General features: G+C 62.3%; 52 protein-coding genes (1 of these 52 running past the window's edge). 17 read left to right on the forward strand and 35 right to left on the reverse strand.

The window, feature by feature from the left end; all coding sequences use genetic code 11:
* Positions 1-6: 6 nt before the first annotated feature.
* The 3 genes from D0550_RS09690 to D0550_RS09700 form a co-directional block, all read right to left on the reverse strand.
* Positions 7-3051 carry a two-component regulator propeller domain-containing protein gene (locus tag D0550_RS09690; protein ID WP_422664257.1) on the reverse strand — a complete coding sequence of 1015 codons (3045 nt, stop codon included), beginning with the start codon at positions 3049-3051 and terminating at the stop codon, positions 7-9.
* A gap of 90 nt (positions 3052-3141) precedes the next feature.
* Positions 3142-5004, reverse strand: coding sequence for a S8 family peptidase (locus D0550_RS09695; RefSeq protein ID WP_116808942.1), 1863 nt, complete (start codon positions 5002-5004; stop codon positions 3142-3144).
* 42 nt (positions 5005-5046) lie between these two features.
* Positions 5047-5958 (reverse strand): response regulator, encoded by a 912-nt coding sequence (locus tag D0550_RS09700; RefSeq protein ID WP_116808944.1) that lies wholly within the window; start codon positions 5956-5958, stop codon positions 5047-5049.
* An 83-nt stretch (positions 5959-6041) separates the two neighbouring features.
* On the opposite strand from D0550_RS09700, the gene D0550_RS09705 reads away from it, so the two are divergent.
* Positions 6042-6434: an Hpt domain-containing protein gene (locus D0550_RS09705; protein ID WP_161965734.1), complete on the forward strand. Its 393-nt coding sequence runs from the start codon at positions 6042-6044 to the stop codon at positions 6432-6434.
* Between the two features lie 42 nt (positions 6435-6476).
* On the opposite strand, the gene D0550_RS09710 is transcribed toward D0550_RS09705, so the two are convergent.
* From D0550_RS09710 to D0550_RS09720, 3 genes are all read right to left on the reverse strand, one after another.
* Entirely contained in the window at positions 6477-7226 is a 750-nt protein-coding gene (locus D0550_RS09710) for a response regulator (protein WP_161965735.1), read from the reverse strand.
* Between the two features lie 138 nt (positions 7227-7364).
* Positions 7365-8009, reverse strand: a complete 645-nt coding sequence (locus tag D0550_RS09715) for a Vgb family protein (RefSeq protein WP_116808948.1) — start codon at positions 8007-8009, stop codon at positions 7365-7367.
* Between the two features lie 9 nt (positions 8010-8018).
* The gene (locus D0550_RS09720) at positions 8019-9239 is read right to left on the reverse strand and encodes a helix-turn-helix domain-containing protein (protein ID WP_116808950.1); all 1221 of its coding nucleotides are present in this window, start codon (positions 9237-9239) and stop codon (positions 8019-8021) included.
* 89 nt (positions 9240-9328) lie between these two features.
* On the opposite strand from D0550_RS09720, the gene D0550_RS09725 reads away from it, so the two are divergent.
* Positions 9329-10120 carry a DUF2182 domain-containing protein gene (locus D0550_RS09725; protein WP_206606179.1) on the forward strand — a complete coding sequence of 264 codons (792 nt, stop codon included), beginning with the start codon at positions 9329-9331 and terminating at the stop codon, positions 10118-10120.
* Positions 10121-10179: 59 nt separating this feature from the next.
* Positions 10180-10806 (forward strand): glutathione S-transferase family protein, encoded by a 627-nt coding sequence (locus D0550_RS09730; RefSeq protein ID WP_116808952.1) that lies wholly within the window; start codon positions 10180-10182, stop codon positions 10804-10806.
* A 48-nt stretch (positions 10807-10854) separates the two neighbouring features.
* Here D0550_RS09730 and D0550_RS09735 read toward each other — a convergent pair whose 3' ends face one another.
* Positions 10855-12960 carry a TonB-dependent receptor plug domain-containing protein gene (locus D0550_RS09735; protein ID WP_116808954.1) on the reverse strand — a complete coding sequence of 702 codons (2106 nt, stop codon included), beginning with the start codon at positions 12958-12960 and terminating at the stop codon, positions 10855-10857.
* 194 nt (positions 12961-13154) lie between these two features.
* Positions 13155-14345: an acyltransferase family protein gene (locus D0550_RS09740; protein ID WP_116808956.1), complete on the reverse strand. Its 1191-nt coding sequence runs from the start codon at positions 14343-14345 to the stop codon at positions 13155-13157.
* Positions 14346-14480: 135 nt separating this feature from the next.
* Between D0550_RS09740 and bla the strand changes: the two genes are divergently transcribed.
* From bla to D0550_RS09755, 3 genes are all read left to right on the forward strand, one after another.
* Positions 14481-15368 (forward strand): subclass B3 metallo-beta-lactamase, encoded by an 888-nt coding sequence (bla, locus tag D0550_RS09745; RefSeq protein ID WP_161965736.1) that lies wholly within the window; start codon positions 14481-14483, stop codon positions 15366-15368.
* 359 nt (positions 15369-15727) lie between these two features.
* Positions 15728-16576 (forward strand): class I SAM-dependent methyltransferase, encoded by an 849-nt coding sequence (locus D0550_RS09750; protein ID WP_116808959.1) that lies wholly within the window; start codon positions 15728-15730, stop codon positions 16574-16576.
* Positions 16577-16729: 153 nt separating this feature from the next.
* Entirely contained in the window at positions 16730-17149 is a 420-nt protein-coding gene (locus D0550_RS09755) for an ExbD/TolR family protein (RefSeq protein WP_116808960.1), read from the forward strand.
* 3 nt (positions 17150-17152) lie between these two features.
* Here the strand turns inward: D0550_RS09755 and D0550_RS09760 are convergent, their stop codons facing one another.
* The 5 genes from D0550_RS09760 to D0550_RS09780 form a co-directional block, all read right to left on the reverse strand.
* The gene (locus D0550_RS09760; RefSeq protein ID WP_116808961.1) at positions 17153-17533 is read right to left on the reverse strand and encodes a VOC family protein; all 381 of its coding nucleotides are present in this window, start codon (positions 17531-17533) and stop codon (positions 17153-17155) included.
* 42 nt (positions 17534-17575) lie between these two features.
* On the reverse strand, positions 17576-18766 hold the full coding sequence (locus D0550_RS09765; protein ID WP_116808963.1) for an amino acid aminotransferase: 1191 nt from the start codon (positions 18764-18766) through the stop codon (positions 17576-17578).
* 100 nt (positions 18767-18866) lie between these two features.
* Positions 18867-19976 (reverse strand): HPP family protein, encoded by a 1110-nt coding sequence (locus D0550_RS09770; RefSeq protein WP_349770711.1) that lies wholly within the window; start codon positions 19974-19976, stop codon positions 18867-18869.
* A 174-nt stretch (positions 19977-20150) separates the two neighbouring features.
* Positions 20151-21713, reverse strand: a complete 1563-nt coding sequence (locus D0550_RS09775) for a sodium/sugar symporter (protein WP_116808965.1) — start codon at positions 21711-21713, stop codon at positions 20151-20153.
* Between the two features lie 60 nt (positions 21714-21773).
* On the reverse strand, positions 21774-22718 hold the full coding sequence (locus tag D0550_RS09780; RefSeq protein WP_116809058.1) for a Gfo/Idh/MocA family protein: 945 nt from the start codon (positions 22716-22718) through the stop codon (positions 21774-21776).
* 150 nt (positions 22719-22868) lie between these two features.
* Here D0550_RS09780 and D0550_RS09785 point away from each other — a divergent pair, with 150 nt between their 5' ends.
* The 3 genes from D0550_RS09785 to D0550_RS09795 are packed head-to-tail and all read left to right on the forward strand — an operon-like array spanning position 22869 to position 27051.
* Positions 22869-24671, forward strand: a complete 1803-nt coding sequence (locus D0550_RS09785; protein ID WP_116808966.1) for an IlvD/Edd family dehydratase — start codon at positions 22869-22871, stop codon at positions 24669-24671.
* Positions 24672-24714: 43 nt separating this feature from the next.
* Positions 24715-25875 carry an aldose epimerase family protein gene (locus tag D0550_RS09790; RefSeq protein ID WP_206606181.1) on the forward strand — a complete coding sequence of 387 codons (1161 nt, stop codon included), beginning with the start codon at positions 24715-24717 and terminating at the stop codon, positions 25873-25875.
* Between the two features lie 33 nt (positions 25876-25908).
* Positions 25909-27051: an endo-1,4-beta-xylanase gene (locus D0550_RS09795; RefSeq protein WP_116808970.1), complete on the forward strand. Its 1143-nt coding sequence runs from the start codon at positions 25909-25911 to the stop codon at positions 27049-27051.
* A 51-nt stretch (positions 27052-27102) separates the two neighbouring features.
* Here D0550_RS09795 and D0550_RS09800 read toward each other — a convergent pair whose 3' ends face one another.
* Together D0550_RS09800 and D0550_RS09805 are read right to left on the reverse strand one after the other, a co-directional pair.
* On the reverse strand, positions 27103-27849 hold the full coding sequence (locus D0550_RS09800) for a FadR/GntR family transcriptional regulator (RefSeq protein WP_116809059.1): 747 nt from the start codon (positions 27847-27849) through the stop codon (positions 27103-27105).
* Between the two features lie 111 nt (positions 27850-27960).
* A complete protein-coding gene (locus D0550_RS09805) occupies positions 27961-29598 on the reverse strand; it encodes a catalase (protein WP_116808972.1) in 1638 nt (545 codons plus the stop codon).
* A 135-nt stretch (positions 29599-29733) separates the two neighbouring features.
* Here D0550_RS09805 and D0550_RS09810 point away from each other — a divergent pair, with 135 nt between their 5' ends.
* From D0550_RS09810 to D0550_RS09820, 3 genes are read left to right on the forward strand one after another with little or no spacing between them, the layout of a single operon-like run.
* A complete protein-coding gene (locus tag D0550_RS09810) occupies positions 29734-30279 on the forward strand; it encodes an SRPBCC family protein (protein ID WP_241520776.1) in 546 nt (181 codons plus the stop codon).
* 37 nt (positions 30280-30316) lie between these two features.
* Entirely contained in the window at positions 30317-31084 is a 768-nt protein-coding gene (locus D0550_RS09815; RefSeq protein ID WP_116808975.1) for a metallophosphoesterase, read from the forward strand.
* The gene (locus D0550_RS09820; RefSeq protein ID WP_116808977.1) at positions 31081-31890 is read left to right on the forward strand and encodes a 4'-phosphopantetheinyl transferase family protein; all 810 of its coding nucleotides are present in this window, start codon (positions 31081-31083) and stop codon (positions 31888-31890) included. Before D0550_RS09815 ends, D0550_RS09820 begins: the two co-directional genes overlap by 4 nt.
* A 5-nt stretch (positions 31891-31895) precedes the next feature.
* On the opposite strand, the gene D0550_RS09825 is transcribed toward D0550_RS09820, so the two are convergent.
* The 13 genes from D0550_RS09825 to D0550_RS09885 all read right to left on the reverse strand — a co-directional run bounded on the left by D0550_RS09825 (position 31896) and on the right by D0550_RS09885 (position 43561).
* The gene (locus tag D0550_RS09825; RefSeq protein ID WP_116808979.1) at positions 31896-32861 is read right to left on the reverse strand and encodes a type II secretion system F family protein; all 966 of its coding nucleotides are present in this window, start codon (positions 32859-32861) and stop codon (positions 31896-31898) included.
* Between the two features lie 9 nt (positions 32862-32870).
* Positions 32871-33845: a type II secretion system F family protein gene (locus D0550_RS09830; RefSeq protein ID WP_116808981.1), complete on the reverse strand. Its 975-nt coding sequence runs from the start codon at positions 33843-33845 to the stop codon at positions 32871-32873.
* 17 nt (positions 33846-33862) lie between these two features.
* On the reverse strand, positions 33863-35164 hold the full coding sequence (locus D0550_RS09835) for a TadA family conjugal transfer-associated ATPase (RefSeq protein WP_414717281.1): 1302 nt from the start codon (positions 35162-35164) through the stop codon (positions 33863-33865).
* 59 nt (positions 35165-35223) lie between these two features.
* Positions 35224-36417 (reverse strand): CpaE/TadZ family protein, encoded by a 1194-nt coding sequence (locus D0550_RS09840; protein ID WP_116808984.1) that lies wholly within the window; start codon positions 36415-36417, stop codon positions 35224-35226.
* A complete protein-coding gene (locus tag D0550_RS09845; RefSeq protein ID WP_116808985.1) occupies positions 36414-36905 on the reverse strand; it encodes a TadE/TadG family type IV pilus assembly protein in 492 nt (163 codons plus the stop codon). The genes D0550_RS09840 and D0550_RS09845 overlap by 4 nt, the downstream gene beginning before the upstream one ends.
* 2 nt (positions 36906-36907) lie before the next feature.
* On the reverse strand, positions 36908-37387 hold the full coding sequence (locus D0550_RS09850; protein WP_116808987.1) for a TadE/TadG family type IV pilus assembly protein: 480 nt from the start codon (positions 37385-37387) through the stop codon (positions 36908-36910).
* Complete coding sequence (locus D0550_RS09855) at positions 37384-38673, reverse strand: pilus assembly protein TadG-related protein (protein WP_161965737.1); 1290 nt, start codon at positions 38671-38673, stop codon at positions 37384-37386. Before D0550_RS09855 ends, D0550_RS09850 begins: the two co-directional genes overlap by 4 nt.
* Before the next feature lie 40 nt (positions 38674-38713).
* Positions 38714-38992: a hypothetical protein gene (locus D0550_RS09860; RefSeq protein WP_116808991.1), complete on the reverse strand. Its 279-nt coding sequence runs from the start codon at positions 38990-38992 to the stop codon at positions 38714-38716.
* Between the two features lie 32 nt (positions 38993-39024).
* Entirely contained in the window at positions 39025-40533 is a 1509-nt protein-coding gene (locus D0550_RS09865; protein ID WP_161965738.1) for a type II and III secretion system protein family protein, read from the reverse strand.
* Between the two features lie 82 nt (positions 40534-40615).
* A complete protein-coding gene (cpaB, locus tag D0550_RS09870) occupies positions 40616-41410 on the reverse strand; it encodes a Flp pilus assembly protein CpaB (protein ID WP_206606183.1) in 795 nt (264 codons plus the stop codon).
* Positions 41410-42753, reverse strand: coding sequence for a P-loop NTPase family protein (locus D0550_RS09875; protein ID WP_116808994.1), 1344 nt, complete (start codon positions 42751-42753; stop codon positions 41410-41412). The genes cpaB and D0550_RS09875 overlap by 1 nt, the downstream gene beginning before the upstream one ends.
* Positions 42754-42777: 24 nt before the next feature.
* Complete coding sequence (locus D0550_RS09880; RefSeq protein ID WP_116808996.1) at positions 42778-43302, reverse strand: A24 family peptidase; 525 nt, start codon at positions 43300-43302, stop codon at positions 42778-42780.
* A 67-nt stretch (positions 43303-43369) separates the two neighbouring features.
* Positions 43370-43561, reverse strand: a complete 192-nt coding sequence (locus D0550_RS09885) for a Flp family type IVb pilin (RefSeq protein WP_116808997.1) — start codon at positions 43559-43561, stop codon at positions 43370-43372.
* A 332-nt stretch (positions 43562-43893) separates the two neighbouring features.
* Here D0550_RS09885 and D0550_RS35175 point away from each other — a divergent pair, with 332 nt between their 5' ends.
* The 5 genes from D0550_RS35175 (at position 43894) to cls (ending at position 49567) form a co-directional block, all read left to right on the forward strand.
* On the forward strand, positions 43894-44616 hold the full coding sequence (locus D0550_RS35175) for a response regulator transcription factor (protein ID WP_116808999.1): 723 nt from the start codon (positions 43894-43896) through the stop codon (positions 44614-44616).
* Positions 44570-44722: a helix-turn-helix domain-containing protein gene (locus tag D0550_RS36800; RefSeq protein ID WP_116809001.1), complete on the forward strand. Its 153-nt coding sequence runs from the start codon at positions 44570-44572 to the stop codon at positions 44720-44722. The genes D0550_RS35175 and D0550_RS36800 overlap by 47 nt, the downstream gene beginning before the upstream one ends.
* 153 nt (positions 44723-44875) lie before the next feature.
* The gene (locus D0550_RS09900; protein ID WP_153067104.1) at positions 44876-47302 is read left to right on the forward strand and encodes a DUF6351 family protein; all 2427 of its coding nucleotides are present in this window, start codon (positions 44876-44878) and stop codon (positions 47300-47302) included.
* Between the two features lie 176 nt (positions 47303-47478).
* Positions 47479-48087, forward strand: coding sequence for a putative quinol monooxygenase (locus tag D0550_RS09905; RefSeq protein WP_116809004.1), 609 nt, complete (start codon positions 47479-47481; stop codon positions 48085-48087).
* A gap of 229 nt (positions 48088-48316) precedes the next feature.
* Positions 48317-49567 carry a cardiolipin synthase gene (gene cls, locus D0550_RS09910; RefSeq protein WP_161965739.1) on the forward strand — a complete coding sequence of 417 codons (1251 nt, stop codon included), beginning with the start codon at positions 48317-48319 and terminating at the stop codon, positions 49565-49567.
* Here the strand turns inward: cls and D0550_RS09915 are convergent.
* From D0550_RS09915 to D0550_RS09945, 7 genes are all read right to left on the reverse strand, one after another.
* Complete coding sequence (locus D0550_RS09915; RefSeq protein WP_116809007.1) at positions 49555-50574, reverse strand: ribonuclease Z; 1020 nt, start codon at positions 50572-50574, stop codon at positions 49555-49557. The genes cls and D0550_RS09915 overlap by 13 nt on opposite strands.
* A gap of 39 nt (positions 50575-50613) precedes the next feature.
* A complete protein-coding gene (locus tag D0550_RS09920) occupies positions 50614-50964 on the reverse strand; it encodes a YciI family protein (RefSeq protein ID WP_116809008.1) in 351 nt (116 codons plus the stop codon).
* 32 nt (positions 50965-50996) lie between these two features.
* Complete coding sequence (locus tag D0550_RS09925; RefSeq protein WP_116809061.1) at positions 50997-52835, reverse strand: monovalent cation:proton antiporter-2 (CPA2) family protein; 1839 nt, start codon at positions 52833-52835, stop codon at positions 50997-50999.
* Between the two features lie 90 nt (positions 52836-52925).
* Positions 52926-55022: a putative bifunctional diguanylate cyclase/phosphodiesterase gene (locus D0550_RS09930; protein WP_116809010.1), complete on the reverse strand. Its 2097-nt coding sequence runs from the start codon at positions 55020-55022 to the stop codon at positions 52926-52928.
* Positions 55019-55825: a hypothetical protein gene (locus D0550_RS09935; RefSeq protein ID WP_116809012.1), complete on the reverse strand. Its 807-nt coding sequence runs from the start codon at positions 55823-55825 to the stop codon at positions 55019-55021. The genes D0550_RS09930 and D0550_RS09935 overlap by 4 nt, the downstream gene beginning before the upstream one ends.
* Positions 55822-57237 carry a nitrogen regulation protein NR(II) gene (locus D0550_RS09940; RefSeq protein WP_116809014.1) on the reverse strand — a complete coding sequence of 472 codons (1416 nt, stop codon included), beginning with the start codon at positions 57235-57237 and terminating at the stop codon, positions 55822-55824. Before D0550_RS09940 ends, D0550_RS09935 begins: the two co-directional genes overlap by 4 nt.
* Positions 57234-57671 carry the final stretch of a right-handed parallel beta-helix repeat-containing protein gene (locus D0550_RS09945; protein ID WP_116809016.1) on the reverse strand. Its footprint extends 819 nt past the window's final position, so 438 of the gene's 1257 nt are visible here — the last part of the coding sequence; the start codon falls outside the window, past its right edge — the gene reads right to left on this strand; the stop codon is at positions 57234-57236. The genes D0550_RS09940 and D0550_RS09945 overlap by 4 nt, the downstream gene beginning before the upstream one ends.

Raw genomic sequence — 57671 nt, forward strand, 5'->3', positions numbered from 1 at the left:
GCAGCGTCAGATGTGTATANCTTCCTGCACGAACTCATCGAAGATCCGCGACTGATTCACGGGTTCAATGCCGATGCCGGTGTCCGTCACGTCGAGTCGCACGCGGAGCTCATCGCCCTCGATCTCGAGCGGCGTCACGCGCAATATCACTTCACCTTGCTCGGTGAACTTCACGGCGTTGCCGCCGAGATTGACGAGCACTTGTCGAAGGCGAACGACGTCCGCACGAACGCGAGGCATCGGGCGAGCAGGGGAGTCGCAAATCAGCTCGATGTTCTTTCCCGATGCGCGCGCCGCGAGCATCTCTGCGGTTTCCTCGACCAGCTCGACGAGATCGCACTCCACGGGCGCGAGTTGCAGGCGCGCAGCTTCGAGCTTCGAGAAGTCGAGCACATCGTCCACGACTGCAAGCAGCGAGTCCGCGGAGCGATGAATGCCTTCGGCGAAGCGTCGCTGGACCGCGTCGAGGTGCGTGTCGAGCAGCAGCTCGCTCATGCCGAGCACGCCATTCATTGGTGTGCGCAGCTCGTGATTCATGCGTGCGACGAAATCGCTCTTCGCACGGCTCGCTTCCTGCAGCTGATGGTTGCGCTCTTCCAGTTCGCGCGTGCGGATGCTCACGACCTGTTCCAGTTCGCGGTTGTAATCGAGCTCACGCTGGCGCTTTCTCCGATGCAGCTGCCAGAAGAATGCGATGACCAACAGAGCGGCTGCCACATAGGTCAGCCGCGCGGCCAGTGTGTTCCAGGGCGCCGCTGCGACATGCACGGGAATCGTCAGATCCTCTGTGCTCCAGATACCGTCTGCATTGGCGGCGCGGACTCGGAACACGTAGTGGCCCGCATCCAGATTGGTATAAGTCGCGCGATGTAGCCGGCCAGCCTCGACCCAATTCGCATCGAAGCCTTCGAGCCGATACCTGTATCGATTGTTGGCGGGCGAGATGAAGTCCAATGCCGCGAACTCGAACGTTACGAGCTTGTCGTCGTGCGCGAGCGCGAGCGGTCGATCCACCGAGGGTAGCTGCGGCAACGGCAGCTGTTGGTTGAGGATTGCGACTGATGTAAGTGCCAGGCGCGGCGGTGGCGCGTTCGACGAGGAAATATCGGGCTGGAATGCATTGAAGCCATGATTGCCGCCGAAGTACAGCGTGCCATCGCGGCCACGGTAGTGCGCGTTGAAGTTGAACTCGTCGGCCTGCAAGCCGTGCGGCTCACGCAGCAGACGGCTCGCGCCCTCGCGCGGATCGAGTCGCGCGAGGCCGTTGTTCGTGCTCAGCCATAAACTGCCTTGATAGTCCGACTCGATGCCGTACACCACCTGGCTCGGCATGTTGGCGAGTCGCTTGTCGCTTTGGAACCGAATCGCCTGTGGCTGATCCGAGCTGCCGACGATGCGGTCAAGGCCGCCGCCGGCGGTACCGACCCATACGTTGCCAGTGGGATCCACATGCAGTGCGTAGACGGTGTCGTCACTCAGGCTGCTGGGGTCGCGATCGTTGCGGCGGAATGCATGGAAGCGACCGGTGGCGCGTTCGAGCAGGTTCAAGCCGCCGCCGATCGTGCCAATCCAAAGGTTGCCTTGCCGGTCCTCTACGATGGCGCTGGCGCGCGGGCTGCTCAGCGCGTTGCCATTGGTACTGTGGGGATAGCGATTCAGTTGTCCGGTTTCGCGGTCGATGCGTACGACACCGCCACCGAACGTTCCAACCCATACATCGCCGGCGCGGTCTTCGTACAAGCACATGACGCCGTCGGCAGGCAGCGTGGTTGGGTCATTTGCATCGTTGCGATAGAAGCGCAGCGAGCGCCGCTGAGGATCCATGCGCGCAAGACCGCCGCTCATCGTGCCGATCCACAACGAGCCGGCGCGGTCGTAAAGCAATGCCATCACGCTGTTGTCCGCGAGGCGCAGCGGCACGGGCGACTCGCCCGTGAGGCGTTGCTCACTTCGGTTGCGGGTGTCGATTTCGACCAGTCCGCCCGATGTTCCCACCCACACCGTGCCCTCGCCATCGTCCGCGAAGGAGTTCACGGCGGTGTTGGCGAAGAGAGGGCTTCGGTAATGGCCGAATGACCAGCTCTGCGGACTCCAGTGACTGGCGCCGCCGGCGCGGGTGCCAACCCAGACGACGCCACTGCGATCCTGATACAACGACATCACATCGTCATCGCGCAGGCTGTGTGGGTTGTCCACGTCAGGACCGTAGCGCACGAAACTCTTTGACGTGCGATCGAACAGGTTGAGTCCGTCCGAGGTGGCTATCCAAAGACGCTTCGCATCGTCTTCCATGATGGCCCGCACGCGATCGTTGCTGAGCGAGCGTGGGTTGCTGGCGTCGTAACGGAACGAAGTTACTTTTCTGGTCTGAGGATCGAGACGATACAAGCCGGTGTCGAATGTGCCGATCCAAAGCGCGCCTGCGTGATCTTCGGTGATGGCGCGCACCCGTGCACCAGCGAGTGCGCCAGCCTCGGCGACGTCGTTGTTGAAGTCATCGCTGCTGGCTTCATAACGGCCCAGTCCCTTATCGGTACCCACCCAAAGCCGCCCGGCGCGATCCGTGTAAAGCGCGAACACGGCCTCTGCGGCGAGCGACCTCGGATTGCCCTCTATGTGATGGAAGTGCCGCGCGTGTCCGGTTTGCGGATCGAGTATGTCGAGCCCGTGGCGTTCGGTCGCGGCCCAAACCTGACCTTTGGCGTCGATGTGCAACGTCCGGATCGCGTCGCTCGCGAGAGAGTTGGGATTGGATGGATCGTGTCGGAACTGCTGGAAGCGATCGTTACGTCGATCCCAGCGCGCAACACCGCCACCCATCGTCGCGAGCCACAGGTCGCCGCGCGCGTCTTCCGCAATCTTCCAAACGTAGTCGCTTGCCAGCCCGTTCTCATTGCCGCGCTCGCGCCGGTATTCACGAATCGAGTGGCCGTCATAACGATCGAGCCCGCTCTCGGTCGCCAGCCACAGAAAGCCTTGCGAGTCCTGCAGGATGCTCATCACCGTGCTTTGCGACAGGCCGTCGCGCATGGTGAGGTGCTCGAAGTACATGGGACGCACTTCGGGCACAGGCGTTGTCGCCTGCGCAGTCAACGTCGCGCAGGCGAGGAGAGCGGACACCCATTGGTGGCGCACGATGGGTCATTCCTGAGGCGCGGGCTCGATGCCGGAGCTGTTCGGCACGGAGCTATTGCTCCAGGTGTAACCGTTACTCCAGGTATAGCCGTTGCTCCACGTGTAGCCGTTGCTCCAGGTAAAGCCATTGCTCCAGGTGTAACCGCCGCTCCAGGTCACGCCGTCATCGCTCGGCGCGCCGCCGTCCCACAACAGTCCATCGAGCGTGGAGGCGAGGCCGACCAGCAGTTGCCCGAGCAACGGCAGGCTGCCGAGCGGGCTCAACAACGACGTGAGCAGCCCAGGCGGGTTCTCGACTTGCATGATGTAGAAGTTGCCGTTGGCATCCTGGTTGGCGCGTCCGCCGTAGTGCTGCAGGCCGGCGAGATCCGCGGCGACATTCAGGCCCTGGTTCGCGCAGTTCGATGCGGTGCTGTACAGCGCGTCTTGCGCATTCACCAAGCCCGCGCCTTGCTGGAACACGGAGTAGGCGAGATGTCCGTCGGATCTCACTGCCGGGCGCGCGCCGTCCATCAGGCGGCATTTCACGTTGTTCGGCGAGAGCAGCGAATTGGCTTCGAGCATCAGCGCGACCACGCCGCTCGTGACCGCCGCGGCCTGTGACGTGCCTGACATGGTCAGGTCCGGGTAACGCGTGTCCAGCCACTGCGGAAACCGCTGCGCGAGTGTGCCGACATCCGGTGCATACGCGCGAATGTGACCACCCATGGCCACGACTTCAGGTTTCACGAAACCCTCGTACGTCGGGCCTGCAGAAGAGAACGTCGCAAGCTTGTATTGGCTCGGTTCGAATGGGTGATAGTTGTCGGTGACCGCGCCCACGGAGATGACATACGGATTGTTGGCCGGAACGCCGATCGTCATGGGGGCAGGCCCGGCGTTGCCCGCAGCGACGACCACGACGAGGCCCGCACCCCAAGCCGCCATCACGGCCTGATTGAGCGGATCATCCCAGTAGTGCGAATTGACCGGTGCGCTCAACGACAGGTTGAGAACACGGATGCCATAGGTGAGCCGCTGGTTCATGGCCCATTGAATGCCGGCGATGACATCGAAGTAACGGCCCGCGCCATTGCTATCGAGCACGCGCACGGAAACCAGGTTCACGCCCGGCGCGACGCCTTGATAGCGACCCGTCGAAGCGATGCCGCTGCTGGCGATGATCGACGAGATGTGCGTGCCGTGACCATTGTGGTCGTCGATGTCGCGGCTGTATTTGTTTAGCGACAGCAGCGGGTACGCGCTGGGGTTCTCGCGCGCAAGGATCACATCGTACTGCGCCAGAACGCGGGGGTTACGCCCCGACGAGGAGGTTTGCAGCGGACCTTTCTCTTGCCACACGCCGGTGTCGAGCACCGCGACTGTGACGCCGCGCCCGGTGATCCCTCCGGTGTGCAGCGGGCTCGCGCCAACCTGGGTTGGATAATAGGTTTCAGGGAGCGGCGAGGTGGTGCTGCTCGAGGTGACCGAGGCGTCGTCATACACGCGCAGGCCTGCGACTGGCTCGCTCCACAGTGCGCCGAGCTCGCGTTCGTCCATCTCGGCGCCGACTGCACGGATGATTGTGAGATCACCCGTGATGACGCCGCCTGCGCGCACGACAGCACTGCGAGCTAGCTCCGCGCTGGATGCTTGAACGATGTAGCGCTGGCGAACGCCGATGGCAGCTTTTTGCTCCCGAGGCGCGTTCGCCGACTGTGCCAAGGGCGTGGACTGTGAGGTGGGCGGCGAAGTCTCGGATACCCGAGACACAGCGGCGGCCGGCGTTACTGCCGCAGGCTCCCGCGGCGCCAGTACAAACAAAGTGAGAGCAGCACCGAGCGCGCCAGCTGCGAGCAGCCAGCGCTTGCGCCGAACGATCTTCCCCATTGCGTCCTCCGTTCTTATGTCGGTGGTGATTTCGCGCAATCGCTACGTGCGCGGTGTAACCGCGGCCGCAAGCTCTTTTGCTACTTGTTCCAAATAATGTTCCAGCGCTGTGCGGCACTCGGTCGCGAGTGCGACGAAATCACGGCGCGCGTCCATCGGGTCGGGATTCCGCAGGATGTGTCCAGCCTTGACCAGCTCTCGGATACGACGCAAGGCGGTGGTCGGTGAGATGTGTGGAACCGAAATGCTGAGCGCTGAGACGGAGAGGCGTTGCGCGGTTTTGTCCGCGCGCAGTAGTTCGAGCAACAGGTCCCACGCGACGTCGTCCAGCTCGCCGAGCGGTGCGAGCGCCTCGCGCGGTCGACGCAAATGATCGAGACTGAGCGTCGCGAGGTCGCAGCGATTGACCTCGACGGGTGGCGCGATTGTTTCGGGGAGGGGATGTTTCCAAGTATTGAGTGCCGCGGCCAAAGCCTCTGCTTGCTGCGCCAGGAGCGCGGCCTGATCGGTCAACTGCATTGCAACGCGGTTGCGGTCCGCGCGCTCGACTGCGCTGCGTACCGCATTTAACAGTTCTTGTGGACGGACTGGCTTGACCAGGAAGTCGACCGCGCCGAGGCGCAGCGCCTGGATTGCGAAGTCCACCTCGGGGTACGCGGTGAGAAAGATGAAGCGAGGCAGCGAGGCAGCGCCGGTCAGCGAGCCGAGGCTCTTGAGCAGGCTGATGCCATCCATGCCCGGCATGTGAATATCGCTGATGGCGACCAGGATGTCGGGTGTCGTGCGCAGGATGGCGAGTGCTTCCTCGCCGCCGAGGGCCGTGCGGCAGTCATAGCCTTCGGTCTGCAGCACCGAATGGACCCACAGCACCATCGAGGAATCGTTGTCTATGATGAGGACGCGGCCCTTAGCCACATCGTCATTGGTACGCGTGCTGACGGACTGCGATTTCATCCGTGGTCTCGTTACGTGTACTGCCCACACATGGGCTGCGTGCAATGTACCCTATCCTGACCCGCGACTGTCACCAGTTACATATGTCACATTCCACAGACGCTTGGCCAGGGACCGGACCTTCGCACGAGGTGCTCGATGCACTCGCGTTTCAGGATCTGCTCGAGACCCTGGTTGCGCCAGCCGCAGTTGCCACGGTCTACCGCAAATTCTTCGACAATGCTGCCACTTTCATTCGCGAGTTGGCCAGTCAAGACACCGCCGCGCGCATCGAGACCATGCACACGTTGAAAGGCAGCGCGGCGATGCTCGGCGCCAATCGCGTGGCGGCGCTCGCAGCTCACATACAGTCACATTTACATGGTTCGTCCATTCAGGTTGAGCAGGCCGCGCGCGAACTCGAAGATGAGCTGGCGAAGTTTCGCGCGGCGGCGGCTCAGTGTTTGTTCGCGGCCGGCGGCACACTCGACCCGTGAGTCTGCGTCAATTTGGCGCAGATTCCGGCGCGGCCCGCGGCGTCAAAATTCTGTCGGCCCGATGCGAGTGGCCACGGCTTCCACGAGCGTGTCATGGAAGGTGCCCTTGATGACGTAGTAAGTCGCGCCCGCATCGAAGCCGCGCCAACGTTGCTGAACATCGTCTTTGTCGCAGGCGAGCAGCACCGGCAGTTGTTTGAAGCGCGGATCCCTGCGGATGCGGCGGATCAGCTGAATGCCATCCAGCAGCGGCATGTCGACATCCGTGAGCACGAGATCGATGTTGCCACTGAGCACTGCGTACCAGGCTTCCAAGCCATCAGCCGCGGTCACGACGTCGTAGCCACGGAAGCGCAGCAGCTTTCGCTCCAGCTCTCGAATCTCCATGCAGTCGTCGGCAACGAGCACGACGAGCTTGGATTTGCCGCGTTCCGAGCGGACCTCATGCGTATCCGTCGTCGGTGGAGCGGGTTGCGCTATAGGGGTCGAGCGCGGCAGCTTCGCCATCGAGTCGAGCAGGTCGACGGCTTGTAACATCATTCCAATGAGCTGCTGCTGTAGCTCGATATCGCCGCGGCGGACGGCTGCCAGGCATTCTTCCATTGAGCGCGCGAGCTCGGCGCCCGCTTCGAGGCCGACCATGTGCGCAGTCGCTTCGAAAGAGCGCGCAGCCGACGCGCACGCGTTGAGTTGATCGGCAGACAGAGGATCGCGCGCCAGAGCGGTCACGCAGTTGGTCAGCAGTTGGGCCTGCGTCTGGGCCTGAACACGAAGCAGTTCGAGCATCACCATGGCTCTGTGTCTTCTTCCGCAGCGAATCAGCGGGGTGCGCTGAATTCTGCGAGCGCCAGGGTGAAGGCTGGTTTTTTTCTGCGCCATATTGGTGACGAAAGTCGCTGCGTGACGCGCGCAGCGACTTGGAGCGTCAGCTCAGGCCGCGTCGCGCTTCGGACGGCGGACGGCGCGCACTTTGCCGCTGCGCCCGCCGCCACAGAAGAATTGATCCGCGCCATCGGATTCGAGCCCCGAGATGCCGGCGCCCGGGGGCATCTCGATAGTTTCGAGCACCTGGCCACTGCGCGGATCGAGGCGACGCAACTCGCTTTCGTCACCTTCCCAGGTGGCGTGCCACAGCTCGCCCTCGACCCAGGTGACTCCGGTGACGAAACGATTCGACTCGATGGTGCGCAGGACTGCCCCGTTGTCGGGGTCGACTTGATAAATCTTCCGCTCCTGATAATGACCGACCCACAGGGTGCCTTCGGCCCAGGCGAGCCCGGAATCGCCGCCATTGCCGGGGGCGGGCAGGGTGGCGAGCACCCGGCCGGTGTGAGGATCGACTTTCTGGATCCGATTCTCGGCAATCTGAAACAGATGTTTGCCGTCGAAAGCCGTGCCGGCATGCGCGGCGACCTCGAGCGAGCGCACGGTCTTGCCGCTCGCAGGATCCAGTGCATTCAATTTGTCGCCCGAGGCGAACCAGACTTGCTGGCCGTCATAGGTGACTCCATGCACGCCCTCGACACCCGGGAAGGGACCATATTCACGAACGATGTTGGCTTTGGTGCGTTTCATGGCGGCAGGTTAGTCGTTAGGCAGCGGAGCAGGGAGTAACAAGGTCGTCGCGAATCCGGGCAGCGGTGGTGTCAGCCAGCGACGGGCCCGCCCGCGGCCGATCGATTGCACTTTGCCGCTCTCGGCCAGCGAATCGAGCGCGCGCTGAACGGTGCGCTGACTGGCGCCGAGACCCAGCGCGAGCGCGGAGCTGGACCAGGATTCGCCGTCGGAGAGCAGCGCCAGCACCGACGCATATTCCTCTTCAACAGGACGCGCCAATACGACGACTTCACGCGCAGTGCGCGGAGCTAATGAAAAACCGCGTACCGTCGCACTGACGTCTGCAAATGATCGAAGCTGAGCGCGCAGACGTCCCATCTCGACTCGCAACCTCGCACGATGCGACTCGTCGGCGACCTTTGCTCGGAACGCTCGCGTAACGAGCGTGCCACGCGGAACGTCTTCCGGCCACGCTTCGGCCAATGCGCGGGCCAATGTGAAAAGCACCGGACGGGTCGCGAGCGAAACCGTCGAGCTCCTATGACGAATCACATGACGGCACGCGTCCACGACGAGTGCCTTCGAATCGAAGAGCGTGGCAACTTCATCGAGCAGTAGCGGTCGCGTCGCGCCACGCGCAATCAATCGCGCGGCTGGTGCATTCAAAACCTGTGACGCATTCTCGACCTCGGCGCTCAACGCCGGAATCCTCGCATCGCGAGCGGCACGTTCGGCGCGAGCGAGCGCGGCGCGGGCTGCTTTCGGATTGACGCGTCTCATGGCGATGCCCGCGATGATCAATTCGTGAGCCGCGCGCAATGCCGGCGGCATGGACGCAAAGTTCAGCTCAGCGAGCAGTTGCTCGGCTGCATCGACGCGTCCGATCAGCAGCAGACGTCGGATTTCGAGATATCGGGCCAGCGCGGCGTTGGCAGTATCGCCGTGGCGTTCGAGCGTCACGCGAGCAGTATCGAGTGCCTTCTGTGGCCAGTGCAGGTCGCGCGAGGCGAGCGCAATTTCGGCTTCAGCGACCGCACATCGAGCTCGGGCGAGGGCTTCTTTCGGCCCAAAGGCACGCGCCGCGCTGCGTACCAGCGCCTTCGCTCTGACGAAATCTCCCAGCTGCGCCATGGCGATGCCTCGCAGTGCCAGGGCAGGCGCATCCTCACGCAGAGCAACGCGTCTCAATGCACCCAGTGGATCGCCCGCCGCCAGCGCCCGCGCGGCGGCGGTGATCATCGAATCCATCTGAATCCCGCCAAATTTGTCACTCCCACCGCACTCGGCCGGGTGCTTAGTCTGCCCAGCGGCAAAGCATACCAATGGAGAGTGCAGCAATGACGCGAGCCGCGAGCTCCGAGTCGGCCTTTTATGCGGTTTCAGCGCTGCTGTTCGCAGCCAGTGTGACGGTCACCGTGCTCTGGTGCGCGTCCATGTCGGCGATGGGCGGAATGGCGATGCCCGGCGGCTGGACCATGTCCATGGCCTGGATGCGGATGCCGGGACAGACCTGGATCCAGGCGGGCGCGTCGTTCGTCGGTATGTGGCTGGTGATGATGATTGCCATGATGCTGCCATCGCTGGTGTCCATGTTGCGCCGATATCGACGTGCCGTCGGCCGGCCCGGCGATGTGGGATTGGGCGGACGGACTGTCCTGGTGGGGGCCGGATATTTCTTCGTGTGGACGCTGTTGGGCGTCGTGGCGTTTCCCGTCGGCGTGCTGCTGGCAACCTTGGAAATGCAGGTGCCGGCATTGGCGCGCAGCGTTCCCGTCGCGGTCGGTGCGATCGTCATGATCGCGGGCGCTTTGCAACTTACGGCTTGGAAGACTCGTCATCTCGAGTGCTGTCGTCGTGCGCCAGTAGGCAGCGAATCTTTGCGGCCCGGTGCCAGGGTGGCCTGGGGCCACGGCATGCGATTGGGCATGCATTGCACGCACTGCTGTGCAGGCCTGACCGCAATATTGCTGGTCGTCGGCGTCATGGATTTGCGGGCAATGGCACTCGTGACAGCGGCGATTACACTGGAGCGGCTCGCGCCCGCGGGGCGGCGTATCGCGCGAGTCATCGGCATCCTGCTGATATTGACCGGCGCGCTGGTCATTGTGCGGGCTGGCGGTTTCGGCTGACTGTGTCGGTTTCGGCGGGGCTGGTTCGTCTTTGAGAAGGATTCTTCTGGAGAGGCGCTATGAAGCTATACGAGTTCGCACCGACCCGCTCGATTCGTGCCCGCTGGGCCCTGCAGGAGCTGGAGGTCCCGTTCGAGTCCGTCTCGATCCGGCTGATGGAAGGCGCCGGACAGACGCCGGAGTATCTGGCGCTCAATCCGGCGGGCAAAGTGCCCACCTTGGTCGACGGTGATTTCGTGCTGACCGAGTCGGTCGCCATCGTGCTCTATCTGGCCGAGAAATATTCGCACAAGGGCTTGCTGCCGACCGACCTCAAGCAGCGCGCGCAGCTCAATCGTTGGATGCTGTTCGCCGTCACCGAGCTGGAGCAGCCGTTGTGGCGCATCGCGCGGCACTTGTTCCTTTATCCCGAGCACCAACGTCTGCCCGCGGACATCGAGCTCGCCAAGGACGAATTTCGGAGCATGGCCGCCGTGCTGGAGCAGCACATGCAGGGCAGGGAGTTCCTGATCGGCGATCGAGTCAGCGTCGGCGATTTCGTGACTGCCTATACGCTGGATTGGGGCAACGAGGTGGAGCTGCTCGATGCGTGTCCCACGCTGCTCGCTTATATGCAGCGGATGTACGCGCGTCCCAAAGCGGCTCTGCGAATCAAGGATGCCTTCGCGAGCGTGGCCGCAGCCTGAGGCAGTCCCACGCCAGTGGGACTGCGCGATTTCATCAGTTGCAGCTGGTCAGAACGTTTTGCGGATCTGCAGCTGTATGAAGCGCTGCGCATCGATGTGACGATCCTCGTGATACAGGATCTGTCCGCTGGCGCGCGAGCCGTCGTAAACAGTGCGCCACCGGCTCCTCGGGCGACCGGTGAAGTTGTTGACCATCATGCGGATCACAGTATCGGACCTCGGCGTCCAGTCCCAATACAGCCGAAAGAAATGATCCCAATGCTCGGTGCGAACTTCGCCGATGCGGAAGTAGGTTTCGCGCTTGCTGTACGAGTCTTCCAGCGACAGCGTCGAGTTGAGCGCAGGAAATTCCTTGGTGATGAGCAGGTTGCCGCCGAGCGGGGAATGCTTGGTAATGCGCCGCGACTCAAAGGTCACTGGATCTTCGACCTGCGACCAGCTCCAGTCGCTGTTGAGGCGCACCTGGGTGCCGGACAGGCCGAGCCGCTCCATGGGCAGCGACAGACCCAGCGAAATCTTGTCGCGGGTACCGTCGCCGAGATTGCCAGGGGCGTCGAAATCGCCGACCGGCACCAGATCGACCACGTCGCTGACCAGCGAGTGCATATAGCTCAGCAGCAGGGCGCCGGCGCCCCAGAAGCGCGTTTCGATGGTGCCTTCGAACTCCCACGCATTTTCAGGTTTCAGGTTGGCATTGCCGCCGTTGATGATGCCGGCGTCGAGCGAGGCCTGTGAGGCGAAGTCGCGGAACTCCAGTTGGCTGACGGTGCGTTCGACGCGGCCGCGCAGCTGGATATCGCTGTTCATATCGAATCGCACCATGACGCGAGGCTTCGCATAGCTCAGCGTGCGCTTGGCGTCGTGATCGCCGGACTGGCTGATCGTCGACATTTCATAGCGCATGCCGAAGTCGCTCGCCAGGCGTGGCGTGGCTTTCCAGCGAAAATCGACGAACGCCTCGCCGCGGCGCTCTTCGATCTTCACCTTGGCGGCCGGCAGAGGCACGGGCGTGCCGTTGCGACTGAGGCGCGCATCGACATCCAGGAAGTTGTATGCGCCCTCGAGCCCGGTCTCGATCGTGACGGCCGAGGAGGCACGATAGGTCGCCGAGCTGCGCAGGATGGACTCGCCGCGCAACGCCTCGTCTTCGGACCTTTGCAGATTGAGCGTGTCGATCGAGTCGGCGGAGATGATTTTGCGTTCCAGCGTCTGCAGCAGCAGCGCGCGCGCCGAGAGCGCATCGCTCAAGGTATGTTCGTAATCGACGCCGGCTTCACCTTGATCCAGTTTGATGTCGGTGGTGATGTGCCAATCGAACGTCTGTGGGACACCGGAGCGGGGCGTGAGAATGTCGTACTGCTTGGTGTCCGAGCTGGTGCCACCGAGGTTGATCCGCAGCAGTCCGGCATCGCCCTGATATTCGGCCTGGCCGTTCGCCTGGTATTGCCGTTGGCGCCAGTCGGTCTCGAAGCCACTGGACAAATACAGCTCGCGATTGGCGTCGCGACGAGTCAGCTCGCCTTTGCCGGAGCTGCCGTACTGCTGTTCGTCGCGGAAGTTGAGCGTGCCATTGAGCGTGAGCCGGTCGATGTTACTGGCCGATTCCAGGCGCAGCCCGACGCCAGGCTCGTGCTCGGTCGCAAACAGGCCGGTGAGCTCGCCGGCGAGCGTGCTCATGTTGCCGCTGCGGCGGATGACGTTCGCAACCACCGATTGACCTTGCATGTTGATACCGGGCGCGCCGCCGCGGATCACTTCGATCGCGGTGACGGCGGATATCGGAATCCGCCGCAGCACGTCTTCCAGCAACACCGCTTTCGATGCTGGACGCTGGCCATCGATCAGCACGTTGCCCAGCGCACCGGCGAAGCCTCGCACCGTCGTGTCGCCCGGCTGGAAGGTGAAGCCGGGCACGCGCCTGACTATGTCCAGGGCCGTGGTCGGCTGGAATTCGGCGAAGAAGCTCGCTTCGTAACGAATCACCCCGGCGCCGAGGTTGGCCGGTGTGGCCGCGATGGGTGCTCCCCCGATGGGTGGCTCCTCGGGTTCGTTGGTCGGAGGCGGCTCAGCAGCCAGGGCCGCTGCAAAGGGAATGCAAGCGACGAATCCGCCGCGGATACGACGCGACGTGACGAGAGGGTGACGATCCCGCATGAAATTCCACTGCTTTGTGGTTATGGCGGCTGCCAGAAGCCGCGGTTCTTAACAAGAATTTTAGGTGGCGGGCGCGGAGAGGATCATGTGATTCGGACGCGAAACGACGCTGCGCTTGCATGGATCAAGCGGCGCACGGTGGGGCCGTGGAAGATTGTTTGCGTCAGCGATTTATGCGAACGGATCGGCGGATTTCAGCCGGTGTCTCGCGCACCAGCAGCACTGTGTGCGCCTTGCCAGCGGGCTCGCACTCCTTCGAACAGCGCGCGCGTCGCTTTCTGGAGCGCGGGCTCGGGTACCTTGGAGATCCACCAGCTGAGCGCCATCACGAACACCACGCTGCTGGCCAGCGCCAGCTCTGTAGGGATTCCCACCTCGACGAGCGCACCCAGCAGTGCACCACCGGTCACGCTGTGGAGCAGATAGAGCGGATACGTCATCAGGCCGAGCCGTCGCAGGAGTTGCAGGCACCAGCTCGGCAATTGCTGCACGCGAGCGTTGTTGGCGACGACGATCCAGAAGAACAGCATCGCCGTCAGCCAGATTACGCATGGTGTCAGCGGCGAGAATGTCATGCCGGTTTTCTCCAGCTTCAGCAGGCTCTCCCCGGCGATCTGCAGACAGCCGCCGACCGCGAACAGCGCGAGCCAGGCGAGATGACTTCGGGCAGGCTGCTTCAGCAGGTGAGACCAGAGCACCACGCCAAAGGCGAAGAACACTCCGTGCTGGATCAGCAGCAATTGCGAGAGCCGCGACCACTGCACCTCGCTGAACAGTTCGAACAGGGCGCTGTTCTTGTCCTGCGCGGCCAGGGTGTAGCCGATCCAGAACAAGGTGCTGATCAGGCCGATGCCGCACATGAGCGGCTTGATCCAGCGCTGCCGGTCGATCAACAGCAACACAAACATCAGCGCGTAGAAACAAATCTCGACACCGAGCGTCCAGTAGACGCTGTCGATCCACGCGCCGGTAGGAAAGAACGTGACACTGCGCAGATACATCCCGAGCAGCGAGAGCGGCCGCATGCCGGCGTCCACGAGCAGCCAGGCCAGTAGCGCGATGGTGGCGCAGATCCAGACGGCGGGAGCGAGTCGAGTGAAGCGACTGACGAAGAATCGAAACGCCGAGCTGCGTTCGGCAGAGACGACGATGACGAAACCGGAGATCACGAAAAAGATCTGCACGCCGGCCCAGCCGAACGGCGCGAACGTGTCCTGGAAGGTGTCCCAATCCTGAAAATCCGCCACGCCTTGCGAGGCGAGCGCAACCTGTCCAGCGGGAAAGGCCCACGACCAGAAGGTCAGGTGGAACACCATGACGATGCACGCGGCGAAAAACCGCAGCAGGTCCAGTCCCGGGACGTATTGAGCTTGGTGGGATTTCATCAGCAGGGGCGGGAGGTTAACAGTGCGGCGGCGATGTGCGCAGATGTCGCGATCTGCGCACACTCACGCGTTGCCACAATTGATCAGGATCTGCGCGCGCCTCGACGCTATGCTTGCGGGCCAAGGAGAAATTACATGTCGCACAGTTGGATGTTTGGTGTCGTTACGTTGCTGTCGCTGGCCGGTCAGGTAAAAGCTGCCGCGATCGAATGCTCGTACTGCGAAGCCTGGAATCAGCAGCAGGCTCCGTTTCAAATTTATGGCAACACGTATTACGTGGGGCCGCGCGGCTTGAGCTCGGTATTGATCACGTCGCCGCAAGGGCACGTGCTGATCGACGGCGCTTTGCCGCAGTCGGCGCCATTGATTGCAAAGCACGTGGAGCAGCTGGGCTTCAAGATGACCGATGTGAAAGTCATCCTGAATTCACATGCGCACTTCGATCATGCGGGAGGGCTCTCGGAGTTGCAGCAGCTGAGCGGTGCGAAGGTGATCGCCAGTGACAAGGCGGCGCCGGTGTTACGTAGCGGGCAGGTCGGGCCCGACGATCCGCAGGTGAACCATTTGCTGCCATTTCCCGGCGTAAGCAACGTTGCAAGTTTGGGCCAGCGACAAACGGTGGCAGTTGGCTCGTTGCAGTTGAGTGTGATTCATACACCGGGTCACGCACCTGGCGGTACCTCCTGGCGTTGGCAGTCTTGCGAAGCCGACCGCTGCTTGAACCTGATGTACAGCGACAGCTTGAACGCAGTCGCGGATAGCTCGTTCAAGTACAGCGGCGATCCGCGCTACCCCACGGCGGCGAAGGATCTGACTTCGAGCATGGAGGCCATCGCGGCCGCGCCTTGCGACATTCTCATCACGGCGCATCCGCAGCTGTCGGGTATGTGGAATGCCATCGATGAGGGCGGCAAAGGTGAGCGCGCCAGACTCATCGATCCAGCGAGTTGCAAACGTTACGTCGCAACAACCCAGCAGATTCTCGAAAAGCGACTGGCCAGCGAGCAGGCTGGCAAGAAGTAATCTCTCCTTGACCTCAAGTCGACTTGAGGTAGGGCCTGTTAACACTCATTGGATGGGCTGCGTTGCGCCTCCAATCGCCTGCAGCAAGGCGCAAAGCGCAGCCCGTATGTCGATACGGGCAAGCTTTGTAACGCAGCGGCAGGCGATTCGAGGCGCAACCCTCTGATGAATGAATATTGTTTTATGGGACGAGCTATTGCGGTTCAGGACGTCGTTACTCCTCCCTTATGTACGGAGAGTACACGGCGGTCGTCGCGCCTAGCCCTGAACCGCAATAGCTCGTCGCAGCCCATCGAATGAGTGTTAACAGGCCCTAGTACAGTGTGTTCCTCGCATCTGAGACTTGCCTCGGGGGAACCATGAGCGACGCTCGAGTAGCCAATCAGGACCAGGTTGCACTGTGGAACGACGCTTCCGGGCGGACCTGGGTCGATATGCAACCTGTGCTCGATCGGATGCTCGCACCATTCGCAGCACCGCTGATCGATGCAGCGTTTCCGGGGCAGGGCGGTCGTGTGCTCGACGTGGGCTGCGGCTCCGGTGCGACGACGTTCGCGATGGCCGACCGTTTGGGCGCGAGCGGAAGCTGCGTCGGCATCGATATCTCCGGGCCTTTGCTCGATGCTGCGAAGAGTCGTGCTGCGTCGGCAGGAATCAGCACGGCGACGTTCGTGCAGGCGGATGCGCAGACATACGCGTTCGATCCCGCGAGCTTCGATGCGGTGATCTCACGTTTCGGTGTCATGTTCTTCGATCATCCGGAAGCGGCCTTCAGCAATCTCTATCGCGCCGTGCGCACTGACGCGAAGTTGGCATTCGTGGCCTGGAGAAGTCCCGCGGAGAACCCCTTCATGACCACGGCCAGGCGTGCGGCCGAACCGCTGCTATCAAACATGCCGGCGCCCGATCCGAATGCACCCGGCCAGTTCGCGTTCGCGGACGGCGATCGAGTTCGGCGCATCCTGCGAACGGGTGGCTGGAGTGACATCGATGTTCAGCCATTGGATGTGGAAGGCACAGTGGCTGAAAGCGAGTTGCTGGCGTATGTGACCCGGCTCGGGCCGGTGGGCCTGGCATTGAAGGAAGTGGACGAGGCGACGCGGGCGCGCGTTACAGAGGTCGTCAACGCGGCATTTCAGCCCTATATCAGCAAGGGCGCTGCACGCTTCGATATGGCGTGCTGGCTGGTGACAGCATCGAGGAAATAGTCAGCGAATCCATATCGACCCGCGCCAGGAAGGAAAGTTCATTCCCTGCGGTTGTGGCTTGTACTGGCTTTCCTTCGGCCTGCGGCGGGCTAGTTTTCCATCCATTACGCGAACCAGCTGCAGTCGATAGCTCTCACAGAAAGGAGTTACGTCATGGCGATGAGCGTTTCCACGGGTGGCAATGGCGAGCCGATGGTGGACATGAACACGACGCCGCTGATCGACGTCATGCTCGTGCTGCTGATCATGTTCATCATCACGCTGCCGGTGATGACCAACAGCATCAGGATCGATGTGCCTCAAGCGGACGGACTGATGACCCAGCGGGCAGTGATCAATCTGGCCATTGACTACGAGGGCACCGTACTCTGGAACGGCACTGTGGTCGCGAGCCCGGCACAACTCGAACAGTACTTCCGTACCGAAGCGGCTAGAGCCACTCAGGCCGAGCTGCATGTCTATCCAGACAAGCGGGCGAAGTACGATCACGTGGCCCAGGTGCTCGGCAGCGCGCAACGCAACGGCATGCGGCACATCGGCTTCGTAGGCCAGGAGCAGTTCCTCGACAGATAGGCGTCAGCCGGCCGTATTGAGCACGGCCTCGATCCGGTAACCGTCGGGGTCGATCACGAACGCGGCGTAGTAGTGCGGGCCGTATTCGGGGCGCAGCCCCGGCGGCCCGTTGTCACGTCCGCCGTGTTCGAGTGCGGCGGCGTGAAAGAGATCGACTTGCTGGCGCTGACTGGCGGCAAACGCCAGATGGAAGCCCGGCCCTGGAATGGCGATGCCTTCCGGCACGAGTTTCAGGGCCAGCTTGTCGCCGCCGCCGGGATAGCCATAGCCGACCGCGGTGTCGTCGCTCCAGACTCGTACGAAACCTAGCGGCGACAGTACCGCGTCGTAGAAAGACGCGGCCCGTTCGAGATCCCGAACAGCGAAAGAAATGTGATGAAGCATGAGGATCGTCGCGCTGCCGCTGCCGGAAGCGCGACGCGGATGTCAGGCGACGGAGCCGATCGCCTCGGCGAGGTAGTCGACCATTTCCATGCTGACGCCGGCAATGTTGATGCGGCCGTCGCGAGTCATATAGATGTGATGCCGCTCACGCAGGATATCGACCGCCTCGGGCGTCAGAGGGATGGTCGAGAACATACCGCGCTGTTTCTCGATCACAGCAGCCATCTCGGCGCTGCAAGTCCGAGCCAATGCAGCCGACAGTGCGCGTCGGAGCGAAAGCATCCGATTGCGCATGGCATCGACTTCATTGCGCCAATCGTCACTGAGTGCCGCATCGCTCAGGATGCGGGCAACGATCGCCGCGCCGTGATCCGGCGGCATCGAATACGAGCTGCGAGCGATCTTGCGAAGATGGCTGGCGGTCGCGGTCGTCTGGCTGCTGGATTCCGTCAGCACCATGAGCGCGCCGACGCGTTCACGATACAAACCAAAGTTCTTCGAACAGGACACGGCGATGAGCGCCTCAGGCACGGTCGCTGCAATCAAGCGCGCACCTTCGGCGTCCGCCTCGATGCCTTCGCCCAGACCCTGATATGCGATGTCGACGAAGGGCACGAGCCGACGTTGCAACAGAACATCGGCGACCTTGCGCCACTGTTCCACTGACAGATCCGCGCCGGTCGGGTTGTGACAGCAGCCGTGCAACAGCACGACATCGCCGGCGGGCAGCGTGTTCAGACGTTCCAGCATCGCATCGAACCTGACCGTGCCGGTGCGAGCTTCGAAGTAGGGATAGCGCTCGAGTTTCAGGCCGGCGCCGCTCAGCAACGGCACATGGTTGGCCCAGGTCGGATCGCTGACGTGAATCGTCGGATTGAAACCGCTGACGGTCAGCAGGTCGGCGCCCAAACGCAACGCTCCGCAGCCCCCGGGTGACTGCAAAGCGCGCAACCGGCCACTGGTCAGTGCCGGATGCTTGCTGCCGAGGACCAGCTCGGGCATCAGCGCATTGAACTGATCGTTGCCGGCCGGGCCCAGGTAGGTCTTGGTCTGTTGGTCGGCGAGCACAGCCTGTTCAGCCGCCCGCACGGCGCGCAGTACCGGGGTTTTGCCTTGCTGGTCCTTATAGACACCCACCCCCAGATCGATCTTCACGGCGGCCGGGTCGGCGCGAAACGCCGCCATCAGGCCGAGAATGGGGTCCTCGGGAAGCGCTTGCAGGTTCTGAAACAAGGGGTTACTCCCAAATGGGCGGGCGGCGCCGAGCGCGCCGAAGGGCCCATATCTTAAAGAGCTGCCGGCCGCTCGGCCATGGGCTGGTGCCTGCCGCCGCTCAGTGTTGGACGCCACCCGAGCGATACAGCGCGCGCACGAAGTCCGACTGGGTGATGATGCCGACCAGCCGGTTGTCATCGCAGATGACCGGGATGTGGTGATGACCGTGCTCGGAGAAGATCGGCATCAGCTCGCCGACCGACCGGTTCGCACTGACCACGCGCACCTTGGAGCACATGAGCTGGCCGACCGCCTCGGGCTTGGCCGTATGGGTGGTACCACTGCGCTTGATCAGAAGATTGAGTCGCTCGCGCATTCCATCGCTGCGATCCACGTCGGCATGCCGCATGAAGTCGGCTAGAGAAATGATGCCGATGATGCGTTGCTGGCGATCGACCACCGGTAGCGCTTTGACCCGATGGCGACGCATCAGTGCCCAGGCATCCTGCAGGTCGGTCCCGTATTCGACCGTGAACACCTTGCGCGTCATGATGTCTTCACAGCGCAGCTCGCTCATCCGCCGCTCCATGGCATTCATCTCGGCCATGTGCAGGATGTTTTCCAGCTCGTCGCGGCTCACGTCGAGCACCTGGTTGTAACGTTTCAGCACCTCATCCAGATCGGCGGAGCTGAAGCGGCTGGTGCGTGCGACGGGGCGCTCGATCAGCTGGCGGTGGGGATAACGCCGGCCGGTGGCGCTGTTATAGACGATGCCGACGAGCACCAGCAGGACGCTGTTGACCAGCACAGGAAACAGCACGAAATCGAGGGAGCTGGCATGGGTGAGCACCGCGAGCAACGCTGCGGCGCCGCCGGGCGGGTGCAAGCATCGAAGAGCAAACATCACCACGAGTGCAGCGGCAACGGCCACGCCTGCGGCCAGTGCCGGGTCGTCGATGAACTGCACGCACAACACGCCCATCAATGCGGAAATCGTGTTGCCGCCGACCACGGACCAGGGCTGGGCGAGCGGGCTTGCGGGCACCGCGAATACCAGCACGGCGCTCGCGCCGAGCGGGGCGATCAACCATGCGGCGGTGAGTGAGTCGGCGCACAGGCGACATAAGAACGCTGTGATCGCGATGCCCAGCATCGCGCCCACGATGGCTCGCCATCGCTCCGAGCTATCGACGGCGAGCGGCGCGGGAAGAAAGCTTTTCAGCCAGATCGATACGCTTTCTTGCCAGGTCTGATTGCGAGGGGTTGCGTCGGCGCGGGGCGGATCGAAAGGCGGCACAAATACCAGCGGACAAAGACAAAGGGCGCGCAATATACGAGCGCGCCCCCGCGATTGTCACCGACCGGCTGGGCATACCGTCATGCCCAGCACGGCCCGGGCGGCTTACCACCACGCGGTGTAGAGAGCGGCGAGAATCGCCAGCACGCCGAGCGAGCACACGTTGAAGCTCGGCGAGGTCTTGTAGCTTACGTCCGTGGTGTTGACCTGATTCTTGGCGGCCGCGGCCGGCTGCCACAGCGAGAACGCGACCGCCAGCGCAAGTGCCAGCAGGAACACCACCATCATGCGATCCATGAAGGGCAGGGACGGCCACAGCGCCTTGATCGCAATCGACAGCGCGAACGAGCCGATCGTCGCGGCGAGCGCGCCGGCTTCGGTGGCGCGCTTCCAGAACAAGCCCAGCATGAAGATCACGACGATGCCCGGCGTGAAGAAACCGGTGTACTCCTGAATGTATTGGAACGCCTGATCGAAGCTGCCCAGCAGCGGCCGCGCCGTCAGGATCGCCAGCAGGATGGAAACGCCGGCGGTGATCCGTCCCACCAGGACCAGCTGTTTCTCGGGTTTGGGCTGGCCCATCTTGTTGTAGATGTCCAGCGTGAAGATGGTCGCAATGGAATTGATCTTGGATGCGGTGGAGGCAATGATCGCCGCGATCAGCGCCGCGAACACCAGGCCGGCAATGCCGGTCGGCAGCAGCCGCATCATCGTCGGATACGCCTCGTCGGGCTTCGCCAGGTCCGGCGCGAGAATCACGGCGGCAATGCCCGGCAACACGATGATTACGGGCATCAGCAGCTTCAGGAACGCCGCGAAGATCACGCCTTTCTGCGCTTCTGCGAGGCTCTTGGCTGCCAGCGCGCGCTGGATGATGTATTGGTTGAAGCCCCAGTAGCTCAGATTCGCGATCCACATGCCGCCGATCAGCACCGACAGGCCCGGCAGATCTTTGTAATAGGGATGCGCAGAGTCGAGGATCATGTGGAAATGTCCCGGCGCGCGTTCGAGCAAGGTATCGAAACCCGCCACGATGCCCTGGTTGCCGCTGATCTCATTCAGCGTCAGCCACGAGACCAGCAGGCCGCCGAGCACCAGCAACGACACCTGCACGATGTCGGTCATGGCAACCGCACGCAATCCACCGCGCAGCTGATACACGAGCGCGAACAGACCCAAGCCCACCAGCGCCCACGTTTGATCGGCGCCCGTGACTTTCGCGACCGCGATCGAGCCCAGCCAGATGATGGAAGTGAGATTCACGAAGATATACAGGCCGAGCCAGAACACCGCCATCAAGGTGCGGATCCGCGTCCCGTAGCGTTGCTCCAGGAACTGCGGCATGGTGTAGATCTTGTTTTCCAGGAAGATCGGCAGGAACCATTTGCCGACGATCACCAAGGTCAGCGCCGCCATCCATTCATAGGAGGCGATGGCCAGGCCGATCGCATAGCCCGAGCCCGACATGCCGACGATCTGCTCGGCCGAAATATTCGCGGCAATGAGCGAGGCGCCGATGGCCCACCAGGGCAGGGTCTTGGAGGCCAGGAAGTATTCCGCGGAGTCTTTTTCCTGGCCGTCGCGTTCGCGCGAGACCCACTGCGCGAGGGCGAACAGACCGATGGCGTAGATGACGATGATGATCAGATCGAGCGTGGCGAGCTGCATGGTGGTGTTCGCTATCCGTGGTCTCGGTTCGTCGTCGTGGAGCCGTTCAGCTGCGGCGTCTTAGAAATGGAACGCGGCGCTTTGCTGACGGTGGCCGAGCTTGAAGGCGTCCGCGACGAGTTGCAATGGTGTCGGGTCCACGTCGCTGGCGCCGGCCGCGATCAGCTGGGAGAAGCGCTGGTAAAGCCGCGCATATTCGTGGTCGGTGGCGGCAAGATGCGGCGTCTCGTCAATATATAAGCGGCTGCCGCCGTCGGAGAGCATGAGCGTCTCGCGATCGGTCAGCACTTCGATGTCCCAGCATGGCGTGCCGGAATAGAGAAAGTCGAACGAAGCATCGACGCGCGCCGAGTCATGCAACATTACGACTTCCGCCGAGATAGGCGATGCGCAGTTGCAGGGAAACTCCAGTGTCGCCGAGCGCATCGTGAGCTTGCCAGGCAGGATGCGCGTCAGGATGGACAGCGCATTGATGCCGGGATCGAAGACGCCCATCCCGCCGGCCTGCAGAATCCAATTCTGCCCGGGATGCCAGACGCGAATGTCTTCCTTCCAGGTGACGCGAACCCGTTGGATCGCTCGTTCACTGAGCCACTCGCGTGCCGGCTCGACGCCCGCGGCCTCGCGCGAATGCCACGCGGTAAATAGCGTCAACCCGCGTTGTTGCGCTCGTTGCGCGAGATCGTCGACCTCAGCGACGCTGGTCGCCGGGGGCTTCTCCAGCATGACGTGCAGTCCAGCCTCGATCGCTTCGCGCGCAAGCTCGTAGCGACAGGCGGGCGGGGTGCACAGCGAGACCGCATCGACCTCGATGCCCGAGGCGAGCATCGATGCGATGTCAGTGAAAGTGGACACGTCGGTGACCGGGCCGTCGCGATTCACCGCGGCGACCAGCTCGAAGGCGTCGCTGCGTGCCAGGGTCGGCAAGTGCTGGTCGCGCGCAATTTTTCCCACCCCTACGAGCGCCAGTCTGATCGCTGCTGATCCCACCTTAGAGAACCTCATCGAGCCGGCGCCGGCGACAGACGCTGGCATTTACCAACGCTTGCGGCTATCTTCGTCGCGGCAAAGCTGATTTATATGATATATAGGCTTTATAGACTGCGACACCGCCAATAGCAACAGTGGGGTCACCTTCAGTGCCAGGGGATTTGCATGATCGATAATGGGCAAGGCCGTCGGAAATTGCGCTCGCGTTCCTGGTTCGACAATCCGTCCAATCCGGACATGACCGCGCTGTATATCGAGAAGTACCTCAACTATGGCCTGTCCATCGAGGAGCTGCAGAGCGATCGGCCCATCATCGGCATTGCGCAGACCGGCAGCGATCTGACGCCGTGCAATCGCCAGCACCTGATCCTGGCGGAGCGCGTCAAGGCTGGTATTCGCGAGGCGGGCGGCATTCCGCTGGAATTTCCGCTGCACCCGATTCAAGAGACCGGCAAGCGGCCCACCGCGGGCCTGGATCGCAACCTCGCTTACCTGAGCCTGGTCGAGACCCTGTTCGGCTATCCGCTGGACGGCGTGGTGCTGACCATCGGCTGCGACAAAACAACCACACCCGCCGCGCTGATGGCGGCTGCGACCGTGAATTTACCGGCCATTGCGCTGTCGGTCGGACCCATGCTCAACGGCTTCTACGAGGGGCGCCGCGTCGGTTCGGGCACGATCGTGTGGAAGGCGCGCAGCATGCTCGCGGCCGGCGAGATCGACTATCAAGGCTTCGTGCGATTGGTTGCATCCGCGGCGCCGTCCACCGGCTTCTGCAACACCATGGGCACGGCGACGACCATGAACTCGCTGACCGAAGCGCTGGGCATGTCGCTGCCCGGATCCGCTGCGATTCCTGCGCCGTATCGTGACCGACAGGAATGTGCGTACCGCACGGGCCTGACCATCGTCGAGCTGGTGAATGTGGATCGCAAGCCTTCCGATATTCTCACTCGCGACGCGTTCCTCAATGCGATTCGCGTGAACTCCGCGTTGGGTGGCTCGACTAATGCCCCGATTCACCTCAACGCCATCGCGCGTCATGTCGGTGTAGAGCTGACGCTGGAGGATTGGGAGCGCCACGGCCACGATGTGCCGCTGCTCGTGAATCTGCAGCCGGCTGGCGAATATCTGGGTGAGGATTTCTATCGCGCGGGCGGTGTGCCTGCGGTGGTCGGAGAATTGCTGCGTGCGGGCTTGATCGCCGGCGACGCGTTGACCGTGAACGGTCGTACGATCGGTGAGAATTGCACGAGTGCGCGCAGCCTCGATGAGGACGTCATTCGTCCGTACGCGCGACCTCTGAAGCCCGCGGCCGGTCTGACCGTGCTCAAAGGCAACTTGTTCGATTCGGCGATCATGAAGACCAGCGTGATCTCGCCGGACTTTCGCGCGCGCTATCTGTCCGATCCCAAGGATCCGGATGCGTTCGAAGGCAAGGTCGTCGTGTTCGATGGTCCGGAGGACTATCACTCGCGCATCGACGATCCCGCGCTGGGCATCGACGATCGTTCGATCCTGGTGATTCGCGGCACGGGGCCCATCGGTTATCCCGGCGGTGCCGAGGTCGTGAACATGCGGCCGCCTGCGGCATTGATTCGCGCCGGCGTGGATGCATTGCCCTGTATCGGCGATGGTCGTCAGTCCGGAACGTCGGGCTCGCCATCGATTCTCAATGCGTCGCCCGAGGCGGCGGTCGGTGGCGGTCTGTCGCTGCTGCGTACCGGCGATCGCGTGCGCATCGATTTGCGTCAGCGTGAAGTTCGAGTGTTGCTCGACGATCAGCAGCTCGCGGCGCGTCGCAAAGAGGTTGAGGCCGCGGGGCCGACGCATCCGAAGTCACAAACGCCGTGGCAGGAGATTCATCGCGCGCTGACCGGTCAATTCGAAACCGGCGCGGTGCTTGAAATGGCGGTGAAGTATCAACGCCTGGCGCAGACCGTGGACAACCTGCGAGACAGTCATTAGTTGCGATTCAGATGACGGGGGCAATTTGATGTCGAGACGTTCGATGAGCACGACGCTGGCCAGCGTCGCGCCGCTAAGCCTGATTTGCGCGCTGTCGCTGGCGCCTCCAGTTACGCAGGCCGCCGACTACGCGCGAGCCTCCTTCGGTAAGTTGGCCGATGGCCGAGCGGTCGAAGCGGTCACCTTGAGCAATGGCAAAGGAGTGAAAGCGGCCGTCATCACCTACGGCGCCGCTTTGCAATCGCTGCTGATGCCGGATCGCGCCGGTAAGGTGGCCGATGTGACCCTGGGCTATGCCTCGCTCGACGGCTATCTCACCAAGCCCGAATATTTCGGCGCGACGGTGGGGCGCTTTGCCAATCGACTGGCAGAAGGTCGATTCACGCTGGATGGCAAGGTCTATCAGACGCCGCGCAATGACAACGGCAACGCGCTGCATGGTGGCGAGCGCGGCTTCGACAAGGTTCTCTGGGAAATCGTGGACGTGAAGCGCGGCGACACGGCTTCAGTGCGCATGCGCTACGTCAGCAAGGATGGCGATCAAGGGTATCCGGGAACGCTGACGGTATTCGCCACGTATTCGTTGAACGAATCCAACGAGCTGCGTATCGAATATACGGCGACCACGGATCGCGCGACGATTGCGAACATCACCAATCATGCTTACTGGAACCTGGCGGGCGAGGGCGCCGCGGTGGGCGCGATGGGCCACATGCTCACCATTCCCGCCGAGCACTACACGCCGGTGAACGCGAAATTGATTCCGACGGGCGAATTGAAATCGGTCGCGAACACGGTGTTCGATTTCCGCACGCCGCAGCCGATTGGCGCGCGTGTGCGTGAAGCTCGCGATCCGCAGATCGTTTATGGCAAAGGCTACGATCACAACTTCATGATCGCTCGCGACGTGGCCAAAGAGCCGCGTCTGCTGGCGCGCGTGGAGGAGCCGACCACCGGTCGCGGCTTCGAGCTGCTGTCGAATCAGCCGGCGTTGCAGTTCTACTCGGGCAACTTCATGGATGGCACCGTGATCGGCAAGTCCGGCCGAGCCTATCGCCAGGGCGATGCGCTGGTGCTCGAGCCGCAGCTGCCGCCGGATGTGCCCAATCAGCCCAAACTCGGTTCGGCGCGACTCGAACCGGGCGCGACGTATCGGAACGTCATGGTCTATCGATTGTTTGTAAACGGAGCGCAGGCGCACTGACGCGCAGGCCACCGCACTCATAGGAGAAACCGCATGAATAAAACCGTCTCCACCGCGCTCGTTGCCCTGGTGCAACTGGCGCTGCTGTTCCTGTCGCCGGCCTTTGCGGCCGAACGATGGTCAGAGCAGCAGGCGCATGAGTGGTACAACCGTCAGCCCTGGCTGGTCGGTGCCAATTACATTCCCGCGAACGCCATCAACCAGCTGGAAATGTGGCAGGCCGACACCTTCGACACCGCGACCATCGACAAGGAGCTCGGTTGGGCGCAGTCCATCGGCATGAACACCATGCGCGTCTATCTGCACAATCTGTTGTGGGAGCAGGACGCGAAGGGCTTCAAGCAGCGCATCGATGCGTTCCTCGCGATCGCGGCCAAGCACAACATCAAGCCCATCTTCGTGTTGTTCGACAGCTGCTGGGATCCGGAGCCGAAGCTGGGCCCGCAGCGTCCGCCGATTCCGGGTGTGCACAACCCGGGTTGGGTGCAAGCGCCGGGACGCGCGCGGCTGGAGGATGTTTCCGGTTATCCCAAGCTGCGTGAGTACGTGCAGGGCGTCGTTGGCGCGTTCGCCAAGGATCCCCGCATTCTGGCGTGGGACGTTTGGAACGAGCCCGATAACGACGGGGGCGGCAACTATCCCAAGCACGCCAGCAAGCAGAAGCACGTCGAGACGCTGTTGAGCCAGGTGTTCGACTGGGCGCGCTCGCAGAAGCCGACGCAACCGCTGACCAGCGGCCTGTGGCATCACGACGACTGGTCGTCGTTGGACAAGCTCAATGCGATCGAGAAGATCCAGATCACCCAGTCCGACATCATTTCCTTCCACGACTACAGCTGGCCCGAGGTGTTCGAGCGCCGCGTGAAGCAGCTGCAGGCCTACGGCCGTCCTCTGCTGTGCACCGAATATATGGCGCGCGGCAATGGCTCGACGTTCGACAACACGTTGCCGCTCGGCAAGCGTTACAACGTCGCCATGGTCAACTGGGGCTTCGTGGACGGCAAGTCGCAGACGCGCATGCCTTGGGATTCCTGGAAGAAGCCGTACACGCTGGAAGAGCCGACGATCTGGTTCCACGACGTGTTCCGCGCCGACGGCACACCGTATCGTGCTGCTGAAACCGAGTTGATCAAGCGCCTGACCAGCTCGCCGCGCGACGCGGCCGGCACGCAATAACGTCTCCCTGGGACGAGGCCACGGACGGCCTCGTCTCACTCTCGGCGACGCTCAGCGTCGCTTTGCTGCCTTGCCGTTCTTCTCCGGCTCGCTGCTCTCCATCAGATCGAGCACGTCGCTGACTAGCTTCTTCATCGCGATCCGCGCCTTGTCCGGCTGACGCTTCATGATCGCGTGCGCCACCGCGGCGTGATCCGGGATGCTGGCCGAGTGTCCCTTGATCCGGTTGGTGAATTGAATCGAGCTGCGCAGCGCCGTGGCGACCACATCCTGGAACTGCGCGAAGAACGGGTTCTTCGAGCCTTTCAATACCGCGACGTGAAAGGCGATATCGGCTTCGAGAATCTGATCGGCGCCGGTCTCGGCCGCTTTCATCCGCTCCAGGCCGGCGTTGATGGCCGCCAGCTCGCTGTCATCGGCGAGCACTGCGGCGAGTGCCGCCGCTTCGGGCTCGATGGCGCTGCGCAGCTGGTTGAATTGTCTGAGCAGCTCGATGGAAAACTTCCGATTCAGCAGCCAGCGCAGCACATCGGTATCGAACAGATTCCACGACGAGCGCGGCTGCACGATCGTTCCCTGGCGCGGGCGGGCGCTGACCAGTCCTTTCGCGGTCAGCATCTTGACCGCTTCGCGCGTCACCGAGCGGCTCACGCCATGCTGTTTGGCGAGCTCCGCTTCGGTGGGAAACGGGCCATTGTCGTATTGACCAGTCACGATGGCGCGGCCCAGTGCATCGAGCAGGCCATGCGTGAGGTTTCGACCAAGGTTGAGCCGCAGCTCCGCGGGTGAGGTATCGATCACGGCGACGACTTGAATGTCCTATTCGTCATATAAATGAACAGTACCATTCAGCGGCGCTCCCTGCCAGAACGGATCGACCCAACGCGCGCGGGCTGCGCAATACTCAGACTATCGATGTCGCATGTCTTTTCCGGAGCCGCCGCTCTTGCGCGGCCGGGAAGCCACGTTCGCGGACGCTGTGTCGTCTTCGGGCTCGCCATCGGTGTACGTCGGACCTTCGCGATCCTCTCCGGGAGCGGGCTTGCCTGGCAGCGGCCGTAGCGCTTTCGCCTTTTCCAGATCGATGCCTGCCCCCTGGGCGACGCGGGTGCCGTAATCCTGATCACAGTGCCAGAAGTGCCACACCATGCGCAGCTGGATCGGCTCCTGGCATTGCTTCAGATCGGTCACCAGGTTGTTGATCAGATCGTCGCGCTCCCAGTTCTCGAAGGTGCGATAGCGCTCGCCGGCTTGTTTGTAATCGTCGGCGGTCTTGGTGGTTTGATAACGGCCGAGATGGCCCTCGACATACTGGTGATAGTCCGGGCCGCGGCGCGTGGCTTCGCGCAATCCGCCCATGTTGCTCGGCTCGTAATTGACGTGCGGATTCTCGCCGCCGCCGTCGACGGCATAAGCCATCTGGCCGTCGCGCTGATTGGTCGTGGAGGGTTTTGCCGGCGCATTCACCGGCAGTTGCAGATAGTTGGGCCCGACGCGATAGCGCTGCGTGTCCGAGTAGGAAAGCGTACGACCCTGCAGCATCTTGTCGTCGGAGAAGTCGATGCCGTCGACCAGCACACCGGTGCCGAACGCGGCCTGCTCGGTTTCCGCGAACACGTTTGCCGGATTCTGATCGAGCACCAGCCGGCCGACCGGCAACAAGGGAAACCGATCTTCGGGCCAGCGCTTGGTGTCGTCGAGCGGGTCGAAGTCGAGCTCCGGATGCTCGCCATCGGCCATGATCTGCACGCACATTTCCCACTCCGGAAATTCGCGCCGCTCGATGGCGTCGTGCAAATCACGGGTCGCGTGACCCACATCGCGCGCCTGAATCTCGGTGGCCTGCTCGCTGGTCAGATTCTTCACGCCGAGCTTGGGCTCGAATGAGAATTTGCACAGCACTGCCTGACCGCGCGAGTCGATGAGTTTGTATGTATTCACGCTCGAGCCTTCCATGTGGCGATAATCCGCGGGAATGCCCCAAGGACTTTTTACCCACGTGACCATGTGCAGCGCTTCGGGATGCAGCGACACGAAATCGTAGAAGCGCCACGGCTCCTGCCGGTTGGTCACCGGGTCGGGCTTGAATGCATGAATCATGTCCGGGAACTTGATGGCGTCGCGAATGAAGAAGATCTTCAGATTGTTGCCGACCAGGTCCCAGTTGCCGTCGATGGTCTTGAACTTGATCGCGAAGCCGCGCGGATCGCGCGCTGTCTCCGGCGATTCCTTGCCGCCGATGACAGTAGAGAAGCGCACGAACACCGGTGTCTTGATGCCGCTTTGTGTCAGCACTTTCGCACGCGTGTATTTAGTGGCGGGTTCCTTGCCAATTTTTCCGTACGCCTCGAAATATCCATGGGCGCCCGTGCCGCGCGCATGTACGACACGCTCGGGGATGCGCTCGCGATCGAAGTGTGTGATCTTCTCGATGAAGTGATAATTCTCGAGCGTCGCCGGGCCGCGCTCGCCCACGGAGCGCAGGCTCTGATTGTCGGTGACTGGATGACCCTGACGAGTAGTCAGCGTGCGATGGTGTTCGGCCATGAGAAGCTCCTTCGATGAGCGCGGTACGGGGGACGTTCGAGGGGAATCCTTGCGCGCCGCTTGCCGTTCCTTGGCCTTATCCGCAATGGCCGGAGCCGCCAGTCGTGCTGTATGCTGCGCGAAAGCGAGGACTGCGTGAATAACGAGCAACCAGCAACGCCGGATGACGATGAGGAACAGCGGGAGTACAGCTCGCCGGCTTGTTACCTGCACGAGTTCGAGTCATCTCATCGGGTCGACTCGGCATCCCGAGTCATCCATGCACCGCCCGAGAAAATCTATCGCGCGCACCTGGATCCGCGTGCGCTCATGTCTTGGTTGCCGCCCGAAGGCATGACCGGTCGCGTCGAGCAGTTCGAGCCGCGCGTTGGTGGCACGTATCGAATGGTGCTTACCTATGGGCAACCGTCCGCCGCTGCCAAGACCACCGAGGATTCCGATTGTGTGCAGGGGCGGTTCGTCGAGCTGGTGCCCGATCGTCTCATTGCCCAAATTGTCACGTTCGACTCCGACGACGCGGCGTTCGCAGGTGAGATGAAGATTACCTGGACGTTCATGCCGGTGCCGGAGGGCACGCGCGTGGACGTTCGTTGCGAGAACGTGCCCAGAGGCATCCGTCCGGACGATCACGCCGCAGGTCTGGCGTCTTCGCTGCAGAATCTGGCGAAGTTTTGCGAATGAGTCGACACAGCAGGGGTGCTTGGCCCATGCTGATGCGATGGCCACCAGAGTCTTCGCCGTCTCGGACATTCACGTCGACTACGACGTCAATTTCCAATGGGTGCGGCGTCTGTCGAGAGCGGACTATCGCGACGACATCCTGATTCTGGCCGGCGATGTGACTCACAAGCTGGCCGAGCTGGCGAGCTGCCTGAACGAGTTCGCGACTCGCTTCCTCAAGGTGCTGTTCGTGCCCGGCAACCACGACGTGTGGGTCTTGGGGGAGGCACCGGAGCGGACGTCGTTGCAGAAATTCGCCGATGTCATGGCCGTGGTCGAGCGCAACGGCGCTTCCATGCAGCCCCATCGGCACGGCGACGTGCTGATCGCGCCGTTGCTCAGCTGGTACGACTATTCGTTTGGCGAGCCCAGCGCCGACTTACGCGACATGTGGATGGACTTCCACGCCTGCCGCTGGCCGGCAGGCTTCGGGCCGAGCGATGCAGCGAGGTATTTCATGGATCGGAATCAGCACATTTCCACGCACGGTGCCAGCAGGATCATCACGTTCTCCCACTTCATGCCGCGCATCGATCTGATCCCCGCTCATGTTTCGAGCCGGCACCGGCTGCTCGATCCCGTGCTCGGCAGCGTCCGGATCGATCGGCAGTTGCGGCAACTAGGGTCGAGCATGCACGTATATGGTCACAGCCATATCAATCGCCGCATCAGCATCGATGGTGTAACGTACATCAACAATGCTTTTGGATATCCAGGCGAGGAGCGCATCACCACGCGTCAGCTGCTGCGCATCGACGAGCTATGACACCCGCACGCCAAGACAACCTGGTCGCCAGCGAGCATCACATCGATGTGTGGCTGGCGTATTACCACGACATTGCCGATCCGCGTCTGCACCAGGAATACCGCGCGCTGCTGACCGAAGAGGAGCGCGGCAAGGAATTCCGTTTCTATTTTCCAGACGATCAGCGGCGCTATCTGGTGACTCGTGCCCTGGTGCGCACCGTGCTGTCTCGCTATCTGCGGGTGCCGCCCATGGCTTGGCAATTCTCGAACAATCATTACGGCCGGCCTGAGATCGCAAATTTCGGTCGGGATGAATGTGGCCTGTGTTTCAACATCTCGCACACTCGTGGGCTGATCGCGCTGGGCGTCACTCAACGTCGTGAGCTGGGCGTCGATGTGGAGAATCTGCGCACCCGCGAGGTGTCGCTCGAGATTGCCGATCGATTTTTTGCCAAAGCTGAAGTGGACGAGCTCGCGACCGTGCCCAAGGAGCGGCAACAGGACCGATTCTTCGAGTACTGGACGTTCAAGGAGTCCTACATCAAGGCGCGCGGCATGGGTCTGTCGATTCCGCTCGGCCAATTCAGCTTTCATTATCCGCATGAGCGCGCCGTGAATCTGGCTGTCGATCCGCAGCTGGGCGACGACGCGAATCGGTGGAGCTTCTGGCAGTATCGACCGACGGATGAATATTTGATGGCCGTCTGCGCGGAGCGCCGCACCGAGCGCACTCCATCGCTGACTCTGCGGAAGGTCGTGCCCCTGGTGAGCGACGAGATCGTCGCGCCGCAGGTGCTGAAAACGTCGGAGCCTGCGGCGACGTAGCGAGACTATTGCGCGAGCTTGGTGAACACGTCGATCAGGCCGATGACCGCGGGGCCGATGACGACCAGGAAGAACGAGGGAAACAGGAACAGCACCAAAGGAAAAATCATCTTGGTGCCGATCTTCGCGGCCTGTTCCTCGGCGGCCTGCGTGCGCTTGTCGCGAAACTCCTCGGAGTACACGCGCAGAGCATCGGCGATGCTCGTACCGAAGCGCATCGTTTGCACCAACAGTGCAGTCATGCCGCGAATGTCTTCCAGTCCGGTTCGCTCCGAAAGATTCTTCAACGCCGCGCCGCGTTCGACGCCGGCTCGCATCTCGGCGTTCACCAGGGCGAGCTCCTCTCCCAACGCCGGATGACTCACCGCCAACTCGTCGGCGACTCGTGCCAACGCCGGTGCCAGGCCCAGCCCGGATTCGACGCACACGACCAGCAGATCCAAAGCGTCGGGAAAACCGGCGCGCAAGGCGCGCTGTCGGGTAGCGACCTGACGATCGAGCCACATGGAACAACTGATCCAGCCGAGATAGCCGGCGCCGGCTGCGTACAGCATCAGCTGATTGGTGGTGATCTTTGGCAGCAATGGCGAAGCCAGCAGGACGGCGATCGGAGGAATCATGACTGCCAGCGCCTTGACGCCGTAGTACAAAGTGCGCGCACTCGGTGAACGATAGCCGGCATGGATGAGCAAGCGTTCGATGCGCTGCCGCTCGCGATCGGAGCGGGGCGTGACGATCGCTGCGAAGTTGCTCAAGCTCTCGGCCATCGTCGCTGCCGCGGTCAGTCGCTCGCCACTGCCCAAGCCGAGCTGTCCGAGACGACGGCGAACCGGATCGACCAGTCCCATGATGAAGGCGGACAAGCCCATGCTCAGCGCAAACGCGGCCGCGGCTGCGAGCGCCATGAACAGAATGCCGGCACTGCCGCTGTCGCCGAGAAAGTCCTGCAAGGCAATCAGTATTGCGTCCATGGGCAGCTCCTAGACTTCGATGCGGACCAGGCGGCGAATCCACAGAATGCCGATGGTGCCCATCACGATGGAGCAGGTAATCAACTTCGATCCCATGGGGTGCTGCGTCAGGTGGCCCAGGTATTCCGGATGTAACATCCAGAGCATGCCGAACAGCACCAGCGGCGTCAGCGACAGGATCCAGCCCGACAGACGGCCCTCCGCGGACAGTGTCCTGACCCGGCGCTGGAAGCGAAAGCGGCCGCGAATCACGCCGCTGATCTTCGCCAGATTCTCGGCGAGATTGCCGCCGGCCTCGCGCTGTACGATCACTGCTGTGATCAATGCAGTGACCGAAACGCTCGGCACCCGCTGCAGCAGTCCGAACAGTGCACGACGCGGATCGTTGCCATAACTCAGATCGGCGAATGTCAATTCGAACTCGCGCGAGATGGGCTCGTCCATATCCTCGGCCACGAGCTTCAGGCAATGATTGAAGGGATGTCCCGCCTTGAGCGCGCGCTGAATCATGTCGATCGCGTCGGGCATTTGCTCGTCGAAGCGCGCGAATCGTTGCGCACGCTGACGCAGGACGACGAAGAAAGGCGCGAGCAGGCCGATACCGCCGCCTGCCACTGTCACGGGCCACCATCGTGACATGATCCATCCCGCCAGCATGCCGCCGATCGACAAACAGATCGCGAGCAACACGACGCGATAGGCCGGAGTGTCGCGGCCTGCCTGTTCGAGAATGCGAGCAAAGCGTTCCATGCCGGGCAGCGATTCCAGCATGCGCTCGAAGGAGGACAGATCGCGCAGATACTTTTCCCGGAGCAGCGATGTGAACTCCGGTCCGCCCGACGCATCGGCCAGTCGTTGCAATCGCGCCTGGATGCGCTTGCTCATCTTGCGCGATTCGCTGAAGGCTGGCACGACGGTGCCTTGCAGCAGCAGCACGACGGTGAAGAACACCAGCAGGGCGAATAACCAGAGGCCGTTCGACATGGTCGTATCTCCAGTCACTACTTGCGCAGGAGCGGGGTGCTCAGGCCATCGGGCCGAAACAGCTCCATCGGCAGCTCGATGCCCCGGGCATGCACGTCTCGCAGGAACGCCGGAACGATGCCTGTGGCTTTGAGCTCACCGAGGACATTGCCCTTGGCGTCGATGCCGCGGCGCTCGAAGGCAAACAGCTCCGTCGAGGTGATGATGTCGCCCTCCATGCCATTGATCTCCTGCAGACTGACGACGCGCCGCCGGCCGTCCTCCATGCGCTCGACCTGAATGACGATGTCGATGGCCGAGGCGATCTGCGAGCGCAGCGCCTTGGTCGGAAAACTGATGCCCGTCATCGACACCATGTTTTCGATTCGGCCCAGCGCATCTCGCGGTGTGTTGGCGTGGATGGTGGTCAACGAGCCGTCGTGACCGGTGTTCATGGCCTGCAACATGTCGAGCGCTTCGCCACCGCGCACTTCGCCCAGCACGATTCGATCGGGCCGCATGCGCAAGCTGTTTCTTACCAGATCGCGCTGAGTGACCGAGCCGCGTCCCTCGATGTTCGGCGGACGTGTTTCCAATCGCACTACGTGCGGCTGTTGCAGCTGCAACTCCGCGGAATCTTCGATCGTGACGATGCGATCTGTGTCAGGAATGAAGCCTGACATCAAGTTGAGCAGGGTGGTCTTGCCGGCGCCAGTGCCTCCCGATACCACCACATTCAGGCGTGTCTTGACGATGGCATTCATGACCTGCGCCAGCGCCGGGGTGAGGCTGCCGAGGCCGATGAGGTCGTCGATGGTGAGCAACTCGACGGCGAAACGTCGGATCGACAATGTCGGTCCATCGATGGCCAGGGGCGGGATGATGGCGTTGACGCGCGAGCCGTCCTTCAGGCGGGCGTCCACCATCGGCGATGACTCATCGATGCGGCGGCCCACCGCCGATACGATGCGATCGATGATGTTCAGCAGATGAGCGTCATTGCTGAATGTGACATTGGTCAGCTCGAGCTTGCCGCGCCGTTCGACATAGACCTGGCGGGCGCCGTTCACGAGAATGTCCGAGACGGTCTTGTCGGCGAGCAGGGGTTCGAGCGGCCCGAGTCCGAGGACTTCATCCTCGATACGCCGAATGATGCGTTGACGTGACGCGATACTGAGCGGCGCGCGCTCTTCGGCGAGCAGGCTCTCGCAGACATCGCGAATTTGCCGGCGGGCATCCTTGTCTTCGACGCCGCCCAGCAGCGACAGGTCGAGCACCTTGAGCAGGCGTTGATATGTGATTTCCTTCCACTCGCGTTCGGCTGGCGATAGCGGCTGCATGCGATCGTCGGCGTCGATCGCGTCGCCCGTGGCGAAGGGGGCCAGATTGAAGTCCGCGCTCATCGGGGTCTCCCGGGGATCAAGCTGGAAAAGGTGCGCGCGATAACGCTGGAGCGCGGTTGAGCGGAAGTTCCACCTAATCGAGTCTCCAAAGTCATCACCGCGCGCGTGATCGAGGCGCTGCCTGCGTAATCGAGCAGAGCAGTGCCGCTGTTGATGCATTCCGAAACCGTCTTGAAGTCGTTCGGAACCAGGGCCGGATCGCTGCACGCCAGCGTTCTTTGCACGTCAGCTGCCGTGATCTCCGAGCTTTTCTCATGGCGGTTGATGACGACGCACAACTGTTCCTTGGCTGCGCCGATGTCCGAGCGCAGCCATTGCATCAGCCGGGTCGCATCGCGCACTGCTGTGACGGATTGCTGAAGAACGATCACGATCTGGTTGGCCCGCTTCATGACTGCGGTCGTGACGGCGTCCACGCAACGTGGCATGTCGACCACGACGTGCTCATGGCTGCGCAAGGCGACCTCGAGCAATCGACTGACGCCGGCGGGGGAGATCGTTCCGGGCGCAAGCGGCTCGTCCGAGCCATGGCTCAGAACGTTCACGCCAGACGCGTGCTTGACGAAGTAGCCGTCGAGTGCCACTTCGTCCAGATGCGTCAGATTCTCCAGTGCCTGCGCGATGCCGCGCTTGGGATAGAGATCCAGATACAACGGCGCGGCCCCGAACTGCAGATCGAGATCGAGCAGGGCAGTGCGCTGTTTCGATTTCGCCGCGAATACGTGCGCGACGTTGCAGGCGAGCATGGTCGCGCCACAGCCGCCCTTGGCATTCATGAACACCGTGATGCGGCCCGCTGTCAGTGGCGTCGGTCGGCGGCGCTCCTCGTGAGCTCTCTTGAGGGCTTGCAACAGGTCGGCTCTGTTGAGCGGATCTGGAATCAGGTCGCGTGCACCGGCCTGCATCGCCAGCCGCATCACGTTCATATCGCTGGCCGGGCCAACGACGATCAGCGCGGGTCTGCGCTCGGGCGGACGTGCCGCGATCGCTTCCAATTCCTCGCGCCACAACTGGCTCAGATGCAGAATGACCAGATCGGGCAGGACTTCGAGGGCGTGCAGCGGATCCACATGCCCGTTGCTGTTGAGCTGGCGGGACGGGGCGAAGCCTGCAGCCGTCAGAAACTGCTCCAGATAGTCGAGGATATCCTTGCGGCGGGAGACCAGCAGGATGTCGAGCGAAGGAATCATACTGGCGTCACCGTGCAGGGCAGGAAGGCCTGCCGCGTTGGGGAATAGCCGAAGCTTTCTCTGGGCACCGTTGCGGTGAATGCCGGCATCAGGAACTCCGGCATGACGAAGGGAATCAGCATTCGCATCGTGTAATCGACGATGCGCACTCGCACGTACCGGATCTGAGCATAGTTGCCGGGCTCGGTGGGATTGGCGAGCGGCACGCCGGCTTGATCGAGATAGGAGACGACGACATGCCCCGTGGTGAGATCTGGGGCGATGCGGCTCGTGCCATTGGCGGTGGCGAATATAGCAACTTGCGCTGGTGCCGAATCGCCGACCGGACACACCGCGGCGACTCTGGCACCCCGTCGGGTGCTTTCGGCAAGTGCATTGGCGACGAACAAGGCGCGCCCGAATTCAATGACGCCAAAGATCAGCGTGAACAGCACGGCGCCGACGATGGCGAACTCGACGCAGGTGACTCCTTGCTGGCGGCGGCGCATCTTTAGACCCTCATGACCGCGGTGGCGGGCAATGTCATGGAGAGATTGATGGCCGGCCCGAAGCCGAACGTCGGCAGCCGCGCTCCGATCATCGGCCGGTAGACGTAGGAGACGGACACCGATATGAAGCCATTGCCGGTATTGGTTACGTTGACACTGCCAGCTGCCAGGTTCGGCAGCAGCGGGCCACCGGTGCCCGCAATGTTTCCAGTGACGACCAGATTCTGGGTCTGCAGGCGGATCGCAGGGGTGAGATTGATGGTTCGCGTGCCGTCGGTGGTTGCGGCGGTGGCCGCGTAGCGCGCGCCGTCTCGAACGGCTTTGACGAGCGTATTGTATTGAAACAGTGCACGGCCGAGCTCAGCGGTTGCGAGCATCAGCAGCAACAGGATGGGTGCGCAGATCGCAAACTCGATCGTCGCAATTCCACGCTGTGCGCGAGCACTGGTTCGCGGGCGAAGTGCGTGAGTTGGCGCGTTCATGAGTCGTTGCTCGTCGGGTCGTCGTACAGCTGAATGATGTGCGGTCCGAAGCCCGCGGTGGGGTCAGGTCCTGGGGTGCCGTTGACGGTACAGTTGCCGACGAACTGGCCGAACACGAATGACTCGTTGCCGCCACCGTTTGGGAGTGGTTGCAGTAGGAAGAAACAAGCGAAACCCAACAGTGGGACCGATCCGTAACCATTCACAGTGCCGGAGCAATCGCCCACTGGGACTGCCACCAGTCGCCGCCCGTAGGCTCCTGTGCCGCCTTCCGTCAGTGGCTGGTAGTCGTAGTTCGCCGGATTCATGAGGTCGCGCTGGTACTCTGCGTAGTCGTAGAGCAGGCTCTCAATGTTTGCCGGCGTGATGCGCGTGTTGTTCTGATAGACATCGTAGCCTTGGCTAAGATCGCGCGGATTGCGAGGCTCGGCGTGCACCGCCGGTGATTGGTCACGGACGATGACATCCGGAGGATACGTCGTCATGTCGACCGGACCGCGGTATTGGCCGAAGCGCGTATTCAATCCTTGTGATACGGGGCCAGTATCGCCGCCTGGCTCTGTCAGGATTGTGGTCCCGCCGCTGAGACACGCGTTGTAGCTGCCGGCCATATTCTCTCGAAGGACGCTGCCGCCCGGTCCGCCGATCCGAATCAATTGAAAGTTGCCCGGCCCAACAGGGTTGTTCCCGCCAGGTGCCCCGTTCTTGAGCACCACCGCGGAGTTTTGCTCGTATCCCCACATACCCGGGCCGCCGCGATTGCCGCACACCATCATGGGCGTCAGGTTGCAAACGTTGCTGCCGGCGTTCAGCGTGCGTGGCCCTGCCACAGCCGTTGCAGCTACGGTCTTTTGAAAGATTCCGCCAACTCGTACCAGCCACGCTGGCATGACAAAGCCTGTCGCGCGCACGCGGACATAGGGGCCATTGGGCGCGCCTGACTGAAAGGGCGGCAGCGTTGCCGAGAATTCCACGACGACATTGAGATTTCCTGCGCCTCCGCCATACGCCAACGACAGTTCTCGATTGCCGGCCGATGCAGCATTGCGCGTGAATGCATCACGCGCCTCTTGTATCGCTTCGCTGGTGTTTCCTCCCGTCTCATCGAGCCGCTTTGCGGCGGCGAGCGCTGCTGCGTCTACCGTGTTCTGCAGTCGCGTCTTGTTGAGGAAGGCGTGACCCATGTCGAGTGCCAGTCCCGCCATCAGAATCAATGTGCCCATCGCGATCGCGACCAGCACCACGACCGCGCCTCGTTGAGCTTTGCGTGATTCGAATGAACGCATGGCAGGCCTCATTGCCCGGTAGGGCTAACTGATGATGTCGTTAGTTGGTGCCGACCTCGAAGATGATCGGCTGCTTCACGTCGGTATTGCCCTTGGCCACATCCTTGCGATAGACCTCGAGCGCATTTTCGAGCCGGGCACCATCTGTCATCTCAGGTGCGAACTCCGCTGGATTGGCGGCCGTTACTGGATCGAGCGTCTGGGCCTGCAGCATTTGTTTGAAGGAGCTGCCGTAGTCAGCGTCAGCCACTGGTGTGTCGGCACAGCCGCCGATGGCGACAGTGGCGACGACGACTGCGGAAGGTTTGGAAATGTTCATGGGTTGTTCCTGACGAGGTGGCGATGTCCGGTTCACTTCGGCGGCGACGCGGGCTTGGTGCCCTCGATCTTTCCACCGAGGAAGAATTGGGCGCTGGTCGGATCGGTGATGGCGTCGGTCGGCAGTTTGATATCCGCCGGCTTGATGGGCTTGGCGAGCCGTGGCGTGACCAGAATCACCAGCTCGGTCTCGCCTTTCTGATAGCTCTGGCTGCGGAACAGGTAGCCGAGAATCGGGATGTCGCCGAGGCCAGGGAATTTGTTGATGGCCGAGCGCATGTTTTCATTCATCAGACCGGCGATGCCGATGGTCTGGCCGTCGCTGAGTTCCACCGTCGACGCGGCGCGCCGCTCGGTCAGCGAAGGAATGGTAAACACGGCCGTCGTGCCAATCGGTCGCAGCGACACCGAGTTGCTGTTGGCCAGTTCGCTGACGCTGACATTGAGCTTGAGATTGATGCGGGCACGATCGAGGATCAGCGGCTGGAACGACAGCTTCACGCCGAAATCCTTGAACTCGATGCTGATCGCGCCATTTTGCTGCGAGACCGGAATCGGAAAGCTGCCGCCGGAGAGAAACTGGGCGTCCTGACCGGATAGCGTGGTGAGGGTCGGCTCAGCCAGAATCTTTGCCAGGCCGCGGGTCTGATAAGCATCCAGCACCACGTTGGCGAGGAAGTCGTTGCTCAGGAAGCTGGCGAACAGGCCGGTGCTGTTGATCACGGGCGTGTTGGGCGCGAACTCGTCGAACACCGGGCCGATCGGGTTGCCATTGGCATTGGTGCCGTCGCCGAAGACGGGAATGCGCACATTGCCGGGCTGGAACAAGGCATCGGGGAAGGTTGCACCGCCATTGACGCCGCCAGTCACCCATTTGCCGGTATTCTGGAGCGCGTTGAATTGAGCGTTGAGATTGCGAATGGCTTCGCGGTTCACCTCCGCGATTCTCACTTGCAGCATCACCTGGTGTGTGCCGCCGACGGTCATGAGGTTGATCACTTCGCCGGATTTCTTGTCGGGCTGACTGCCGCCTGAGTCCTGCTGCTTGAACATGATCTTTTCCTTGGCCGTGGCCATCTGTTCCAGGTAGCCCCTGGCAACCTGCAGGGCGGCATCCATCTTGACGGTGCTCGAGACCTGGCCGGACATCACGATGTTTCTCTGCGCGGTCCACAGCTCGACATTTTCTCCGGGCAGCACGGTCGCGATTTGTTTCTTCAGGCTGTCCAGATCGTGGGTTACGGTGATGTTGAGCGCACTCACCAGTCGATCCTCTCGATCCCACAACATCACGTTGGTGGCGCCGAGATCCTTGCCGAGCACGTAGAGCCCGTCATCACCGAGCAGCAGCACGTCGGCGATGTCGGGATTACCGATGGAGACGCGCTTCACCGGCCCTGGCAGATCGACGATGCGGCTCTTGTAGATCGGCACGGAGAACGTGGTGCTGCGAGTGGCGCGGATGACCTGATCGCTGGTCTCCTGCGCCGGTGCCTCCACGGACGCCGCCGCAGCGGCCAATCCGATCAGCAGGGCACACACAGTCGATCTCGAGCTTGATTGGCGCATAGGGAGAAAGATCCGTCCGGTCGTTAGGTAAGTGACAAGGTCAAGGGCTGCCGATTCAGGTGCTGGGCTCGCCGTTGTCGACCAGCGTGCCGCGGATGATCGTCACACTCGGGGCTGCCGGACGCGGCGGCGGCGCACGGCGCACCGGCTTGGCGACGGGCGGCGGCGGTTCGGGAGTTGCAGCGAGTTGCGGGCGCAAGTCATCGGCTGGATTGCGCAATGTGAGCTGGATGCGACCTTCCTCGCGAGCCCGCACGAGGATCTCGGCCTCCTGCGGCGTCATCTCGAGCGTGACAGCGCGCACCACGACCGGCTCGTTCTTGTCTTGGGTGGATGTTTGATCGACCGCCAGTACGTTGATGTTCATTAGAATGGTCTCGGTCGTGGCGCGCTCGTTGACTTTGCGGGCTGCCACCACGTCGACGCGATTGCCCGGTAACAGGAAACCGGCGACACCGACGACGTCATCGACGCGCACGGTGACCGCCCGCATGTCCGGTTTGATGAGCGCAGCCAGGGTGCTGCCGGCGCCGTTCTTGGTGAAGCGCTCCTTCAGCAGCACCTCGCCATTGAGCACCTTCTGAGAGGCGATCAGGCCTTCGATCTCTTTGACGCTGCTGAAGTGATTGCCCAGCGACGTGCCAACGGGCACGGTGATGACTTTTACGTGACGGCCTTCCATGACCGTGCCATAGGGTACTTCCATCGCTGCGACCAGTACCGGGGCCCCCGCGTCAGCGACATTGCTGGCGCGAGTGCGCTCTTCCACCCAGTTCTTCGCCGACCACGCAGCCGCAGCTCCGAACATGAGCGACAGCATTACCATCAATGCGCCTCGACGCTTCATCATTACGATCTCCGCAGGTCTGCCGCGGCGTCACTCGTCGACCCCGGCGTGGTTACGAAATAGTTGTCCCAGGCCCACTGCAATGCTCCGGTGCTCAGACCGAGGTGACCCTCGAGATAGATGGAGCGATCGAGTGCCATGCCGATCAGGTCGCGTGGATGGCAGGGCAGCAGAGGCGTGCGGCTCGGCAGGTACAGCGAATCGATCATGAACTGGCAGATGGCGGGGTCGTAGCGCACGCTGCGGGCTTCGCAGGCGCGTTGCCAGATCATGTGATATTGCAGGGGATTGAGCGGCTGAAAGCCGATCTTGTAGCCAATGCGACGCAGGAACGCTTCATCGACCAGATCGTCCGGCCGCAGGTTGGTGGAGAACACCAGGATCACGTCGAACGGCGTGCGGAAATGCTGGCCGGTACTCATGCTGAGATAATCGACGCCTTCTTCCATCGGCAGAATCCAGCGATTCAATACCGTGGTGGGCGGAATGCGCTGTCGGCCGAGGTCATCGAGAATCAACATGCCGCCGTTCGCCTTTACTTGCAGCGGTGCGCGGTACTGACGAGTGGCGGGATCGAACTGGACTTCGAGCATGTCGGCCGTCAGCTCGCCACCGGTAATCACCAGCGGCCGCTGACAGAGTACGTAACGAGGATCGTGACCTCGGGTCAGCATCACGACCGGCGAGTTGTCCTGCGACTGGCGATGCACGCTGGGATCGAAAACGCGTACCACCGTGTCGCCGATCGCAAGAGCGTGCGGGATCAGGCAGGTATCGTCGAACAGCCGCGCCAGTCGCTGGGTGATGAATGTTTTGCCGGTGCCAGGGGCGCCGTAAACGAAGATGGCCTTGCCGGAGTTCATCGCTGGTCCCAGCCGGTCCAGCAGCGCGGGATCGAGCACTGTGTCATCGAACGCAGCAAACATCCGGTCGCGGGTGACGGCGCGTCCACGAACGGATTGAGTGAGAACGACCTGGTTGTAGTAGTCCAGCGGCACCGGAGTGGGGCCGACATAACCGCTGGCCATCAGCGAAGCCATTGCCGAGCCGCGGCCGCGCTCGGTCAGCGCGTAGCCCAGGCCCTGGAGCTCGCCATGCTGAGCTCGGACTTCGATCCGGCCTTCCTGGCGCAGAAAACCCAGCAGCTCTTCCAACAAACGACCCGAAAGAGCAGTGCGGACCACCAGCTCGCGCATCGACAGCACGCCGCCCTCAAACAGATGTTTCTCTACCAGATCGCCCAGAAATGCGGCCGGCAGTCCGGTCGCTGCAAGCGTTTGAGGACGAGGTGCGACGCGCGCGGCATCCCGGGTCGGTTCATCGGTGGGCGGAGTTTTGTTGTACATGACTTCTTTTTGTTGTCTGGATTGTCAACGGGTCACGATCAACAGTGCGGCAGCGGTGCCGCAGGCAATGGCAATGCCGTAGGGAAAGCGCTCGGATTGCGTCGCTGTCGCTTGTCTCGCGGCGCGCATGCTGGCGATGGGGGCGACGAGCAGCCCAATGAGGCGATGGAACGTGGCGTTTGCGGCCACTGGCTTGAGCAACAGCACGGCGACTCCAAGGATCGCGCCGACGATCAGCGTCATGCCGACGGCGATCATGGTGGTGTGCATGTCCAGAAAGAGGCCGACAGTGGTCATCGCCTTGACATCGCCGGCACCGAACGCACGCAGCACATAGAAAGGTAGAAACATGGCAAATCCGACTGCGGCGCCGCCAAGGGCGGACAGCAGTCCGTCTTCGCCATGCATCCAGAGTTGTGAGGACAGCCCGATGATTGCCGCGACTGCGCACAGCAGGTTCGGAATGCGATGGGTGCGCCAGTCGATGATCGCGACGCAGACGACGAACAGGATCAGCGCCGCATCGAGTTGGCTTTGGGTGGCGAGCATTCGAAATCCTGCCTGGCCGAGAGTGAAGGAGGAGAGCACACGGGGCGGTGCTCTCCTCAAACCCGCGTTACGGAGCGGCGTTGGCCGTGGTCAGGGCAGTCACGAGCCGAGTGATGGTGATGCGCACCTGCTCGCCAAGATTGGTGAACGCGCCTACCACTCCCAGCCCCACCAGCCCGCCGGCAATCGCATACTCGACCACCGTCAAGCCTTCCTCCTCACGGATGAACTCCATCACCGCCTGTTTCAAGTTGCTCATTGTTTGACTCCTGATTCATTTCACCCGAGAAACTGGGCCGGGTGCGGACCCTTTTCCCCGCTGTCGCGGTCAGTCGGACTCTCCAGCAAGTGCAGTGCTCAATTCGCGGATGTTCTTGCGAACCACCAGGACGTTTTTGCTGTTAAGAGGCGCACTACAAAAAAATCATTCGCTACGTGTTGACCACAGTGACGAACTAGGTCTAAATCCGGAATAAATGCAGCCAGCCGCAGGCGCTGAAAAAGAAAGTGATAAAGATCACTAAAGGAACATTCCTCGGCGCGTAGTCTCGGGGGCGTCAGCTGCGGCTTAGTGGGGAGGCGGGACAGGTCATGCTGCTCTGGGTGGATAATTGCTGCGGTGCGCACGATGCGGCATCGGCAGCGGAGTTCTCGCGCCATTGCCAGGTGCGGCCTACGGATCAACAACATCTGTGGGCGGCGCTGTCGTTGGCGAGCAATGCCGATGTCATTTGTTTCGAGTTCGAACATCCGGACATGAGCTGTCTGAAGTTCATGGCCGACACCAAGGCCAGATTTCCTTCTGTACCCATCATTATGTTGATGTCCCAACAGTCGGCGGACGTCGTGCTGTGGGCGTTACGGGCCCGGATCTTCGATGTTTTGTTAAAGCCTGTGAGCGCACGCGACGTTCTGCGCTGTGTGCAGCGGCTATCGCCGGTGCTGGAAGCCCGGCGCACTCAATCCACTCGGGCCAACGCCACGGGCGCCGAAGCGATTCCGGATGAAGCGCGCTACCACGCCCGGAGGAGTTCGCGAGGCAAGTTGGATGGCGTGCTCGGCTACATTGAAAAGAACTATGCGCAGCCCATCAGCGAACAGGAGGTCGCCAGAGAGTGCGGCATGTCCGCGTTCGAGTTCAGTCGTGCCTTCCGATCGGCGCACGGCATAACGTTTCGGGACTACCTCGGCGAATGTCGCTTGGTGCAAATCCGAAAACGACTGTTTCGGGGGATCGCACAAGGTCCCGGTGAGCGATGTCGCAGCGATGGCGGGGTTCAACGATCCATCGTACTTTGCTCGATTGTTTCGTAAGCGTACCGGCATGTCGCCGAGTGCCTATCGTGCATCGCTGTTGATCCTGTCGAAGCGCGCCGACTCGTCGGGTCTGATCTCGACGGATTCCGAAGCGATCGGGTGAGGGCTCAGCGAGCCGAATTGCGTCTCCCGTCGATTGCAATCTGCACTGCGCAAGAGTATTCCTACCGTCACGCGACGCCGGGCCTAGATCCGGCGCGTGAAATCTACAAACCCTGGTCGTGCAACCGGGGCAACATCAGACGGGGGATATCTCATGACGACGGATCATCGTCGGTTGGAATTCGTCCGCGCTTGCGTTACGCCTGCACTGGCAATGGTTGCATTGCTGGGCTCGGCGCTCGCGCATGCTCAGAATAACAATGGTCGCGGCCAGGGCCAGGACGATAACGATCAGGGCGGCAGGGGCAAATCGGTGGAGCTGCGGGTTCTTTCCAGTCCCGCGCAGTATGTTTCCGGCGGTGACGCTCGCATCGAGGTGCGTGTTCCGCCCGGTCTGCAGCACACGGTTGAGCTGTACCTGAATGGCCGTCGTATACAAAACGTCGATCTCAAGCCCAAGGGCAATGATCGCGTTCAAGCGGTCATCACGGGCCTGGAGGTCGGCGAGAACCGCCTCGAGGCGCTGGTCAAGGGACGCTCGGATCGCGATTCGCTGAAGGTGACGAACTATCCGATCACGGGGCCGATGTTCTCCGGCCCGCAACAGCATCCGTTCGTTTGCACGACCACGCAGAGTGGCGTCGGACGCCAGCCCATCGTCGAGAGCGCGACAGCGCCGGGCAACCGCGTTTTCGACAGCGCCGGCAACGTCATTGGATACAGCCGCGACTGCTCGATCGAAACCTTCGTCACTTATCTATATCGCACCACGGGCAATGCCTGGGCGCCCATGCCGATCGATGGCAGTCGGCCGGCCGATCTGGCGCAAGTGACCATGCCCGACGGCCGAGTCGTCGACTTCGTCGTGCGGCGTGAGGTCGGCTCGATCAACCGCTTCCTCTACAGCATTGCGATGCTGGTGCCGTTTGTAGAGAAGGCCGCCAAAGTCGACCTGAGCCTCTGGAATGGACGCTTGCTGTATTGGTTCCAGGGCGGCGTCGCCATCGGCCACTCGCAGGGCACCGTGCACAGCGGCTCGCTGAATCCGGACATTCTCCGGCTCGGCTATGCCATCGCGCATTCGAGCGGCAACAACACCGGCACTCATTACAACCTGCAACTGGCCGCCGAGACCATGATGATGACCAAGGAGCGCTTCATCGAGCGCTACGCCGTGCCGAGTTACACCGTCGGCCTCGGCGGCTCGGGTGGGGCGATTCAACAGTACATCCTCGGCCAGAATCAGCCAGGGCTGCTCGATGCGCTGCTGCCAGTGCAGTCGTATCCGGACATGGTGACGCAAACCATTCATGTCGGCGATTGCGAGCTGCTCGAGCACTACATGGACGCAACCGATCGCGCCAATCCGAAGTGGCGCGTCACCAAGAATCGCAGCTGGCTGGTCGGCTTCAATGCCGAGGAGGGGTTCGACAAAGTGAACGATCCTCTTGCTCAGTTGAAAGTCGCGCTCGGCTACAGCACCTCGCTCGGCACGACCGAGTGCGTGCCGGCGTGGCGCGGACTGTCGCCACTCGCCATGAACCCGTGGTACGGCCAGGCACCCAACCAGCAAAACTACGAGCCGCAATCCGATATCGCAGCGATCCGCTGGACGCATTGGGACGACCTGCGAAACATTTACGGGGTCGATGAGACGGGGGCGGCCCGCCCGACCTGGGACAACGTCGGCGTGCAGTACGGCCTGCGCTCGCTGCAGGAGAGCAAGCTCACCTTCGAGGAGTTCCTGAATCTCAATTGGAACATCGGCGGTTGGAAACAGCCCAGCGAGATGGTGCAGGAAGGCTTTCCATTCTTCGGCACTACGGCTGCGGAGATCAACAAGGCGCTGACGGTGCCCGGCTACTTCGATCCGTGGAGTCGGCGCAATATGACTGTCAGCCCCGATCCGACCAGGCCGGCGCCGCGTACCAATGGCGATCTGAGTGCGATTCGTGGCGCGTACACGTCAGGCATGGTGTTTCATGGCCAGCTCGATCGGCCGACCATCGATCATCGTCAGTACATGGAGCGTGAGCTCGACATGCACAACGTGCATCAAAGCTTCGCCGTGCGTCAGCGCGTGCTGGATCGAATGGGCAACAGCGACATGCTGGTGATCTGGTTCACCGACACCATGCCCGGTGTGCCGAAGGCCAGCCAATCCATGGATGCCATCGCGGTGATGGAGGAGTGGATGCGAAATATCGAAAAGAACCCGGGTAAGGGCATTCGTGGCAATCGGCCGCCGCGCGCCATCGACAGCTGTTTCGATGTCACGGGCTCGCTGATCTATGCAGGCAATGACGCATGGAACGGCATCCTCGACGACAAACCGGCCGGTCCGTGCACGCGTCGCTTCCCGATCCACTCGACGTCTCGCATCGTGGCCGGTGCGCCGATCGAAGGCGGCATTTATAAGTGTGCGCTGAAGCCGGTGGACAAGGCGGTCAAGGAAGGCGTGTATGCGCCGTGGCAGCCCACGTCGGAGCAGGTGACGAAGCTGAAACAAATCTTCCCGAGCGGCGTGTGCGACTACAGCCGCCCGGATCAGGGTCGGCCTGCGAAGGCGGATCGGATCTGAGCCGAACGGCTGGCGCCCTCGCGAGGGAGGGCGCCAGCCCGGGCGGGGCTCGCCGCTTTCCGATCGCGCAATCGCGCGCCGCTACCGATGAAAATGCGTGTAGCCGCGAAGGCGCGGGTGCGCGAGATTCCTGGCAGGCCGGACCGGATAACCCGAACCTTCCCTGGAGGTGCCCCATGGCCGCCGGACTGCTCGTTCGCCTGGATGCTCGAGCCGGCAAGGAACGCGAGGTCGAGCACTTTTTGAAATCGGCATTGCCACTGGTCGAGGAGGAGATTGGCACTCGCTCCTGGTTCGCGGTGCGCTTCGGCAGGGGGGAATACGGGATTTTCGACACCTTCCTCGACGACGCCTCTCTCCAGGACCATCTGCATGGCCCGGTCGCGACAGCCTTGCAACAGAGCAACGAATTGTTCGATGGCCCGCCGCGACTGCAAAAGGTCGAGGTGTTGAGCGACAAATTGCCGGTGAATCCCACGCCCCCGGACACCAAGGGGCTGTTGCTCACTTTCAAAGCGAAACCCGGTCACGAGCCCGAGATGGAGCAGTTTCTGAGCTATGCCCGGCGCATGGTCATGGAGGAGCCGAACACCACCGCGTGGTTCGCCATCCGCACTGAGGATGGCGACTACGGCATCTTCGATGTCTTCCCGGACAACGGTGCGCGCTTTTTGCATTTGGTGGGGCACGTGCCGCGTGAGCTGGCGAAACAATCCATGGCGTTGCTGGGCTCCGTTCCGGAGCTGCACATGGTCTCGGTACAGGCCGAGAAGCTCGGCGTTTGAGTCTCGGATCGCACGTATAAGCGCTTGCATCAAGGAACTTTGCTGACAAACGATTCGTTTTGCGTGAGTGTTGTCACTTACGTGCGTGATGGCGGGGGCCACGGCGTCGAAGCAACCCAGGTTCCACTCCCGGTTGCTGCTATTGTCATTGGCGCTGTGCTCGGCGTGCGCGTCGAATCCTCGCGTTCAACAATCTGAACAGGCCCCACCCATCGTCGCGAGACAGCGCGTGCTGTCCGAGGACGAGAGTGATCCGCTGCTGCAGGCAGCGCTCCAGGAGTACAAGAGCGACGCGGCGATTCGCGAGCTGGTGGCAGCCGTACGCCGCAATTCCTCGATGCCGTTGACCAGCGGCAATCGCGTCGGCGCGCTCATCGACGGCCCGCAAACCTATAGCTCGATCGAATCGGATTTGCGCGCGGCCCGACATCATATCCATCTCGAGACATTCATCTTCGGCGCCGACGATATCGGCCGGCGCTTCGGCGAGTTGCTGGCGCAGAAACGTAAGGAAGGCGTGGAAGTCCGCGTGCTCTACGACAGCATCGGCAGCATGGACACGCCCAAGGATTTCTTCGAGCACCTGAGGCAGCAGGGCATCGAAGTGCGCGAGTTCAGGCCAATGAACCCGGTGAAGAATCCGCGTATCTGGGATATCAACAACCGCGACCATCGCAAGATCATCGTGGTCGATGGCAAGGTCGGTTTCACCGGCGGCATCAATATCGACAGCACCTATTCCAGCCCATCCTCGAGTCGGCCCGGGCCGAAACGTGGGATAAAAGATGGCTGGCGCGATACGCACATGCGCATTCAAGGCCCGGCCGTAAAACAGCTGCAAACGCTGTTTCTTCAGTCCTGGGCTGAGGCGGGCGAGCCGCTGCAGGCAGAGCAGGGCGATCAATATCTGCCGTCGGCCCAATCCGCCGGCAGCACGTTGGTCACCATCGTCGGCAACGACAGCAAATCGGACGATCGATCCCTCTACGGCACGTATCTCGCGGCGTTCACACACGCGAGCAGTCGATTGTGGATCACTCATGCGTACTTCGCGCCCAACCCCGAGCTGCTGGATGCAATGGCTGAAGCTGCACGTCGCGGCGTCGATGTGAGACTCATTGTCCCTGCGTTCACGGACTCGCGGATCGTGCTCAATGCCACGCAAGCGACGTTCACGCCGCTGCTCGAGGCCGGCGTGAAGATCTATGAGCTGAAGGACGCGCTGCTGCATGCGAAGAGTGTCGTGATCGATGGAACGATCTCCATCGTCGGCTCCTCGAACCTCGACATGCGCAGCTTCCTGCACAACGACGAAGTCAACGCCATCGTCGTCAATCGTGACTTCGGCCAGCGTATGGAGGAAGTGTTCAAGCGCGACGAGCGCGCCTCGCGACCCGTGACGCTGGAGCGTTGGCAGCAGCGCTCGCTGTGGCAACGGCTGAAGGAATTCGGCGTGAAGTTGTTCAGTTACTGGCTCTGATCTCGCCAGGCCCGCAGGAACTCGGCGCACTGAGTCGCATCATCGTCGTGATAGCGTGACGAGAAATGAAACGGATGCGCGTCCTTGACCGAGGCCAGTCGTGCGATCGTTCCCGCCTGGGTGGTCGTGAGGTGGGACTTGCCGGCGGCCAGTTCCCGGTCCGCGTCCAGAAACACGGCTTCGATGAATAGCAGATCCGCATTGGCGACGAATGGAATGACGCGGTCTGCGTTCTCCGGCGTCCAGCCCGCGTCGGTGACGTAGCACACCTTCTGGCCGGGCACGAACTCCAGCACGTCGCGCTTCAGTTCGCCTAGCGCGAATGTTTTCTCGCGCGAGCCCTCGCGTGTCCGCCATCTGACATCGACGGGCGTGTCGTCCGGGGCGCCAGCTCTGGCCAGCCTCTTCAGTTCAGTCAGCCAAGGGCCGGTGGGCAGGCCGCGGCTCTCCAGCTGGTTCTTCCATACATTGATGTGCGTGCTTTCCTCGAAGCAGAAGGCCAGGGACTGGATGCCGTGGTGGTCGAGCGGAACGGTGCGAACCAGGAACTGCTCGTCCTGCAGCAGCACGCCATCGTGGGTGACAGCATCGGGCAGCGTCTCGCGCACGAACTTGTCCCGACTGCGAAAGCGAGCGCGGGCGACGGTGCCGTCGGTACGCAATTCATGTGCTTCGATGATGAAGTCGACGGTGTAGTTCTGTACCAGGTTCCAGGTGTACGCCGCGAGCTTGTGCTCGACTTGCGAAATGAAATTCTCGGGGCCGTACATCCGCACGCCGGTATCGCGTCCCAGGCACACCCGCAGCAGGTGATCGAATCCGGCGAAGTGATCCATGTGCGTGTGACTGACGAAGACATCGCTCACCCGCAGCAGCACGCGAGTGGATAGCGACTGCACGTCGCCGATATCGAACAGCAGCGCGCGGCGCTGAAACTTCAGATCGATGCACACCCCGGGGTCGCCCCAGACCCCGTTGACCAGCCTGGCGTGGTAGATCGGCCGCATGCTCGCGCAACGCGGCCACGAGGGCGAAGTTCCTGGGGCTTACTGGCCGGGAATCGGCAGGCACTCCATGATTTCCACGGCATCGCCAGGAAAAATGGTGAAATGCGGATGACCTTCGAACAGGCGGGCCGCTGCCTCATGAGAGTCGGCTTTGACCACGACGAAACCCGCCATGTTGTTGCGGATGTCGGCGATGCCTGCACCGTTCACTTGCTTGGTCTTGCCCAGCGGGCCGCCTGGCACGACCACCGCGGCTTGATGCTTCGCCATCCAGTCGCCCCAGGCTTTCATGCCGGCCTGCTCTCGCTGCTTGCGCTCGGCTTCGGGCAGCGCACTCCATTTTTCGAACGAGGCCGCGCTGCCGGTATAAACCGCTAGAAACGTTTTCATGACTGGCTCCTCGAGAACAGGGGTTCTGATGTTTACGTGGGACTCTCGCTCGGACTCTCACCGGGCACTTCGTTGAGCGCCTTGCCTTCAGTGCGCGGCTTGCTGAACGGAGTGGGGCGCGACGGTGTCTGTGGGGTATTCCGTAGCAACATGCCGATGCCGGCCTGGTAGCCACCGCCGGCAATTTCGAGCGCGAAACGCTCCGCGTCGCGCTCCCGGATGCCGGTGAGTATTTCTTCGATCTCCGACTCGCTCACTTCGAGCAGGCGCAGCGCGGCGCCACCGGCCTGCAGCGCCGATTCGAAGGTCTCTCTGATCTGATAATCGACGCCGGCACCGACCAGCAGACGCGCATGCTCGCGATCGTAGGCACGCACCAACAGCTGCGCTTGCGGAAACTCGGCGCGCACCAGCTCGACGATACGATCGGCGGTCGCGCGGCTCTCGACACAGACGGCGATCTGGCGAGCTTTGCCGGCGCCAGAGGCTCGCAATACATCCAGCCGCGTCCCGTCGCCGTAGTAAACGGTAAAGCCGAATTCCCGGGCGGAGCGGATCATCTCGACGTCGGCATCGATGATGCTTACATCGACACCTCGCGCCAGCAGCGCCTGACTGACCACCTGGCCGAAGCGGCCGAAGCCGATCATGAGCACACTGCCCTCGAGCCCATCGGCGATCGGAATGCCGTCCAGCGACTGGCTCGCCGGCTTCATGAAACGTCGGACCACGATGACCACCAGCGGGGTCAGCACCATCGACAGCACGACGACTGCGGTCATGTTGGCATTGACGGTTTCATCGATGATGCCGACGGCGGCCGCGGCGCTGTACAAAACGAACGCGAACTCGCCGCCTTGCGCCATCAGGACAGCGCGATCCAGCGCTTCCTGATGCGAGCTGCGCGTCAAGCGCGCGACGAAGTAAATGCACAGGGCTTTGGTGACCATCATGGCGGGCACGACGGCGACGATGAACGCCCAGTTGTCGGCGACCACCTTCAAGTCGAGGCTCATGCCGACGGCCAGGAAGAACAATCCCAACAACAAGCCGCGGAACGGCTCGACATCCGCTTCCAGCTGATGACGGAAGGTCGATTCGGACAACAACACGCCGGCGAGGAATGCGCCCATGGCCATCGAAAGGCCGCCCATCTCCATCAGCAATGCGGAGCCGAGCACGACCAGCAGCGCCGCGGCCGACATGATTTCACGCGTGCGTGCCAGCGCCAGAATGCTGAAGAGAGGATTGAGCAGCCACACGCCGGCCGCGATCAAGCCAGCGAGCGCACCGATGCCGGTCAGCATGGAAACCCATTGTGGGGTATCGGTGTGCGTCGCTGCGCCCGGCGCCAGGAAGCTCACCAGTGCCAGCAGCGGCACGATCAACAAGTCCTCGAACAGCAGCACCGACACCATCTTCTGACCGTGAGGTAACGCGATGTCGCCGCGCTCGGCCAGCAGTTGCATGACGATGGCGGTCGAAGTGAGCACGAAACCGGCGCCACCGACAAAAGCGATCAACGGCGACAATCCAAACGCCATGCCGACCCCTGTGAGTCCCAATGTGCATGCACCAATCTGCAGCGCGCCCAGACCGAAAATCTGCCGCCGCAGGTGCCACAAGTGCGACGGCCGCATCTCCAGGCCGATGATGAAAAGGAACATTACGACGCCCAGCTCGGCGAATTGCAGTATGGCGTGGGGGTCGGAGAACAGCCCGAGACCGAATGGACCGATCAGCAGGCCGGCGGCCAGATAGCCCAGTACCGAGCCCAGGCCGAGCCGTCTGAACAGGGGAACCGCGATGACGGCGGCGCCCAGCAACGCGACCGCGCTGACCAGCATGCTTGAATCGTGTTCGGGGGCCATTGGCAGCTCGTCAGGGGGAAAGGGCGGATGATAGGCGCGTACGCGATTCAGCGCGACTGCCAAACCCTTCGCAGAGCCAGCCGTAAACGATCAGTGTTCTTGGGACGCCTTTTCTCGCAGCTGCTCGGCCACTTCATCGGCGGGCAGCATCAAAGTTTCATCGGATAGCACGACGGCCTCGGATAGGGTAGGCGAGTCGTCGTCGGCATCGCCGGCGACGGCGGCCTGCGCGGTCGGCAGTGAGCTGTCGGCGTTCTTCAGGACCTGGAATGCCTCTTCCGCCTCCAGCGGCCCGCAATAGAAGTATCCCTGCGCGTAGTCGCAGCCCATACGTTGCAAGTCACGCGCGGCATCGTCGGTCTCGACGATCTCGGCGACCGATCGCAGGCCGAGACTGCTGGTCATTTGCACGATGGCGGCGGCGATCGCTGAATTCGCATGCGCCGAGCCGGCGCGATCGACGAAGGGACGATCGATCTTCACGTAGCTGAAGGGAAACAGCTGCAGGTAGCTCAATGACGAATAGCCGGTGCCGAAGTCGTCGAGCATCATTTCGATACCCAGATCGTGCAGACCGTCGAGAGTCTCGCGCGCCGCGCCGGGATTGCTCATCAGGCCGCCTTCCGTCAGCTCCAGCTTCAGGCAGTCCGGTGACACGCCGGTATCCTTGAGCACCTGTTCCACATACGAGGTGAACTCGGGGTCGCGAAGGGCGGCGGCGGAGACGTTTACCGTCAGATAGAAATCGCGGTCGCGCGGCAAGCGATGGCGCCATTCGGCCGCGAGTGTGCAGACTTGCAGGATGGTCCAGCGCGTAATGGGCACGATCAAGCCCACTTCCTCAGCGAGGCTGAGAAACTTGTCGGGCGTCAACAGGCCTTCGATCGGATGCCGCCAGCGTAACAAGGATTCGGCGCCCGCCACCCGATCGTTGCGCAGGTCCACGATCGGCTGATACATCAAATGCAGCTCACGACGCTGAAGCGCGACGTGCAAATCCGCTTCCAGGCTCACCAGGCTCGCGGCGCTGCTGCCCATCGCGGGCTGATAGGCAACGGCCGTTGCCGTGTCGTGACGCCTCGCCACCGAGAGGGCGATATCAGCCTCACGCACCGCCTCTTCAGCACGCTGCAGGCCCGAGTCGATGCAGGTGACGCCGACGCGGGCAGCGACATTGAGCTGATGTTTGCGCAGCTCGAAGGGTTGTTGCAGCGTCTTCTGCAGCAGCCCGGCGATATCGAGCGCGCCGTCGCCGGAAGCGACATCGAAGATCAGCATCGCGAACTGATCGCCGCTCCAACGGGCGAGCACACACTCGAATTGCGCGGTGGCTTTTTGGAAGCGTCGCGCGGCCTGCACGACCACCTCATCGCCGGCGGTATGACCCAGCGAGTCGTTGATTAGTTTGAAACGATCGATGTTGATGAGCATCACTGCCAGTCGCTGACGACGGCGCGTGCGAACCTCACGCAGCGCGCGATCGAGTTGATCCATGAAGTAGCGACGATTCGGCAGGCCCGTGAACGCATCGTGGTAGCGCGAATGATCGAAGCTCTTTTGCAGGTTCTCGCGCTGCTCGATCTCGAGCACGAGCTTGCGTTGCGTCGTCTGGAGTTGGCGGCGGGACAGTGAGAGGGCGTCCCGCGCTCGATGCAGGCTGTGCACCAGATCGTGAGTTGCGAACGCGAGCATCCAGGCGACGACGGCGAGTAGCGCGATGGCCGCCGCCAGTTCACGTGCCGGATACCAACCGGCCTTGGGTCGCAAAGCGAGCTGCACATAACCGCCCGGCAGCTCTTGCGCGTAGCCTTCAGGCAGGCGGATGCGACTGACGATTGCGTCGTCCAGTTGCCCGATGCGGCTGCTGACAAAAATCCGCGGCGCACCGCCGGCGGTATCCACCTTCGACAGTTCGAAATCGTACTCGGGGTCGACGAGGCGATTGAGCTGCAGCTTCGAGAGCAACTGGTCCAACTCGGCACCGCGCTCATTCGCAGCCAGGGTTTGCAGTTGCCGTTCGACCGAGCGGCTATAGGTCGTAACGTGTGCGCCCGCCGTCGCGCGCATCTGCTCGGCACGCGCGCCGACACTGAGCGTGATGAGCCGCGCGCCCGCGAGCACGACGACCGTCAGCACCAGCAAGGTGAGTGGCCATTGCGAGCCGCGCTTGAGCAATGACAGTTTCATTGGCCTCGCGAGCCTAGATACGCGATGAAGCTCAAGGTGACGGTGATCTTCTCGACTCCCGATACCTCCAGGTAGTCGCCGAGCAATTGCACTTCGCCGCGCTTGAAGGGCTTGGCGATACCCAGGAAACCCTCGTTCGAATAGCTGGCGGGCAGCACGACACCGGGTAGCTGCACCAGCACCGCAGGGTTGGCTCTACCGGTCGAGCCGCCCAGCATCACATTGACGTGCTTGCCGTAGTAGTCGAAGCGCGCGCTGGTGAGATCGGTGCCCAGATTGCCGCTCACCGACTCGGCATAGGAGATATTGGTCACGAAATTCGGCGACCACACGTAGGTCAGGCCGAGCTTGGGCAGATTGCCGTGGGTGGTGTCGATGTCGATCTGGCGCGTCTCCAGCTGCACCGAAAGTTTGTTGGTGATCGCCTGACTGATGGCCAACACGCCGACTTGATAGTCGAACTTGCGGCCATAGTCGTCGCCCTCACCGTTGTAGTACTCACCTATGAGAATGAAGCGCGACGATGGCTCACCTCGACCCCAGGCCGCCCGTAGCGAGCCGTAGGTCAGCTTCGATCGCTCGACGTAGGTATGGTCGACGCCCGCGCCGGCGAGAAAGTCCGGAGTGAAATAGTGCAGATAGCTGAGCGAGCCGCCGCCGCCTTCAGCGTCGCTATCGACGAAGCTCGAGGTGCTACCACCGAGTGCTAGCTTGTTGTACGGCCGCGCATCGATTTCGGCAGCAGTGGCGGATGCGGTTGCCGCCAATGACGACAAGCACAGTACGGCGGATCCAAGCCTCATGGGGGTGTCACCAGCGTTGAATTGGAAAGGGCATGCTTTGGCGCGTCGGCGAGGTGCGCGGCCGCAGTGATGTCGCCACGGTCGCCAAGCGCGGCGCGTCCCATGGGCAGGAACGCAACGATGTAAATGCGCTCGTTCTCGCCGGGCAGCGGCGTAGCGGAACAGGTCACTTGATAGACGCGCGGGCCGATCTCGATGTGCATCTTGCGGCGGCCGGTGAGTCCGGGCTCCCACCAGCGCGGCGGCATGCCGCCCAACGACAGCATCTGCGAGGCGTCGCTGTCTCTGTCGAGTGCCGCAAACAACGCCTGCGCCGGCTTGTTGAACGAGAGCAGTCGGCCCTGCGAATCGAGAACCAGCATGGCCTGGCCGCTGACGTCGAGCGCGGCGTGCGCCGTGAACTCCTCGGTCCTGTCATGAATGACGACCAGCGCGAAGCGCCGTCCTGGCTGAGCCAGGTGCCGCACTTGAACTTCGGTCGCACGCAGCCGGTCGCCCACTTTGATCATGCTCAAAGGCACCACGCCGCCCGAGCCGGAAATCGCTTCCTGCACCATCTCGGGATAGGAAAAACGAATGACCTCGAACAGCGGCCGGCCGTTGGCCGATTCCTGGTCCTGGAATCGTGCCGCTCGTGCGCTGGCGCAAACGACCTGCAGGGTATCGCTGTCGATCAGCAGGGCAGGCAAGGGCATCGCTTCGATCAGTGTCGTCCAGAACTCCTGGCCTCGCTCGGCTTCGGCGCGAGCCACATCCACATGCGAGTGCAGGCGCTCGAAGATCGTGCCCAGATATTCGGCGGCCACCGCGCATGCGAGCAGGAGAATTGCAAACACCTGCAGCAGCACGGCGTAGTAGGCGGAGGGTGCATAGAATCCAGGAAACGTAGACGCCGATCCCTGCTGCCCGAGGATGGCCGCAAGGGACGCGCCAACGGCGTTCAGACCGGGCACATACCAGCGCAACTCCGGCGCTTGGGCGAGCGCCACGACGCCGGCGACTGCGATGGCGAGGATCGCCATCAGATAAGGCTGCCAGCGCGATAGAAAGATTGCGCCGACCACGGGCAATGCGAACACGATCAGGAACGCGGGGTTTTGCAGGCCGCCGGCGTTCATCCAGATGAAACCGACGATGACGATGCCGGCGATGTGCAGCAGCGTGAGCACAGGGCGTCGTTCGCCGACGCGCGCCGGCTTGCCGACCACCGTGAATGAGATATGGATGGCGCCCAGCGCGAGCAACCCGAGGCAGGCGGCGACGAAGTTGATGTCCAGCGAGCTCAGCAACCAGGGCACAACGGTGCCCAGCAGGATGGCGAAGATGGTCAACAGCCACGTGTCATCCAACAGATGGATGCGTGGATCGATCCACGTTGGGGCTGGAATGACTTGTGTGTCGCCGATGTTCATCGCTGCACGACACCGCCTGCTGTCGGTTTGGCATCGCCGGCTGCGACGGTCGCGGCGTTGAGGCTGAAGTTGTTGCCCTCGAGGAAGGGCGTGGAGCGGACTTTCTCGCCGCCACCTTCGGGCTGGTAATCCGTGACCTTCAGTGGCCATGCGCGTGGCCGCATCACTTGATTGCCGCGCAGGATGGGCGAATCGCCGATCACGTCGATGCCGTTGAACTTCGGCTCGATGATGGTGTTGTCGATGGCGCTGCTCGGGCTGCGCTGATTGCCGAGCACGAACGCCAGGCCGTAGCCGCTGTTGTGAATGCGGTTCTTGCGGATCACTGTGTCCGCCGAGCTCTTGAGCATGACGCCGTACGCTTCGAGGCCGTCGAACTCGTTGTCTTCGATCACCGCCGCCTGGCCGTTCTCGACCACGATGCCCATCGCTCC

The organism is Steroidobacter cummioxidans (genome assembly GCF_003104955.1).

Bases quoted from the DNA above. Each gene is read 5' to 3' on its own strand.
- D0550_RS09695 (WP_116808942.1), bottom strand. From the start codon at position 5,004: ATGGGGAAGATCGTTCGGCGCAAGCGCTGGCTGCTCGCAGCTGGCGCG.
- D0550_RS09700 (WP_116808944.1), bottom strand. From the start codon at position 5,958: ATGAAATCGCAGTCCGTCAGCACGCGTACCAATGACGATGTGGCTAAG.
- D0550_RS09705 (WP_161965734.1), top strand. From the start codon at position 6,042: ATGTCACATTCCACAGACGCTTGGCCAGGGACCGGACCTTCGCACGAG.
- D0550_RS09710 (WP_161965735.1), bottom strand. From the start codon at position 7,226: ATGGTGATGCTCGAACTGCTTCGTGTTCAGGCCCAGACGCAGGCCCAA.
- D0550_RS09715 (WP_116808948.1), bottom strand. From the start codon at position 8,009: ATGAAACGCACCAAAGCCAACATCGTTCGTGAATATGGTCCCTTCCCG.
- D0550_RS09720 (WP_116808950.1), bottom strand. From the start codon at position 9,239: ATGGATTCGATGATCACCGCCGCCGCGCGGGCGCTGGCGGCGGGCGAT.
- D0550_RS09725 (WP_206606179.1), top strand. From the start codon at position 9,329: ATGACGCGAGCCGCGAGCTCCGAGTCGGCCTTTTATGCGGTTTCAGCG.
- D0550_RS09730 (WP_116808952.1), top strand. From the start codon at position 10,180: ATGAAGCTATACGAGTTCGCACCGACCCGCTCGATTCGTGCCCGCTGG.
- D0550_RS09735 (WP_116808954.1), bottom strand. From the start codon at position 12,960: ATGCGGGATCGTCACCCTCTCGTCACGTCGCGTCGTATCCGCGGCGGA.
- D0550_RS09740 (WP_116808956.1), bottom strand. From the start codon at position 14,345: ATGAAATCCCACCAAGCTCAATACGTCCCGGGACTGGACCTGCTGCGG.
- bla (WP_161965736.1), top strand. From the start codon at position 14,481: ATGTCGCACAGTTGGATGTTTGGTGTCGTTACGTTGCTGTCGCTGGCC.
- D0550_RS09750 (WP_116808959.1), top strand. From the start codon at position 15,728: ATGAGCGACGCTCGAGTAGCCAATCAGGACCAGGTTGCACTGTGGAAC.
- D0550_RS09755 (WP_116808960.1), top strand. From the start codon at position 16,730: ATGGCGATGAGCGTTTCCACGGGTGGCAATGGCGAGCCGATGGTGGAC.
- D0550_RS09760 (WP_116808961.1), bottom strand. From the start codon at position 17,533: ATGCTTCATCACATTTCTTTCGCTGTTCGGGATCTCGAACGGGCCGCG.
- D0550_RS09775 (WP_116808965.1), bottom strand. From the start codon at position 21,713: ATGCAGCTCGCCACGCTCGATCTGATCATCATCGTCATCTACGCCATC.
- D0550_RS09780 (WP_116809058.1), bottom strand. From the start codon at position 22,718: ATGAGGTTCTCTAAGGTGGGATCAGCAGCGATCAGACTGGCGCTCGTA.
- D0550_RS09785 (WP_116808966.1), top strand. From the start codon at position 22,869: ATGATCGATAATGGGCAAGGCCGTCGGAAATTGCGCTCGCGTTCCTGG.
- D0550_RS09790 (WP_206606181.1), top strand. From the start codon at position 24,715: ATGAGCACGACGCTGGCCAGCGTCGCGCCGCTAAGCCTGATTTGCGCG.
- D0550_RS09795 (WP_116808970.1), top strand. From the start codon at position 25,909: ATGAATAAAACCGTCTCCACCGCGCTCGTTGCCCTGGTGCAACTGGCG.
- D0550_RS09805 (WP_116808972.1), bottom strand. From the start codon at position 29,598: ATGGCCGAACACCATCGCACGCTGACTACTCGTCAGGGTCATCCAGTC.
- D0550_RS09815 (WP_116808975.1), top strand. From the start codon at position 30,317: ATGGCCACCAGAGTCTTCGCCGTCTCGGACATTCACGTCGACTACGAC.
- D0550_RS09820 (WP_116808977.1), top strand. From the start codon at position 31,081: ATGACACCCGCACGCCAAGACAACCTGGTCGCCAGCGAGCATCACATC.
- D0550_RS09825 (WP_116808979.1), bottom strand. From the start codon at position 32,861: ATGGACGCAATACTGATTGCCTTGCAGGACTTTCTCGGCGACAGCGGC.
- D0550_RS09830 (WP_116808981.1), bottom strand. From the start codon at position 33,845: ATGTCGAACGGCCTCTGGTTATTCGCCCTGCTGGTGTTCTTCACCGTC.
- D0550_RS09835 (WP_414717281.1), bottom strand. From the start codon at position 35,164: ATGCAGCCGCTATCGCCAGCCGAACGCGAGTGGAAGGAAATCACATAT.
- D0550_RS09840 (WP_116808984.1), bottom strand. From the start codon at position 36,417: ATGATTCCTTCGCTCGACATCCTGCTGGTCTCCCGCCGCAAGGATATC.
- D0550_RS09845 (WP_116808985.1), bottom strand. From the start codon at position 36,905: ATGCGCCGCCGCCAGCAAGGAGTCACCTGCGTCGAGTTCGCCATCGTC.
- D0550_RS09850 (WP_116808987.1), bottom strand. From the start codon at position 37,387: ATGAACGCGCCAACTCACGCACTTCGCCCGCGAACCAGTGCTCGCGCA.
- D0550_RS09855 (WP_161965737.1), bottom strand. From the start codon at position 38,673: ATGCGTTCATTCGAATCACGCAAAGCTCAACGAGGCGCGGTCGTGGTG.
- D0550_RS09860 (WP_116808991.1), bottom strand. From the start codon at position 38,992: ATGAACATTTCCAAACCTTCCGCAGTCGTCGTCGCCACTGTCGCCATC.
- cpaB (WP_206606183.1), bottom strand. From the start codon at position 41,410: ATGATGAAGCGTCGAGGCGCATTGATGGTAATGCTGTCGCTCATGTTC.
- D0550_RS09875 (WP_116808994.1), bottom strand. From the start codon at position 42,753: ATGTACAACAAAACTCCGCCCACCGATGAACCGACCCGGGATGCCGCG.
- D0550_RS09880 (WP_116808996.1), bottom strand. From the start codon at position 43,302: ATGCTCGCCACCCAAAGCCAACTCGATGCGGCGCTGATCCTGTTCGTC.
- D0550_RS09885 (WP_116808997.1), bottom strand. From the start codon at position 43,561: ATGAGCAACTTGAAACAGGCGGTGATGGAGTTCATCCGTGAGGAGGAA.
- D0550_RS35175 (WP_116808999.1), top strand. From the start codon at position 43,894: ATGCTGCTCTGGGTGGATAATTGCTGCGGTGCGCACGATGCGGCATCG.
- D0550_RS36800 (WP_116809001.1), top strand. From the start codon at position 44,570: ATGGCGGGGTTCAACGATCCATCGTACTTTGCTCGATTGTTTCGTAAG.
- D0550_RS09900 (WP_153067104.1), top strand. From the start codon at position 44,876: ATGACGACGGATCATCGTCGGTTGGAATTCGTCCGCGCTTGCGTTACG.
- D0550_RS09905 (WP_116809004.1), top strand. From the start codon at position 47,479: ATGGCCGCCGGACTGCTCGTTCGCCTGGATGCTCGAGCCGGCAAGGAA.
- D0550_RS09915 (WP_116809007.1), bottom strand. From the start codon at position 50,574: ATGCGGCCGATCTACCACGCCAGGCTGGTCAACGGGGTCTGGGGCGAC.
- D0550_RS09920 (WP_116809008.1), bottom strand. From the start codon at position 50,964: ATGAAAACGTTTCTAGCGGTTTATACCGGCAGCGCGGCCTCGTTCGAA.
- D0550_RS09925 (WP_116809061.1), bottom strand. From the start codon at position 52,835: ATGGCCCCCGAACACGATTCAAGCATGCTGGTCAGCGCGGTCGCGTTG.
- D0550_RS09930 (WP_116809010.1), bottom strand. From the start codon at position 55,022: ATGAAACTGTCATTGCTCAAGCGCGGCTCGCAATGGCCACTCACCTTG.
- D0550_RS09935 (WP_116809012.1), bottom strand. From the start codon at position 55,825: ATGAGGCTTGGATCCGCCGTACTGTGCTTGTCGTCATTGGCGGCAACC.
- D0550_RS09940 (WP_116809014.1), bottom strand. From the start codon at position 57,237: ATGAACATCGGCGACACACAAGTCATTCCAGCCCCAACGTGGATCGAT.